Genomic DNA, 57671 nt, shown 5'->3' with positions numbered 1-57671 from the left:
GCCGATTGCACGTTCCCGGGTGACCGGCGCAGGCAGTTGTTTGCGTGTGCACGCCATCGCTGGCGCTGGGCTGCAGCAGGCGCGAATCGATCGCGACGCGACTGCGCGCATTTCTCGCAACGCAGGTGACGTTGCGCATGCAACGTGGCAATCGTGGAGAAGGTCGCACGCTGTCATCGAGACCCGCGCATCGACGCAGCTGCGCCGGCGCACAGGGTTTGAAGTTTGACGACACGGCTTCGCGCCTGCGCAAGGCAGATGCATGGCGACGGCTGACAATCCAGGCATCGCTCCGTCCAAGCGGTCTGCAGTCCTTCCCTACGCCTACATCGCGCACCCCGCGATCACGCCCCACGAGCACAGGTCATGCACCTCAGCGACTTCGCAACCGAACAGTTTCGCCAGGACCCGTATCCGACGTATGCACGCCTGCGCGCCGAGGGGCCGCTGGTGAAGGTCGCAGAACGGCGTTTGATGACCGGCCACTACGCAATGGTCGACAGCCTGCTCAGCGACCGGCGCGTTGGCCGCGATTATCTGCAGAGCATCTGTCTGCGCTATGGCGAGGCCGCCGTGGAGATGCCGCTGTTTCAAGGTATGAGCCGCATGTTCCTGTTGGTCAATCCGCCAGTGCACACGCGTCTGCGCGGGCTGATGACCCAGGCATTCAGTGCGCGGCAGATGGAATCCATGCGCGAGGTGGCCAGCGACACCGCCGCGGCGTTGATTGCGAGCTTCCGTGCGCACGGCCACTGCGATGTGCTGCGTGACTTCGCTTTTCCGCTTCCCATCCGCATCATCTGCCGCATGCTGGACATCGACCCTGCCGATGCCACCACGGTCGGCCATGCGACCAGCGCGCTGGCCAAGGTGTTCGACCCGCTGATGACGCCTGAGGAGCTGGAGGCCACCAACGCGGCGTATCTGCAGCTGGAAAGCTACTTTCATGCGGTGATCGATGCGCGTCGAAGCAGCGACGGCGACGATCTGATCTCACGCTTCATCCGCGCAGAAGACGAGGGGCACCGGCTGAGCAGCGACGAGATCGTCTCCAATGTGATCCTGCTGTTTTTCGCCGGCCACGAAACCACTTCCAACATGATCTGCAATGCCCTGGTCGCCCTGCATCGGCATCCCGAGCAGTTGGCGCTGCTGCAGGGCAACCCGGCATTGCTGCCGAATGCGGTGCTCGAATGCCTGCGCTACGACAGCTCGGTGCAGATCGCCGCACGCACGGTGTTGCAGGATTTCGAGCTCGCCGGGAGCGCGTTGCACGAAGGCGACATGGTGTACCTGATGCTGGGTGCGGCCAATCACGACCCGGCGCAATTCAGCGACCCGCAGGTGCTGGATATCCGCCGACAGCAGGGCCGCGCGCTATCGTTCGGCGGCGGTATCCATCATTGCCTGGGTAACCGGCTGGCGTTGATCGAAATGGAGGCAGCGCTTGCTGCACTGCTGGAGCAACTGCCGGCATTGCGCCTGGAGCAGCGTGACACGCTGACATGGAACGACCGCGCCAATCTCCGCGGCGTGGATGCCTTGCTGGCCTCCTGGTGAGGCAATGGCTGCCGCGTTGAACGCACCGCGCGGCGGCGAACCGCCACACGCATAGTCGCGACCACGGCAACAGGCGCCACCGGGCGACCGGAAATGCCTGCACCACGCCTGCGCTGATCGTGGTCTTCGATCAGCGCAGGCGCTCAACCAGTCAACACACCTGGGCCATCAGAACCGATAGGTGACCCGGCCATACCAGTAGCGGCCGTTGAAGCCGAACGGCGACAACGACGAATACTGCAGGCCGCCGGCACGGTCGTCATAGGCGGTGGTGAGCTGGGCCTTGGTCGGGTACTGGTTGGTGATGTTGTCGGCACCCACGGTGAAGGTGAACTGGTTCCAGGTCTGGCTGGCGGCCAGATTCAACAACCAGCGCGCGTCGTAGGTCTGGTCCTGGCTGCCATCGACCGGGTCGCTGATGCGCTTGATCGATCCGTAGCGGGTGGCGTTGAAGTTCAGCCCAAATCCGCCGATCGACCAGTCCGCTGCAGCCATGTACTTGGTCCGCGGCGTGGCATCGGTGAGCAGGCCCTGGCTGGCGCGGCCGAAGTTGGGGTTGGACAGCTCCAGGATGGTGGTCTTGTTGTAGTTGGCGCTGGCGCTGAGATTGAGCTTGCCGTAGTTGCCCAGATCGGCCAGGTAGCTGTTGATCCAGTCCACACCGCGGGTGCGGCTGGTGGCGCCGTTGACGAAGAACTGCACCGCCGCCACCTGGCCGATCGGCTGCGCCAGCTGCAACTGATCCGAATACAGGATCTGGTCCCAGATGCGGATCTGGTAGATGTCCAGGCTGGAGGTAAAGTTGGCGGTGGGCTGCCACACGCCACCCAGGCCGTAGTTGGTGGATTTTTCCGGGCTCAGCGGGCGTGCGCCGAGTGCGACGGCCACCGGATCGGAGGTGCGATAGGTGCCGACCTGCACCAGCTCGCCGTCCTGGATCAGCGTCACCACCGAAGCGTAGTTCTGTTGCGCCAGCGACGGCGCGCGGAAGCCGTTGGAGATGGTGCCGCGCAACGCGAACGTATCGGTGAAGGCGTAACGCGCCGACAGCTTGCCCGAGCGCGTGGAGCCGGCATCGCTGTAGTTTTCGAAGCGCCCGGCGATGCCGCCGGAGAGCTTGTCGGTGATGTCCGCTTCCAGGTTGGCGTAGACCGCGTTGCTATGACGGCCGAAGCGGCCGGCCACCGACGGTTCCAGGCCGGAGAACACCTGTGCGCCGCCGGGGTAGGGCGCGCCGGTGTCGGGATTGATGGTGTTGGGGTCGAAGAAGTACGAAGCCGGCGAGCCGGCGGTGATCTCATAGCGGTCCTGACGGTGCTCCGCGCCGAAGGCCACATTGACCGGATACGCCAGGCCCCAGTCGAATGACTTGTTGACGTCGACGTTGATCGTGCCCTGCTCGGTCTCGAAGCCGCCGGAGTTGAAGTCGGTCGGCGAGGCGCCGGTGGTGTAGTACAGATTGGTGTTGATGCTGTTGAGGATGTTGAAGGTCATGTCGTTCTTGCCGTAGGTGGCCGACACGTCCCAATTCCACTCGCTTTCGGTGCTGCCCTTCAGACCCAACACGGCCGAGCGGTCGTTGGTGGGGTTGTAGATCTGCGGCAGAAAGCCGTTGGGATAGATCGCCTGCACATTGCGCGCGGTGTTGTCGGCGGCGCGGTAATAGCCGTTGGAAGTGACTTCGCGACGGCTCATGCTCAGATGGCCGTACAGCTCCACATTGGGCGAGAACTCATAACCGAATGCGGCCAGGCCCTGATAGAAGTTGGACGCCGGGTCGCCGTGGCGTTGATAGGGCACACCGCCCGGATTGGGCGTCCCCGGGACGGTGGTGGCGCGGTTGGTGTTTTCGCCGCGATTGGTGCTCATGGTGTTCTGGTAATTCCACGACAGCCGCACCCAACCCGGTGCGGTATCGCCGCCGCTGCCGCCGAAGGCCAGACCCACCGAACCGTCGATGCCGTTCTGCTCGCCATCGCCCTTGTCCATGATGCCGCCGTTGACCGAGATGCTGTTGCTGCCCGCAGCCGCACCGTGTTTGAGCACGATGTTGACCACGCCGGCGATGGCATCGGAGCCGTATTGCGCCGATGCGCCATCGCGCAGCACTTCGATCCGCGCAATCGCCGACATCGGCAGCGAGTTCAGATCGGCCGGCGCCGAGCCGCGACCCACGTACGGGTTGTAGTTGATCAGCGAAGAGGTGTGATAGCGCTTGCCATCGACCAGCACCAGCACCGCATCCGGCGACAGCCCGCGCAGCGTGGCCGGGCGCGAGGCGTCATTGCCATCGGAGATCGCCGGGCGCGGGAAGTTCAGCGACGGCAGCAGCTTGCCCAGCGCCGTGGCGATATCGGTGGCGCCGGTGGCCTGCAGCGATTGCTCGGTGATGATGTCGATCGGCGATTCGGATTCGGCCACCGTGCGGTCGCTGACGCGGGTACCGGTGACGATCAGGGTGTCCAGGGTTTTCTGTGGCTGGGTCGATTGCGACTGCGCACTGGCAGCGAAGGAACAGACGGTGAGTGCGACTGAAATCGCCAGCGAGAGTGCGTTGGAGGTGTGCATGGGAGTCAAGGCTCAAAGGGGATGAAGGACGCAGCGGTGAAGTGCGGGTAACCGGGGAAAGACAACTGCGTGGGGTGATCGGGCATGCACGCCGGGTCTTTGCGGCTGCAAAGCGGCAGGCGTCGCAATGCCGGCAATCTGCAACGCGCCATGCAGCGCGTTGTGCATCCTTGCGGGGCGTCCTTGCGAAAGCGGCGAAACGACGATTCGATCGCCCGCACTCCCCAGTCGCGAGAGTGCAGGCGCAAGATCGCTGCAGTCGGCGACGCGCTGTACTGCGCTGCCGTGCGAGGTAAGCGCTGGTCGTTACCGACCGGCGCCGGCGATTACCACTTGTAGTTCACGTTGGCGTACACCAGTGCACCGTTGAAACCGAACGGCGAGGCGCTGCTGTACGGCAGGTAGGTCCGCGTGCCCAGCCCGGCTTCCTGGCGGTCCGGATACTCGTTGAGCACGTTGTCGCCACCGACGGTGAAGTTCCAGGCGCCCAGCTTGTAGGAGGCGGCCAAGTCCAGCGTCCACTTGGCTGCGTAGGTCTGGTCGCTGCCGGCGTTGGTGCCGAAGGTGCTGAACTCGCCCCAGCGCGTGGCGGTGCCGGTGAACGACCAGTTGCCCGGTGCCCAGGTGCCGCCCAGGAAGAACTTGTCGCGCGGCGTGCCTTCGGTGATGCGGCCCAGTTCTGCGCGGCCGATGCGCACCGCAGTCGGGTCGATCGCCACCAGCGCTGCCGGATTGTCGGCGATCTTCTCCACGTCGGTCTTGTTGTAGTTGTAGCCGGTGGTCAGCTCCACGCTACCGCCATCCAGGTTCCAACGGTAGGTGCCGACCGCGTCCACGCCCTGGGTCTTGGTGTCCACCGCATTGGTGAAGTAGCGCCCGCCGCCGATGCCCGGGAAGCCATTGGCCTGCAGATAGTTGCGTGCCGCGACCGAGGTCAGGTTTTCCGACAGCACGATGCGGTCATCGATATCGATGCGGTACGCATCGACGGTGATGTACAGGTTTTCGACCGGCTGCAACACCACGCCCAAGCCGTAGTTCTTGGATTCCTCGGCCTTGAGCGGTTCGGCGCCGAGCGCGATTGCGGCAGGGTTGTCGGTGCGGAAGGTGCCGATCTCGAACGGAATCGCGGTCACCGAGCCGTTTGGCTGGGCCACGTTGAGGAACTGCGTGGCGATCGACTGGAAATTCTGCTGCTGCAGCGACGGCGCACGGAAGCCGGTGGACGCAGTGGCACGCAGCGCTACCTTGTCGGTGAACGCATAGCGCAGCGACAGCTTGCCGGTGGCGGTGTCGCCGAAGTCGCTGTACTTCTCGTAGCGCCCGGCCAGGCCGGCCGAGAACTTCTCGGTCAGATCCGCTTCCAGATCCACATAGGCCGAATGGCTGTTGCGGTTGTAGTAGCCGGCATCGGAGAGTTTGAAGCCCGGGAACACCTGCGCGCCAGGAATCAACGCGCCGTTTGCGGACGGAATACCGCCGTTGGCCGACGAGGCCGCATCGCCAGGCGACTGGTTGAACTTCTCGCCGCGCCATTCCGCACCGAAGGCCAGCGTGATCGGGTAGGCCAGGCCCCAATCGAGCGTCTTGGTGAAGTCGGCGTTGAGCACGTTCTGCGTCACTTCCAGCGTACCGGCATGGAAGTCGGTCGGGCTGGCCAGCCCCAGGCTGTTGTTCAAGCTGTTGCGCACATCGAAGGTGAGATTGTTCTGGCCGTAGTTGTAGCTCAGATCGATGTTCAAGCCGCCTTCGGTGGACGTCTTCAAGCCACCGACCCAGGACACGTCCTTGCTGACGTTATAGATCTGCGGCAGGAAGCCGTCCGGATAGATTTCCGGGCGATTGCGGTTGTCGCCGGCAAAGCGGAAATAGCCGTTGGACAGCACTTCGCGCCGGCTGACCATGCCGAACGAGTAGAAGGTCAGGTAATCGGTGGGGCTGTATTGGCCGTTGAACGAGATGGCACCCTGGTCGATCTCGGGGTCGCCGTAGCGCTGCTCCACGCGGCCGCCGAACGGCAATGCGCGGTTGGTCTGATCCGAATGCCCGGCCTGCGCAGCCAGATGCACCTTGCCGGTGCCGGCGAAGCTGAAGCCGGCATCGCCGGACAGCTGATACTGCTCGCCGTCGCCGGCGCTGTACTTGCCATAGCGGCCGTTGACGCTACCGCCTTCGCCGCTGCCCTTGAGCACGATGTTGATCACGCCGGCAATCGCATCGGAGCCGTATTGCGCCGACGCACCGTCGCGCAGCACTTCGATGCGCTCCACCGCCGCGATCGGGATGGTGTTGAGATCGGCCGGCGACGAACCACGGCCCTGGGTGTCGTTGAGGTTGATCAGCGCGGTGCTGTGATAGCGCTTGCCGTTGACCAGCACCAGCACCTGATCGGGCGACAGGCCGCGCAACTGCGCCGGGCGCACCGCGTCCGAGCCGTCGGAGATGGCGGGCCGGGGGAAATTGAGCGAGGGGATCGCGCGTGACAGCGCGGTAGCCAACTCGGTGGTGCCGGTCGATTCCAGTGCCTGTGGCGAGATGATGTCGATCGGCGATGCCGATTCGGCCACGGTGCGGTCGGCCACGCGCGTACCGGTCACGATCAGCGTGTCGAGGGTTTTCTGGGTGGGAGCTTGCGACTGCGCAACTGCGGTTGAAGCGGAAAACGACAAGGCAACAACAACAGCGACTGCGAGTGGACTGGACTTGCAATTCATGCGGTAACAACTCCGAGTGGGGAACGGATGCACGCAGTGGGCCCCCTCCCAGGCCGCGTCCGTTGCGGCAGCTGCGGTGCGTTCTCAACCATTAACCACGCGTAACCACATGTCAAATTTTGGTTACGTTGCGCATGCAACTGTCATCGAACGTATGCTTATGTCAACGTTGTCATCGTGCACCAAAGTGAGGCGTCGGTTGCAGTTCCCTACGCTGGGCAACGGATTGCGTTGCCCCATTTTGGACATCGATACCTGTTATGAAACTTGTGCATCAATCTGTGATCTGCACCGCATCTGCACTGCATTGCGCAGGACCGTGGAAGACCGCCTCGATGTTGTTGCCGTCCGGGTCGAGTACAAATGCCGCGTAATACCCCGGGTGATAGGGGCGCAAACCCGGCGCGCCGTTGTCGCGACCACCGTTGGCCAGGGCGGCACGATGGAACGCCTGCACCATCGCAACGTCGCGCGCTTGAAAGGCCAGATGATGGCGGCCGGTCAATACACCTTGCGCCACCGTGTCGCGGTTGGAGACGAACAGTTCGTCGGCCCAGAAGTCGCCATCGCCGTCGCCGCCGATGGGAATGCCAAGCACCGCGAGCACGGCCTGATAAAAGCGTTTGCTGGCGGGCAGGTCGTGCACCACCAGATGCAGGTGATCGATCAAGCGGCCCCGACTCAGCTGCGATGCTTCCATTGGCGTGCTCCGGCAATGACAGGAGCACCGGTCTTAGCACGCACCGGGCGTACGCCTCGTCATCGCGTTGCCTGAGCTGTGTGGACGCATGGCAGCCAGCCAGCGCTCCGCAGCTTGATGGCACGCCTGTGGTGCGCGTGACGCGCACATGTCACGCAACGCAGAGCGGCATTCGGCGAGCGGTTGCGCCTGCCTGCGCGTCTGTCACAAGCGCACAAACGCAAAAACGCACACGCCCCGGGCTGGCCGGGGCGTGTGGTCGAACATCGATGTCGGTACTGCAGCGCCGCACAGCATCAACGTGCAGCCGCGTTCCATCGTCAGCCGTCGCTAGCGGCGTTGGCGGTGTTTACCAGCGGTAGTTGATCCGCCCGTAGACATACGCACCGTTGAAGCCGAACGGCGACAGATTGCTGTACGGAAACTGCCCGCTGGTGGAGTTGGCGAAGTTGTTCTCGTCCGGATACTCGTCCAGCAGGTTGTCTGCGCCCAGCGTGAGCGTCCAGCGATCGACCTTGTAGCTGGCCGAGGCATCCACCACCCACTTGGCGCCGAAGGTCTGGTCGCTGATCGCCGCCGCCGGACGCGTGCTGTACTTGCCGTAGCGCGTGGCGCCCAGCGCCAGCGTCCAGTGCTCGGAATTCCAGCTGCCGTTGACCAGGAACTTGTCGCGCGGGAAGCCTTCTTCGATGCGACCGCGCTCGGTGCGGTCGATGCGCTCCAGGCTCAGTCCGTTGGCCGACAACGCCGCCGGATTGGCCGCCACGCTGCGCACCTCGGTCTCGGAATAGTTGTAACCGGCGGTCATGTCCACGCTGCTGGCGGCCAGCTGCCAGCGGTAGCTGCCGACCACGTCCACACCGCGCGTGCGCGTATCCACCGCGTTGGTGAAGTAGCGCCCACCGTTGATGCCGAAGATGCCCTGCGCTTCCAGCAGGCTGCGCACGCCGGCACCGGTGAGGTTGGACGACAGCACGATGCGGTCGTCCACGTCGATCTGGTAGGCATCGATGGTGAGGTAGAGCGCATCGGTGGGCTGCAACACCAGGCCAAGGCTGTAGGACAGCGAGGTTTCCGCATCCAGCGGTTCGGCACCGAAGGCGCGCGCCACGTTGCTGTCGGCCGGGAAGGTGCGGATCTCGAACGGATTGGGGTTGTCGGCCAGGAACGTGGTGCTGGTGGACTGGAAATACTGCTGCGCCAGCGACGGTGCGCGGAAGCCCGAGGCCACCGTGCCGCGCAACGCGATCTTGTCGGTGAACGCGTAGCGGCCGGACAACTTGCCCGAGGCCTGGCTGCCGAAGTCGTCGTAGTCTTCGTAGCGGCCGGCCAGGCCAGCGGAGAACTTGTCGGTGAAGTCGGCTTCCAGGTCGGCGTACAGCGCATAACTGTTGCGCGAATACTGGCCCGACACGCTAGGGGCGAATCCGCCAAAGCCCTGCGCGCCACCGGCCAAGGTGCCGTTCTGCAGGTACGAACCCACTTCGCCCGGCGACTGGTTCCACTTTTCGTTGCGGTATTCGGCGCCGAAGGCCACCGTCACCGGATACGCCAGGCCCCAGTCGAAACCGCGCTTGACGTCCAGGTTGACGATGTTCTGCGTGGTCTCCAACGCGCCGTCGTAGAACGACGTCGGCGAGGTCGGCCCCAGGCTCACGTTGAGCGTGTTGCGGGTGTGGAAATCGATGCGGTTGTAGCCGTAGTTGTAGCTGGCGTCCCAGTCCCAACCGCTGGCGGTGGAGCCGCGGACGCCGGCCACCAGCGAGCGGTCCTTGGCGTAGCTCTGGATCTCCGGCAAAAAGCCCTGCGGGTAGATCGACAGGATGTTCTGGCTGCTGCCCGGCGCGCGGAAGAACGCGAACGAGGTGATATCGCGGTTGCTGGCGGTGGCGAACGCGTAGCCGGTGATGCTGTCGCTGAACTGGTACTCGGTATTGAGCGAGGCGGCCTGCGCGTTGACGTCGGGGTCGCCGATCTTGAATGCCTTCTGGCCCACGGCCGGCTGCGACACGCTGGGCGCGCCGGCATAGCCGCGGGCGCGATCGGTCGGGTCCTGCTGATTGAGCTGGGCGGCCACATGCAACCAGCCGCGGTCGCCGCCGTAGGCCACGCCGGTGTCGCCGGACAGCTCGTAGTTGTTGCCGTCGCCGGCCGAATACTGGCCGAACCCGGCCTGCAGGCTGCCGCCCTTTTCCGCGCCCTTGAGCACGATGTTGACCACGCCGGCGATGGCATCGGAGCCGTATTGCGCCGACGCGCCGTCGCGCAGCACTTCCACCCGCGCGATCGCCGCCACCGGGATGGTGTTCAGATCCACCGCCGCCGCGCCGCGGCCGATGGTGCCATTGAGATTGAGCAGCGACGAGGTATGGCGGCGTTTGCCGTTGACCAGCACCAGCACCTGGTCGGGCGACAAGCCGCGCAGCTGGGCCGGGCGGATCGCGCTGGTGCCGTCGCTCAGCGCCGGGCGCGGGAAGTTCAGCGACGGCAGCGCGCGCGCCAGCGCGGTGGCCAGTTCCGGGGTGCCGGTGGCCTGCAGCGACTCGGCGCTGATGATGTCGATCGGCGATTGCGACTCGGCCACGGTGCGGTCGGCCACGCGGGTGCCGGTGACGATGACCGTATCCAGGGTATTGGCGGTGGCCGGCGCGGCGTCCTGCGCCAGGGCGGGAGACGCAATCAGTGCAGCGACCACGGCGGTCGCAAGCAAGGACAGGGGGTGATTCATGACAACTCCGAAAACGGCAGCCCGAGCGGGGCCAACTAGACTGGGCGGGTGGCGATCACGGCCGTGCGAAGCGCACGTGTCGTCCAACCTGAAGGCGCTAATTATTCGTTAACGCTAGAATGGCGTCGCAGGAATGCTGCTCATCTGCTCATTCCTTTTCGTTCTATCGGACTGTCCATCAATGATTTCCCTGCGCAACTTCTCCATGCGACGCGGCGAGCGTCTGCTGTTGTCCAACGTCGACCTGACCATGCATGCCGGCTACCGCGTCGGCGTGGTGGGGCGGAACGGTACCGGTAAGTCCAGCCTGTTCGCCGCGGTGAAGGGCGAGCTGGAGGCCGACAAGGGCGACGTGGATCTGCCCGGCAAGGTGCGCACCGCCAGCGTCTCGCAGGAAACCCCGTCGTTGCCGGACCCGGCGCTGTCGTTCGTGCTCGGCGGCGATATCGAGGTATCCGCGGTGCTGCAGGAAGAAGCGGCAGCCACCGCGCGCGAAGACTGGGAAGCGGTCGCCAATGCGCACCAGAAGATGGCCGAACTCGGCGCTTACGATGCCGAAGCGCGTGCCGGCAAGCTGCTGCACGGCCTGGGCTTCCCGGCCGACACGCACCACCGCGCGGTGTCGTCGTTCTCCGGCGGCTGGCGGGTGCGGTTGAACCTGGCGCGCGCGCTGATGATGCCCAGCGACCTGCTGCTGCTGGACGAGCCGACCAATCACTTGGACATGGACGCGGTGCTGTGGCTGGAGCAATGGCTGCTCAAGTACCCGGGCACCTTGCTGTTGATCAGCCATGACCGCGAGTTTCTGGACAACGTGGCCACCCACACCCTGCATCTGCATGGCGGCACGGCCAAGCTGTACGTCGGCGGCTACACCGATTTCGAGCGCCAGCGCATCGAACACCTGCGCCAGCAGCAGATCGCGCACGACAAGGAACAGACCGAGCGCGCGCATTTGCAGAGCTTCATCGACCGCTTCAAGGCGCAGGCCAGCAAGGCGACGCAGGCGCAGAGCCGCATGAAGCGCCTGGCCAAGATGGCCGGTACCGAGGCGGTGCGCGCCGAGCGCGAATTCCGCATCCAGTTCGCGCAGCCCAATCGGCTGCCGTTTTCGCTGATTCGGTTGAACCATATCGAAGCCGGCTATCCCGCTACCCTTCCCCCGCTGGCGGGGGAAGGTGCCCGGAGGGCGGATGGGGGGAGCGCGGCAACCGTCATCCTCCACGACGTCGGATTCGGCCTGGAGGCCGGCGACCGCATCGGGCTGCTCGGTCCCAACGGTGCGGGCAAGACCACGCTGGTCAAGACCCTGGTCGGCGAGCTGGCGCCGCTGGCGGGCGAGCGCAATGCGCATCCGGACCTGCGCATCGGCTACTTCGCCCAGCACACGGTGGAGTCGCTGCACGAAGGCCAATCGCCGATGGATCACTTCCGCGATCTGTCGCCGGATGGCGCCAATCAGGCGTTCCGCGATTTCCTGGGTAAATGGAATTTCGCCGGCGACCGCGCCTTCGAAGTGGTGGACGGCTTCTCCGGTGGCGAGCGTGCGCGCCTGGCGTTGGCGTTGATCGCCTGGCAGCAGCCCAACGTGCTGCTGCTCGACGAACCGACCAACCATTTGGATCTTGAAATGCGCGAGGCCCTGGCCGAGGCGCTGAGCGACTTCGAAGGCGCCATCGTGATGGTCTCGCACGACCGCCATCTGATCGGCCTGGTCTGCGACAGTTTCTGGCGGGTGGCCGATGGCGTGGTCGAGCCGTTCGATGGCGATCTGGACGAATATGCCGCCTGGCTGCGTAGCCGCCCGGCCGCGCAAGGCACCAAGCAGAAGATGGCCGAAGTGGCACCGACCCCGCCACCGCCGACCAAACCGCTGCCGCCGAAAAAAGCCGTCAACCCGCACAAGCTGGCCAGCGCCGAAAAACGCGTGGGCGAGCTGGAAGCGCTGCTGGCAGAGCTCGACCGCGAACTGGCCAACCCGGGCAACTATGCCGACACCGACAAGATGGCGGTGCTGGGCCGCGACCGCGAGGCGACGGCGCAGCAGCTGGCTACAGCGGAAGCGGCGTGGATGGAGTTGATCGAGAGCGCGTAACGCGCAGGCGTTACGATGCGCGTCGGGCCAAGCACAAGGAAGGAGCGAACATGATCAGCGTCACCATCAGTCTGGAAGACCATCTGGCCGCACAGCGCCTGCATGCACGGCAGACGGCCAAGCTGTTGATCGTGTTCCTGGTGGTCCTGCTACTGATCGGAGCGGGTTTGCTGCAACTGATCGGGGCCAGCGAAATCATCGGCCCGGTGCTGATCGGCGCCGGGGGCGGCGGCTTGATCGGCCTGGTGTTGTTGCACGTCTGGGGCTTGCCGCGGAAGATCAAACGCCTGCACGCCCAGCAGGCCTCGCTGCGGTACACCTACACGTTTGCGTGGGACGAGACCGGGCTGGAGATCACCTGGGCGGACGGGCGGCTGCGCCGGCCCTGGTCCGATTACATCCGCTACCGCGAGAACGAGCGCGTGCTGCTGCTGTATCACAACGACCGCTTGTTCGAACTGTTCGCCCCGCACTGGTTTGCCGACCAGGCGCACTACGAGGCGTTTCGCCAGGTGGCGGTGCAGGGGATCGAGGCGTCCGCGCGCCGCTGAGCGCGACGTTGAGTTCGCGCAGCCGGAGCGCTGTTGCTCGGCCACCATCCAGTCGCGCAACCAAGATGGCGGTACCGGGCCGCAACCGCGAGGCGGCGGCGCAGCGGCTGGCCGCAGCGGATGCGACGTGGATGGAGCTGCTGGACGGGGCGGACTGACAGCGCTGGCTGGCCGATTGCCGCGCTACACGCCGCAGCGCGGCCTCGCGCGGATCACGCGCTGCTTGCTGCTTGCTGATGCAGCACGCGCCGCAGCGCGGCGTCCGCCATACATGACGGCCTGATGCCGGAACCGCGCCGCTGAGCACGGCGCCTCGCCTCGCCGCCGCCGTCAATCACACGGCGCGGTCCACGCCTGCACTCACTTTGCCCGCAGACGCGTCAGCAACGAGGTGCTGGCGTAAGCATCCTGCGGCAATCCCTGGCTGCGCTGAAATGCACGGATGCCCTGGCGCGTCTGCGGCCCCAGCGCACCGTCGACTCCGCCGACGTCGAAGCCCTTGTCGGTCAGCCGTTGCTGCATTTCGGTGATGGCATGCACGCTGTTGAGCGGTGGATCGTCCTTCGGCCAGGGCTGCGCGACCCCGGTGCCGCCCGCATAGCCATCGGCCAACAACCCCACCGCCAGCGCGTAGGCGGTGGAATTGTTGTAGCGGAGAATGCTGCGGAAATTGTCGAACACCAGGAAGGCCGGCCCGCGATAGCCGGTGGGCAGCAGCACCGAGGCCTGTTCCTGGGCCAGGGCCGGCGCAATTGGCTTGCCCGCACACAGCACGCCCTGGCGTTGCCAGTCGGCGACGGTCTTCTTGATCGTCATATCGGCCTGCGCGTAGTCGAAGTCGGCCGCCAGGTGAACCTCCTGGCCCCACGGCAGGCGGCTGTTCCAGTTGCTCTTGTTGAGATAATTCGCAGCAGAGCCCAACGCATCTGCACTGGAGCGCCAGACGTCGCGCGTGTGATCCCCATCGGCGTCGACGGCATAGTCGCGGTAAGTGCTGGGAATGAATTGCGTCTGTCCCATGGCACCGGCCCACGAACCCACCAGTTGCGACCTGTCGATCCCTTTCTCCGTTTGCAGGATCTGCAAGGCGGCGAGCAGTTGCGCGTTGCCATAGCGTGTACGCCGGCCCGAGTGCGCCAGCGTTGCCAGTGAGCGGATCACGTAGCGGTCGCCGATCTGCGCGCCGTAGTCGCTTTCCATGCTCCAGATTGCGGTCAGGATGCGTGGATCCACGCCGTACTGCCGCTGCAGCTGCTCGAACAGCGTGCGCTTGCTGACCAGCAGTTGCTGGCCCTGCTGGATGCGCGAGGGCGTGACCCGGCCGTCGAGATACTCCCACAGGTATTGGGTGAACTCGGGCTGCTGCTGATCCAGCGCATGCACGGACGGGTCGGCGGTGACGCCGGCAAACGCGGTGTCCAGTGTGGTGGTCTCGATGCCGGCGGCAAGCGCGCGCTGGCGAAAATCGACGAGCCATTGTTCAAAGCTTTGGGTCGTCGCAGGATCCTGTTCGGCGGCGGCAGGAGTTGCGGAGCTGGGCGCGGTGACTTGTGCGGCGGCGTGGGTCGCGGTCATGCACGCGCCGGCAAGGATCCATATACGAAGATGCTGCGAGAGGGGTTTCATGGGCATGCCTCGGACTGACGATGGCATGCATGCTAGTTGTCGTGTTGCCGAAATAAAGCCATGGCAGCTATTCGTTTTTGCGCTATATTTCAGTGCGGAATCAATTGCGGCGTGCGCCAGGCCACTGTGTTCACGTCGACAGCGTGCGCACCAGCCAGCGGTGAAAGCCGAGCGCAGGGCCGCCGGCCGGCCGCGAACGCAGATGCGTCAGCCAATAACGCCCGGCGTCGATCTGGATCGGGAACGGGCACACCAGGCGCCCGGCATCCAGGTCCTGGCGAAACATCGGCAACGGCAATAACGCCACGCCGGCACCGGCTGCCGCCGCGCTGGCCAGGGTCAACGACGAATCGAACATCGCCCCGCGTGCGGCGACTTCGGCCACACCCGCCGCGCGAAACCATTGCGGCCATTCGTCCAGGCGGTACGAGCGCAATAACGGCAAGTGCGCCAGATCGGCAGGCGTGCGCAGGCCACGCGCCATGCTGGGCGCGCACACCGGCGCAAACGGCGCCTCCATCAGCGCATGGGAGATCTGGCCCTGCCAGTCGCCGTCGCCGAAACGGATCGCCAGATCCAGCCCTTCGCCTGCCAGATCGACCCGGTTGTTGTGGGTGGACAGGCGTAATTCGATATCCGGGTGCGCGGCATGAAACGCCGGCAATCGCGGCAGCAGCCAGCCGGTGGCGAAGGTGCCCACCACGCCCACGCTGAGCACTTCGCGATAGCGCCCATCGGCAAAGCGTTCCAGGGTGGCGGCGATGCGGTCGAAGGCCTCGCCGAGCACCGGTGCCAGCGCCGCCCCTTCGTCGGTGAGCGCCACACCGCGTGGCAGGCGGTGAAACAGGCTGGTGCCCAGCTGCTGTTCCAATGCCTTGATCTGGTGGCTGAGCGCGGCCTGGCTCACGCACAACTCGCCGGCTGCGCGGGTCAGGTTCTGATGACGTGCGGCCGCCTCGAAGGCGCGCAGGGCATTGAGCGGAAGGCGAGGGCGGGGCATGTGTAGAGATTAGTTCAATTCATGCCAGGGATCGAAACATCGCAATTCTCCGGCTGCCGGCCTGCGCCGATACTGCGGGCTCTCCCGAGGAGGCTGGCCCATGTTGAACCGTCGACAATTCTTGTGCGCAACCGGCGCGAGCGTGCTGCTTGCGGTGTCCCGACCCGCATGGGCGCTAACTCCCGCGCTGTCCTCGGGCGACGTGTTGCGAGCGGAATGGGCCGAGATCGAACGCCGCAGTGGCGGCCGCCTGGGCATCGGCCTGCTCGACAGCGCCACCGGCAAACGCATCGGCCAGCGTGAGGACGAGCGCTTCCCGATGTGCAGTACCTTCAAATTTGTATTGGCTGCGGCGGTGCTGCAGCGGGTGGACAAAGGCGAGCTGACGCTGGCGCAGCGGGTCAAGATCCGCGCCTCCGACATGCTTTCGCATGCGCCGGTCACCGAGCGGCATGTCGGCGGGTCGCTGAGCGTGGCCGAGTTGTGCCGCGCCACCATGATCTACAGCGACAACCCGGCCGCCAATCTGCTGTTCCCGCTGGTTGGCGAGCCGGCCGGGCTGACTGCGTTTTTGCGGGGCATCGGCGATACGCACACCCGCAGCGACCGCCACGAGCCGGAAATGAACCGCTATGCCGAAGGCGACCCGCGCGACACCACCACGCCTGCGGCAATGGCCGCCACGCTGCGCACGCTGCTGCTCGGCAACGCGCTGCAGCCTGCTTCGCGCAAACAACTGGCCGACTGGATGATCGATAACCGCACCGGCGATACCTGCCTGCGCGCCGGTCTGCCGCGCGACTGGAAGATCGGCGACAAGACCGGCAGCAACGGCACCGACACCCGCAACGACATCGCGATCCTGTGGCCGCCAAAGGGCAGGGCACCGCTATTGCTGACGACGTACTTGAACGGCGCCAACGTCGACGATGCTGGGCGCGATGCGGCGTTGAAGGTGGTCGCAGCCGCCGTCGCGGACGCTGTCACTGCGGTGGACCTGTTTGCGCGATGACGACGGGCATGGCGGCGCTCGCGATCGGATCGCAACGCCCCCGTGCTTGCCGGCTTCATTTCGCGTGTCAGTCCGCAACGTGCTTCCTGTTCCGCTTCCACTCTTGAGGTTCGACGGTGCAAATAAGGTTGTGTCATTGCTGTATGGCAGTTGCGCTGCTACTTATTCATGGGTCTGTGCCGGCACGTGCCTGGCATCCGGCGCCGGGCCAGGTAGAGATACCGCTCTGGCCGCAGGCGGTGCCTGATGCCTTGCGCAATCCAAAGCCCGAAACGGTGGGCACCGGCGAGGGGCGATTGCCGTGGACCAAGGTGAGCGATGTCAGCCGCCCGACGATGACGGTGTATCTGCCAAAAAATCGCAACACCGGTGCGGCGGTGCTGGTGTTCCCCGGTGGTGGCTATCAAGTCCTGGCCATGGATCTGGAAGGGACGGAGATCTGTGATTGGCTGACCGGGCGCGGGATGACCTGTGTGCTGTTGAAATACCGTGTACCGAACTCGGGGCCGACCTGGAACAACGGTCGCCGCTATTACCCAAAGGTGCAAACAGCCTTGCAGGACGCGCAGCGCGCGCTAGGACTGGTGCGCGCACGAGCCAGCCAGTGGGGCGTGGACCCGCACAAGATCGGTGTGCTTGGCTTTTCTGCCGGCGGTCATCTGGTGGCGGCGGCCAGTACGCACTTTACAAAGCGCACCTATCAGCCGGTGGACGCGTCCGACGCACAGAGTTGCCGGCCGGACTTTGCCATCGCCGTGTATCCGGGCCACCTGTGGGCGCACGAGGATGCGGACAGCGCCACACGCGATCCGACCCATCTGCCGCTGCGGCCAGACATCACCGTCACTGCACGGACGCCGCCGACCTTCTTGCTGCAGGCCGAGGACGATACGGTGGATGGCGTCAGTCAATCGCTGGCCTACTACGTGGCGCTCAAGCAGGCCGGTGTGCCGGTAGAAATGCATTTATATGCCGAAGGCGGACATGCGTTCGGTCTGCGCGCGGGCACACTGCCGATCGCGCAATGGCCGCATCTTGTGGAGACCTGGTTGGGGACGATCGGCATGCTGGATGCGGCCGGCACGCGCTGAGCGCAACGATACCCAAGTGTGCTGGCCCGATAGCCACATGCGCACTCGGCGCATGCCGAGCCGCACGGCTCAGCCCAGTGGGCCAATCACGATAGGCCTGTCCTGCTGCAGCCGCGCCGGCCCCCCCATCGCCGGATCGCTGACGCTGTCTGCACCGGTTTCGATGCGACCGGCCAGACGTTGGCTTGCGCCGTCGTGTTCGATCCACAGGTCGTACCAGCCGCCGCTGGCTGCCGCTTTCCAGCTGCGTTGCCAGGTCTGGCCGCCCGCAAGCTGCAGGTGCTCGCGCGGTTGCGCCTGCGCATACGCGGCCGGTTGCAGTGCGATCTGGATCGGCGTGGTGCCGGTGTTGTGCAACGACAACGACAGCGCCGCCGGGTCGTCCGCTGCCTGGGTGATATCGGCCACCAGCACTGCAGCGCTCAGGTCGCCGCGATAGTGGCGATGGAATCCGTTGGGGCCGATCAGCCACAGATCGTAGCGACCATCGTAGGTGGTCCAGTCGCCGTCCACCGTGGCACCGTTGCCTACCGTGTAGCGGCGCGGGATCGCCGCCAGGTCGTAGCGGTCGTAGACATGCAGTACCGCCGCCGCGCCGCTGTTGCGCAGGCGTAGCTGCACCTCGCCGCTCGCTTGCACATGCGCCAGTTGCACGCTCGGGCGATACGGCACGGCGCGCGAACGGCGCACGCCGAACGGTTGCTCGGGTGGCTGCAACGTGGCCGGCAGCGGCGGCAACGTGTGCTCGCGTAAGGCTGCTGCACGCGCTGCCGCATCGCCCACATCGGGTAGCGATGCGACGAATGGGCGTGCATCGGCGTTGCGGAAATCGAATGCATTGGTCAGGTCGCCACATACCGCGCGCCGCCATGGCGTGATCTCCGACGCCTGCACGCCAAACCGCCGTTCCAGCAGGCGCAGCACCGAGGTGTGGTCGTATACCTGCGAATCCACCCAGCCACCACGGCTCCACGGCGAAATCACATACAGCGGCACGCGCGGACCAAGCCCGTACGGGCGGCCGCGCAGTGCGGGTAGATCCACTTTTTGCTCACCCGGTGCAGGCTGGCGATGATAATCGTCGTCGGTGGCGATGCTGGAGGCGCCGGCAAACCCGCTGGTTGCGCGCGGGTCCGGCGATGGCGGCGCCGGCGGCGGCATGTGGTCGAAGAAGCCGTCGTTCTCATCGAACATCAGCAGCAATGCAGTGCGGCTCCACACCGCCGGATTGGCGGTGAGCGCATCCAGCACGCGTGCGGTGTAGGCCGCGCCTTGCGCCGGGCTGGACGGGTCCGGATGTTCGCTGCCGGCCGCATCGGCAATGACAAAACTCACCGACGGCAGTCGACCGGCCATCACGTCCGCGCGTAACTGCTCCACGCCCCGCGTGCTGATGCCACGCGCACGCAGCTGCGCATCGTGACCGGGCGCGTTGCGGTAGGCCTGCCGAAACGCCTCGAACCCGGCCAGCGGGTTGTCGGTGAAGTTGTCGGCCATGTCCTGATAGATCTGCCAGCTCACGCCCGCGCGCTGCAGCTGTTCCACATAGGTGGTCCATCGATATGGCTCGGCAAACCCACCCAGCTCCGGAAAGTTGTCGTGCGAGTTACCGATCACCGGCCCGCCATGGCGCCCCTGCGGATCGTTGCCGCCCGTCCACAGGAACACGCGATTGGAATTGGTGCCGGTCTGGATCGAGGCGTGGTAAGCATCGCAAATGGTGAACGAATCGGCGAGCGCGTATTGGAAGGAGATATCCGCCCGTCCGTAATAGCCCAGCGCGTGATTGTGCTTGGCTGCTGCCCACTGCCCGAGCCGGCCGTGGTCCCAGGCCTGTTGTGCATCCGGCCAGCTATGCGGCGTGCCCTTGACGCGCATGAAGCCGAATTGCGCTGCGGTATCCAATGCAAACGGCGTGAGCCATTGCATGCCGTCTTCGCTGGGCTGCAGCCACACCGTGCGCGAGGGCGCACCGGGCAGCGGCGGGGCCGGGATCGGAAAGCGATCGCCGAACCCGCGCACGCCGGGCAGCGCACCGAAGTAATGATCGAAGGCGCGGTTTTCCTGCATCAGGATCACCACGTGCTGCAGGTCGTCCAGTTTGCCGCTGCGACGGTCCGGCGCGATGGCGGCGGCACGCGCGATGCTTGGCAACAGTGCGGCCGCACCGCTGGTAAGGCCGGCTTGCAGCAAACGGCGGCGGGGCAGGTCGATCATCGTGTCACCTCTGGGTGGCTGAACCCGTCCGAGTCCCTTCCCCCGCCTGCGGGGGAAGGTGCCCGAAGGGCGGATGGGGGAGCTGTGCTCTCACCCCAGCCCTCTCCCGCAAAGACAGGAGAGGAAGACAGTCCCGGCGTGCACGTCAGCATGGCAGGTGGCCGTTACAGATCCAGCGTCAGCGTCAGCCCCAACGTGCGCGGTGCGGCGATGAAGGCGCTATCGCTGCCGTCCACGCCTTCCAGGTAGCGCTTGTCGGTGAGGTTGCTGACATTGAGCGCCAGTTGCAGGCCCTTGAGTTGCGCCGACAGCTGCGACAGCTCCACGCCCAGATTCGCATTGAAGGTGGTCACCCCATCGAGCGCGGCGCGGTTGGACGCATCCAGATAGCGCTTGCCCAGATAACGACCGGACACGCCGAAGCGCCATGCCTCCCCACGCCAGTCGGCCGAGACCACCAATGTGTTGCGCGGCTGGCCGATCACCTGCGCGCCGGGCGTGATATCCAGGGCGGTATCGCGCGCAGCATCGCCGCTGCCCAGGTAATCGGCCTTGTTGTAGGTGTAGGCGCCATTGAGGCGCCAGCCGTTGTCCCAACCGTAACCCAGCGCCGCTTCCACGCCGCGTGCATGCACGCCGCCGAAGTTTTCGTACACGCCGTCGGTCTCGCCCAGGTAGTCGATGCCGCTGACGAAGTTGGCCGGCACATACACGATGCGATTGTCGAAGCGGATGTCGTATAGCGTCACGCTGCCGGTCAGCGGCCAGCGGCTGATGCGCAGACCCAGCTCGACATTGTCGGCGGTTTCCGGCTGCACGCGGCTGAGTGCGACCGGGTCGGTTTCGCCCAGCACGCCGGACGGAATCGCGGCAAAATTCTGCGAATACCCGGCGAAGGCTTCCAGCCCCTGCACCGGCGTGGTCCAGGTCAGGCCGGCGGACAGCAGCGGGTCGGAGTGCGCATCCGACTCCACATGCTGCGCATCGCCGATGCGGCGGTCGCGGGTCTGGTCGAGGAAGAACTGCTTAACGCCCACGCGCCAGGCGAAGGCGCCGTAACGCATCACATCTTCGACGTAATACATCTGCTCGTCAGTCTGGTAGTTGTCCTTGAACTGCACCCAGTAAGGCTGATGGTCGAAGCTGATGTTGGTACCGACGTTGAGCAGGCGATGCCAGTCGCGGGTGATGCTTCGGTCGTACCGTTCCAGCCACGCGCCGGCACGCGCAGTGTTGTCGATCGGGCCCAGATCTTGGCGCCATTCCACATCGGCCATCGCACCGGCGCGGTGATTGTCGTAGTGGCTATGGCGATACGACTGCACCGGCACCGAACCTGCCGGATAGCACGCCGGATTGGATTCGGCCGGCACCGCCGCACTGCCGGCGCAACCGGTCAGCAGCGTCGCCGCCGCACCGCCTGGGGTCAGGTAATACAGCTTGCCCAGGTCGCTGCCGGCATACACGGTGTTGCCGCCGCGCGCCTCCGATTCCGGAGCGCCCGCGCCATCGTTGGTGACGTCCACCAGATACGGCGGAATCCAGTCGCCGCGGCCTTGCATGCGATGCGCGTAGCCAGTGAGCGTGGTCTTGAACCCGTTGCCGCCATCGAAGGCGCCGCGCAGATAACCGAAGGTGTTCTTGCGCAGTGCGCGCGAGCCGGAGCGGTAGTTCTGATCCAGATAAGGAATGCCGGTGAGCGTGCCGGTCAGCAAGTCGTGTTCGGGGTCGCGCGCGAACTGCTCAGGCGTCACGCTGGTGTATTCGGATTTGTCGGCATCGTCGTAGGACGCGTAGCCGCTGAGCGTCCACTTGTTCAACGCGCTGACGAACTTGCCGGCCAGGTGGTCGCGGCTGGTGTGACCGCTGCCGTCGATCCAGTCGTCGTTGCGCGCCGACGAGCCGCTGATCCACGCGCGCGTATTGCCGCCGAGCAGGCCAGTGTCGTAGCGCGCGTAATACTTGCGCGCCTGGTTGTCGCCGATGCCGCCGATCACCCGCACGCGCTGTTCTTCGAGCGGCTCGCCGGTGAGGTAATTCAGTGTGCCGCCCAGCGCCTCGTTCGAGCGCGACGCGATATCGGCGGTGCCCTGGCTCACTTCCACCGTTTCCAGATCCGGCATGTCGATGAAGCGGTTGGCCTTGGAGCCGCCGCCATATGCCGAGCCACCGTTGGGCACGCCGTCGACGGTGGTGCCGATCTGCTGCGTGTCGCGGTTGCTGACAAAGCCACGCATGCTGATCTGCGTACCCCAATCGGACGAGCCGAATGCATCGGCTTCGGTGACCACCACGCCGGGGAGTTCGTTGAGCGCGTCGTTGACGCTGCCCAGCACGAACTGGCGGTCGAGCATTTCCTTGCTGACGGTGGTCTTGGAGTACGTCATTGCCTGCCCGACCACCTGCACCTGATCGAGCGTGGACACCTGCTCGCCGCTGGCAAGTACTTCTGAACGCGGCGCTGCCGGTGTGGCGCCATCCGGTGCCTGCTGCGCGTAAGCGGGCAGGGCGAATGGAACCAGCAGCAGGGCAAGCGTGGCCGGATGTCGCACGCGCGGGCAGGTGGTCGAATCCATTGCAATCCAACGAGCGGGGGAGGTGGCCGCAGACTGCCGTGCTTGCATTGCGTGATGATGACCGCGCTGCAGATGGGCTGCGATCACTGGGTGGATGTGCGCAGCTTCTCTGCCAGGACGAATACGATCTTGGCGACGCTTCGATATTCCAAGGCTGTCGGTTGAGGGCGCGATGCCCTAAACGCTTGCGATTTATCGCTGTTTGCGGATACGCAAGCTGCTTGGTCGGTTGGTCGAGGGCGCGGTGTCCTCACCGCTTGCGGGACACGCTGTGAATCCATCCATGGACGCTCCGTGGCGGCATCCATGCCGCCACAGGGTCCCGCAAGCGGTGAGAACACCGCGCCAGAACGTGTGCTGCTCGCTTTATTGAAAGCCGCGCACACCGACCCTCTTCACCGGTCCTTGCCCGCCCACCGTCGCGGGACCTTTGGCGGCATGGATGCCGCCAAAGAGCTACATGGACGTACTTGCAGCGTGTCCTGCGATGGTGGGCGGGCAAGGGCCCTGCAGCAAAGCGCAGATCCACGCTCTGCACTCGACGCATGCAAAGCGTCCAGCCGCACCACAACGCGTGCTCCAGGTCTTGAAGCGGCTGACAAAACATCGCGAGCAACCGGTAGGGCGTGTAGGCATCTCACGCAGCCCAGATCTGTGCGAAAGATACATGCCGCTGCGAGCTGTATCCCGCGTGTCGCACCAGCGTCGGTAGCTTACGACCGAGACACCGCGTTCTCAGCGCTTCTTGACGTTTGGCGCTGCTTCGATCTGTTGGGTTTCCGGCATCAATTCCAGTGCCGATGGCGTGGTGCGCAGCATCGGCCGGAACGCGATGGGATGCGTACGACGACGCGCAAACCGCAGCAAGCGCGACAGCGTGAAACCGGCCAGCGCCAATAACATCACTGCGAAATAAACCGGGAGCGCTGCAGGGCCGAACTTCTGCATCGCCCCGCCTGCCAGCGCCGGACCGATGGCAGCGCCCACGCCATGCACCAGCAACAGACTGCTGCAGCCCGATAACAAGTCTTCGCGCGGCAGGTAATCGAGCATGTGCGCCACCGCAAACGGGTACAACGAAAACGCCAGCCCGCCGTACACGAAAAACAGCATAAACAAGACGGTGGTCTGCGATTGCACCATCGGCACTGCGGCAGCGATGGCGATGGCGGCGGCCAGCACGCTCACCGCGACCAGGCCGATGCGTCGGTCGTGCCCGTCGCTGATGCGCCCGATCGGCCATTGCAGCACGGCACCGCCCACGATTGCGGTGAGCATGAACATCGCCACGCCATCGGCATCCAGTCCGATGCGGTTGGCATACACCGGCAATAAGCCCCAGAACGCACCCATCGCCAATCCCGACAATCCGGCGCCGACGGTGGCGACCGGCGCCAGCGCATACAGCGTTTTCAGGCGCAGGCGCGACACCTGCGGCACCTCCGGCGGAATCAAGCGCGTGGTGACGACAGGCATTACCGCCGCGCAGATCAGGATGGCGGTCAGCGTAAACATGGCCGGTGCTCGCGCGTCGCCTGCAGTCAGCAGAATCTGGCCCAGCGCCAGCGCCGACAGATTGATCGCCATGTACACCGAGAAAATACGGCTGCGTCGGCGTGCATCCGGCTCGGCGTTGAGCCAGCTTTCTATCACCGTGTACAAGCCCACCAGAGCAGCGCCGGTGACCAGGCGCAACACACCCCAACCCCAGGGGTCGAGCCAGATCGGATGCAACAACACGGCAATGGCGGCCAGCGATGCGTAGAACGCAAATGCGCGGATATGCCCGATGCGTCGAATCAACGGCGGTGCGAAAAACGTGCCGAGAAAAAAGCCGGCGAAGTAACCGGACATGATCAGGCCCAGCGCACGCGCATCGAAGCCCGCCTGGCCGCCGCGCACGGCGAGCAACGTACCGAGCAGCCCGCTGCCGGTCAGCAACAGGGCAACGCCCAGCAACAGGGCGGTCAGCCGCAACATGGATGCGGCCCTCGCAGGGAAAAAGGCGCGTCGATCACGTCATCGAGTGTAGCAGCCACGCTGCTGAGACTGGATCGATGTGGCTCGCACAACGCGATCAGCTGGCGATGGCTGAGAGCGGATCGCTGCCGATGGAGTGGGGTTGCGCTATCAGCATGTGTTGGCGGATCCATGCCATCGCCAGCCTCAAGCCGCCAGTCTGCGAGAGGCAGCCAAGTGGTAAGAGGCCAGACGCGCAGTGGGTCGGTCACTGCCCAGCACTCTCCGCCAGCCCGGTCATGCGCCAGTGTGCGATTGGGTCATTGCGCCGACATGCCCGCATCCGTCTAGAATCGGCGCCCTTGCATCGTTTTCAGCGGATCTGTCATGCCCATCTACGCGTTCCAGTGCACCACCTGCGGCCACTCGTTCGACCGCCTGCAGAAGATGGCCGACCCCGATCCGCAGACCTGCCCGTCCTGCGCTGCGGCTACCATCAAGCGTCAGGTCACCGCGCCGTCGTTCCGCTTGTCCGGCAGCGGCTGGTACGAGACCGATTTCAAGTCGGCCGGCGAAAAGAAGAAGAACCTGACCGAGAGCAGCAGCCCGGGCGGCGGCGATGCCAAGCCGGCGGCGGCCAGCGACAACAAGCCCGCCGCTGCACCGGCAGCGCCTGCCGCAAAGCCGACATCCGGCGCGGCGTGACGCGCAACCTGCGCGGCCGCGTGATCAGCGCGACGGGCCTGGCGCCGTGGCTGCCGGCCGTCGCTATCAGTTGTTGCGCACCCGCCACGTAACCGCAGCGCACCAACGCAAACAGGCCGGATCATGGCGAACCGGCCTGTTGTGACAAGCGCAAAAGACGCGAAGCGTGCAAAACCTCAGCGCGCGTCGAACCGCGCGCGGCAGCCATCGTTGACCCACACCGCCGAACGACGTGGGTCGAAGCCCCAGGTGCGGCCTTCTTCGCAACGGGTGTCCGACAACTGGCGGGTCAGCACCGGGCGGCCGGCGCGCACGTCCCAGTCGCAGCTGCGCAGGCGACGGTCGTCGCTGCTGCAGGTCACCGAATAGTCGACACGCGGCCGATCGCCGCCGCCGTAACCGTCATCGCGATCCCAGCCACCGCCGCCACGGGCCTGCGCAAAGTCGGCGCGGCAGCCGTCATCCACCCAGATCCGGCCGTTTTCCTGGTGCCAGTTGCGGCCCTCCACGCAGGGCGTGCCGGAGAGCTGGCGCACGATCGTCGCGCGCCGCCAGCCGGTGTTGCAGATCGCTTGACGCTGGTCGCGGCTTTCGCAACGCACGGTGCCGGCGGCCGCATTGCCGGGGCGGTCGTCGCCGCCATTCCAGCCGCCACCGCCCCAGCCGCCGCGGGCCTCGACGAAGCGGCCGCGGCAGCCGTTGTCCACCCAGACGCGGCCACGGTCGCTGCCCCAGTTGCGGCCTTCGATACAGCGGGTGCCGGAGATGTTTTCCACCAGCGCCGCGCGCCCCCGGAACGGGGTGTCGCACTCGCGGCGGCGGTTATCGTTGCTGGAGCAGGTGATGCTGGGGCCATTGAAACCGCGGTCCTGCGCGGCGGCGGGGCGGCTGACCAGGGCGCCGGCGAGGGCGGCAAGACTGAAGCCGGAGATCAGCAGGGCGGTGCGCAGCATCGTGACGTCCTTGGTACGGGAGGGGCGTGGCGCCTATTCAGCCGGGCGCTGACTTAAGCGCCGGTGACCGTCGCCGCATTTGCTCCTGCCGCCCGCCGGCCCCAGAATATCCGGCTTTCCGGCGCTGCCTGCGTCGGGTTTTCAGCGGAGCTTTCGATGCGTACCCACTTCTGCGGCCTGGTCGACGAGACCATGATCGGCCAAACCGTCACTCTCGCCGGCTGGACCGACGTGGCCCGCAACCTGGGCGGCGTGTGCTTCATCGACCTGCGCGACCACGAAGGCATCGTGCAGGTGACGGTGGAACCGGAGAACGCCGAGGTGTTCCCGGTGGCCGCCAGCCTGGGCTACGAAGACGTGCTGCAGGTCGAAGGCGTGGTGCGTGCGCGGCATGCGGTCAACGACAAGCTGCGCAGCGGTAAGGTCGAAGTGATCGCCACCCGCATCAGCATCCTCAACAAGGCGGCGCCGCTGCCGTTCCATGCGCACGAAAATCCGGGCGAAGAAACCCGCCTGAAGTACCGCTATCTGGACCTGCGCCGTCCGGAAATGCAGCGCATGCAGCGCACCCGCATCAAGCTGGTGCAGGCGCTGCGCCGCCATCTGGACGCGCGCGATTTTCTGGACATCGAAACCCCGATCCTGACCAAGGCCACCCCGGAAGGCGCACGCGACTTCCTGGTGCCGGCGCGCATGCATCCGGGCGAGTTCTACGCCTTGCCGCAGAGCCCGCAGCTGTTCAAGCAGATTTTGATGGTGGCCGGCTTCGACCGTTACTACCAGATCGCGCGCTGCTTCCGCGACGAAGCGCTGCGCGCCGATCGCCAGCTGGAATTCACCCAGCTCGATATGGAATTCGCTTTCGTGCGCGAGCGCGATGTTCAGGATTTCGTCGAAGACATGATCCGCGCCATCTTCAAGGAAGTGGTGGACGTCGAGTTGGCCGCGCAGTTCCCGCGCATGACCTGGGCCGAGGCGATGCGTCGCTATGGCTCGGACAAGCCGGACCTGCGTATCGCGTTGGAACTGATCGATGTGGCCGAGTTGGTCAAATCCAGCGAGTTCCCGGTGTTCACTGCCGCCGCCAACGATGCCGACGGCCGCGTGGCCGCGCTGCGCATTCCCGGTGGCGCAGCGCTGTCGCGTAAGCAGATCGACGAGTATGCCGCGCACGCCGCCAAATACGGCGCCAAGGGGCTGGCCTACATCAAGCTGTCGGAAACCGGCGAAGTCAGCTCGCCGATCGCCAAGTTCTTTTCCGAAGAAGCGTTTGCCGCGTTGCTCAAGCACGTGGGTGCAAGCAACGGCGATATCTTGTTCTTCGGTGCCGGCGGCTACAACACCGTGTCCGACTTCATGGGCGCGCTGCGCCTGAAAGCCGGCAAGGACTTCAAGCTGGTCGCCGATACCTGGGCGCCGCTGTGGGTCACCGATTTCCCGATGTTCGAGTGGGACGACGAAGCACAGCGGTACGTCGCCCTGCATCACCCCTTCACCGCACCGGCGGTGGACGATATCGCCGACCTGCGCGCCAACGCCCGCACTGCGGTGTCGCGCGGTTACGACATGGTGCTCAACGGCAATGAAATCGGCGGCGGCTCGATCCGTATCCACCGCCCGGACATGCAGAGCGCGGTGTTCGAGTTGCTCGGCATCGGCGCGGAAGAAGCGCGCGCCAAGTTCGGCTTCCTGCTGGATGCTTTGAACTACGGCGCCCCGCCGCACGGCGGCATCGCCTTCGGTATCGACCGCATCGCCGCGCTGATGGCCGGCACCGAATCCATCCGCGACGTGATCCCGTTCCCCAAGACCACCGGCGCGCAGGATCTGATGACCGACGCCCCGTCGCCGATCCCCGCCGATCAGCTGGCCGAAGTGCACGTGCAGGTGCGCCCCAAGCAGGTCTGACCTGCGCGAGCAGATGGCCATGCGGTGTGCGTGGTCATCTGTACAAGGTGCCCAGCGCAGCTAGCGCTGCGCGCGTTTGTGGAACCGCCAGCGCCTGGGTCTGATGCGGTGCAGGGTCACGGCCATCCAATCCCCGCCGATCGACCGGCGGCGGGGCGCCTGCAGGTCCGTTTCGAACCGGTCGGCGTTGCGCTAGTACATGGCCATGCCTCGCATGTGATGGTTATCTTTCCGACGCGCTGCCGTGTGCAGCAAGCGTCGCGCGCTTTGCCAAAACCATCAGCGCCCACACCGAATCCTGCACATGGGTAATCCAAGCACCGCAGATGCTTGCCCGATTCCCGATTCCCGATTCCCGATTCCCGATTCCCCAACTTGCAGAACCGCCGCCGCATGCGAGAAGCTGCCACGTCCACCCGGCACGAGAGGCCCGCATGACCCGCATCCGCCGCGCCACGCCGGACGATGCCGAAGCGCTGTCGCTTCTGGCTGCGCAGACGTTTACCGAAACCTTCGGGCATCTGTATCCGGAAGAAGACCTGCGCGGTTTTCTGCAAGAGACCTATGCGGTGGAGCGTGCGCGTATCGTGCTGGCGCATCCGGACTACGCGATCTGGTTGCTGGAGCTGGACAACCTGCTGGTTGGCCACGCCGCCGCCGGCCCATGCGGTTTGCCGCACGAGGAGGTGCGCCCCGGCGACCGGGAGCTCAAGCGCCTGTATCTATTGAAGGACTACCAGAGCAGCGGCTGGGGCAGCCGGCTGTTCGAAACCGCCTTGGAATGGCTCGAGCGCGACGGCCCACACACCTTGTGGATCGGCGTGTGGTCGGAAAACTTCGGTGCGCAACGCTTCTACGCCCGCTACGGCTTCGAAAAAATCGGCGAATACGATTTCCCGGTGGGCAAGATCGTCGACCGCGAGTTCATCCTGCGCCGCAAGCCGGTGCTGGCGGCGGACTAAGCGCGACGACCCAAACGACTGCACGCGCATCGGACCAACGCGGCCGGTGCCCTGCAATCGGCATGGATCGCTCGGACACGCCGTCTCCCTTGCGCCGTCCACACTCGCCTGGCAGCTGCTCGCTACGGTGTATTCGCCGCTCCAGGCCAGGCCTGCCTTGCCGTTGCGGCGCGGCAAGGCATTCTGTCCTGTCCTGTCCTGTCCTGGCGCGGCTGCGCTTGCCGCAAGATCGGCGCAGCGAACCTGCGATCGCAATCGCGTAGTCGGTGCTGCAGACCCTACGCGCGTCAGACATTCGCCCGACGCTCACCTCTCATCCCGGTACCCACGCCTTTGTCCAGCCCATCGTCGGCCATCCCTGTCATCCCTCGGCGCAGTCCGCGCAAGCACGCGGCCACCGCCACCGCCACCGCCGATGTGCTGCTGGTGCACGGCATCTGGAATACCGCGCACTGGCTGTTGCCGCTCGCGCGCCGGATGCGCGCCGATGGGCTGGCGCCTGCGTTATTCGGCTATGCCAGCGTGCTCGGCGGGCCGGCCCAGGCGGTGCCGCGCTTGATCGAACGCCTGCGCACCAGCCGCGCGCAATTGCTGGTCTGCCACAGCCTGGGTGGGCTGATGGCCCTGCAGGCCTTGTGCGATGCCCCCGACCTGCCGGTGCGTCGCGTGGTCTGCCTGGGCTCGCCCCTGTGCGGCAGCGCCGCTGCGCGCGGGCTGGCCCGGCGCGGGGGCGTCTGGGCGATGGGCCGCAGCGCCGCCCTGCTGCAGCAAGGGTTTGCGCGCTGGGACGGGCCAGCCGAGATCGGCCAGGTCGCCGGGTGCGTGCCGCGCGGGGTCGGCCGCTGGCTGGCGCCGCTGGCCGCTGGTTCGGACGGTACCGTGACCCTGGCCGAAACCCGTCTGCCCGGGCTACGCGACCACTGCGTGGTGCACGCCAGCCACAGCGGGCTGTTGCGCTCGCCAGAAGCCGCCCGGCAGGCGCTGGCCTTCCTGCGCAGCGGCCGCTTTGCGTCTTGAACATCCGCTGGCGGATGTCGCGGCCCCGGTGAGTGCAAGCAATCAGGTAAAATCCGCGCCCTGTCATCCAAGCCAGTCTGGAATCACCCATGGGTAGAGGCCCCTCGATCGAAGGCCGCAAGAACGCCTCCGACGCCAAACGCGGCAAGATGTTCACCAAGATCATCCGCGAGATCAGCGTTGCCGCGCGCGCCGGCGGTGGCGATCCGTCCAACAACCCGCGCCTGCGCACCGCCATGGACAAGGGGCTGTCGGCGAACATGTCCAAGGACGTGATCGAACGCGCCATCAAGAAGTCCACCGGCGAGCTGGAAGGCGTGGAATACGAAGAAGTGCGCTACGAGGGCTACGCGCCCGGCGGCGTGGCGGTGATCGTGGACTGCCTGACCGACAACCGCGTGCGCACCGTGGCCGACGTGCGCCATGCCTTCAGCAAATGCGGCGGCAACATGGGCACCGATGGCTCGGTGGCTTTCATGTTCAAGCGCCTGGGCGTGCTCAGCTTCGCCGCCGGTAGCGACGAAGACACCCTCACCGACGCGGCCATCGAAGCCGGCGCCGACGATGTGGTGGTGTATCCGGAAGACGGCGCCATCGACGTGCTGACCGCCCCCGATGCCTTCGCCCAGGTCAAGGACGCCCTAGCCGCGGCCGGCCTGGAACCGGCCCATGCCGAAATCACCTTCCGCGCCGAAAACGACATCGCCGTCGACGGCGACACTGCCCTGCAGGTCCGCAAGCTGCTCGACCTGCTCGAAGACCTTGACGACGTGCAGGACGTGTATTCGAACGTCGATCAATCGTCGTTTGGCGCCTAAGGCGCCGGGAATCGGGAATGGAGAATCGGGAATCGAAACGGCTGCATCCTGCAGTGCTCGGCAACGTCGAGCACGCCAGTAGGCCGCTTTACCCATTCCCGATTCCCGACTCCCGATTCCCGGCCCCTCGATGACCCGCATCCTGGGCATCGATCCCGGCTCCCAGCGCACCGGGGTCGGCATCATCGACATCGACGAGGGCGGTCGCAGCCGGCATGTGCATCACGCACCGCTGGTACTGCTGGGCGAGGGCGATTTTGCGCAGCGGCTCAAGCGCCTGCTACACGGTTTGGGCGAGTTGATCGAGACCTACCGGCCGGATGAAGTGGCGATCGAAAAGGTCTTCATGGGCAAAAGTGCCGCTTCGGCGCTCAAGCTTGGCCACGCACGTGGCGCGGCAATCTGCGCGGTCGTCATGCGCGATCTGCCGGTGCACGAGTACGCTGCCACCGAAATCAAGCTCGCGCTGGTCGGCAAGGGCGGCGCGGACAAGGTGCAGGTGCAGCATATGGTCGGCATCATGCTCAACCTGAAAGGCAAGCTACAGGCCGACGCCGCCGATGCACTGGCGGTCGCCATCACCCACGCCCACGTCCGCGCCACCGCGCAGCGTCTGGGCGTCACTACCCAACAGGCCTGGAGCCGCAAGAAATGAGAATCAGGAATCGGGAATCGGGAATCGGAAACGCCGAGAGCGGAGTCCACAACGGCGCGTGCTGTGTCGATTCCCCATTCCCGATTCCCCAATCCCGGCACCGCAGCGGCGGTGCCGCGTGATCGGCCGTCTGCGCGGGATCCTGGCCTACAAGCAGCCGCCGTGGCTGGTGATCGACGTAGGCGGGGTGGGGTACGAGCTGGAGGCGCCAATGAGCACCTTCTACGATCTGCCCGATGTCGGCCGCGACGTCATCCTGTTCACCCATTACGCGCAGAAGGAAGACAGCGTCGCGCTGTACGGCTTCCTGCGCGAGGGCGAGCGGCGGCTGTTCCGCGACGTGCAAAAAGTCACCGGGATCGGCGCCAAGATCGCGCTGGCGGTGCTGTCCGGGGTCAGCGTGGACGAGTTCGCCCGCCTGGTCACCGGCGGCGACATCACCGCGCTCACGCGCATTCCGGGCATCGGCAAGAAGACCGCCGAGCGCATGGTGGTCGAGCTGCGCGACCGCGCCGCCGACTTCAGCAGCGGCGCGCCGATCACCGGCCAACTGGGTCCGGATGCGGTGTCCGAAGCCACGGTCGCCTTGCAGCAACTGGGTTACAAGCCGGCCGAGGCCGCGCGCATGGCACGCGAGGCCGGGGCAGAAGGCGACGAAGTCGCCACGGTCATTCGCAAGGCACTCCAGGCCGCGCTGCGTTAAGCGGGCTCGGCCTTTCTCATTCTTCACGCCCTTCAGCGATAACCTGCCCACTCAATGTCACAGACCTCCACTCCCGCAGCTGGCCACGGCCACGCGCCTGCCAACAGCCATATGGCCTTGGTCATCGGCGCCATCGGCGTCGTCTTCGGCGATATCGGCACCAGTCCGCTCTACACCCTCAAGGAGGCGTTTTCGCCGCACTACGGGTTGACCAGCGATCACGACACCGTGCTGGGCGTGCTGTCGCTGGCGTTCTGGGCGCTGATGATCACCGTCACGCTCAAGTACGTCACCATCATCATGCGTGCCGACAACGAGGGCGAGGGCGGCATCATGGCGCTGATGGCGCTGACCCAGCGCACCCTCAAACAGGGCTCGCGCTCGGCGTACGTGGTCGGCATCCTCGGGATCTTCGGCGCTTCGCTGTTCTTCGGCGACGGCGTGATCACGCCGGCCATCTCGGTGATGGGCGCGGTGGAAGGCCTGGAAATCGCCGCGCCCAGCCTGCACCCCTTCATCGTGCCGATCACCGTCGTGGTACTGCTGATCGTGTTCATGGTGCAGCGCTTCGGCACCGAAACGGTCGGCAAGGTGTTCGGCCCGATCACCTGCCTGTGGTTTCTGTCGCTGGGCGCGATCGGCATCTGGAACATCGTCGATGCGCCGGAGGTGATGAAAGCCTTCAACCCGTGGTGGGCGATCCGCTTCTTCATGCAGCACGGCTGGCACGGGGTGTTCATCCTCGGCGCGGTGGTGCTGGCGGTGACCGGCGGTGAAGCGCTGTATGCGGACATGGGCCACTTCGGCGCACGCCCGATCCGGCATGGCTGGTACTTCTTCGTGCTGCCGATGCTGCTGCTCAACTACCTGGGCCAGGGCGCACTGGTGCTCAATCACCCTGCCGCACTGAAAAACCCGTTCTTCGAAGCGGTGCCCAGCTGGGCGCTGTACCCGATGATCATCCTGGCCACGCTGGCGGCGGTAATCGCCTCGCAGGCGGTGATCACCGGTGCGTATTCGGTAGCCCGCCAGGCCATGCAGCTGGGCTACATCCCGCGCATGCAGATCAAGCACACCTCGCGCACCACCATCGGCCAGATCTACGTACCCGGCATCAACTGGCTGTTGATGGTGATGGTGATCGCGCTGGTGCTGATCTTCCGCAGCTCCACCAATCTGGCCGTGGCGTACGGCATCTCGGTCTCGATGACGATGCTGATCGACACCTTGCTGCTGGCCCTGGTGGCGCGCTCGTTGTGGCCGCGCTGGCGCAACTGGGTGCTGCCGCTGTGCGTGGTGTTCTTCATCATCGAGCTGGCGTTCGTCATCGCCAACGGCGCCAAGCTGCTCCAGGGCGCGTGGTTCCCGCTGGCGCTGGGCATCGTGGTGTTCACCCTGATGCGCACCTGGCGGCGTGGCCGCGCGCTGCTGCGCGAGGAAATCCGCAAGGACGGCATCCGCATCGACAGCTTCCTGCCGGGCCTGATGCTGGCGCCGCCGGCGCGCGTGCCGGGCATGGCGGTGTTCTTGACCGCCGACCCGATGGTCGTGCCGCATGCGCTGATGCACAACCTCAAGCACAACAAGGTGCTGCACGAACGCAACATCTTCCTCAACGTCGACACCTTGCCGATCCCGTATGCGCCGGTAGACAAGCGCCTGCAGATCGAATCGATCGGCGACGAGTTCTACCGCGTCTACGTGCGCTTCGGCTTCATGGAAACGCCCGACGTGCCACTGGCGCTGATGCGCTCCTGCGACCAGGGCGGCATCCATTTCGACCCGATGGACACCACCTTCTTCGCCAGCCGCGAAACCATCGTGGCCAGCGCCAACCGCGGCATGCCGATCTGGCGCGACAAGTTGTTCGCGCTGATGCATCGCAACGCCGCCCCGGCCACCGGCTTCTTCCGTATTCCCGGTAACCGCCTGGTCGAGCTGGGCGCGCAAGTGGAAATCTGAGCGTGGCTGGTCTGCAGTGGATGGTCTACGGCCGCTCGCCGAGCCTGGACACCTTCTGGGACGAAGCGCTGAATCTCGGGCGTGTACCGGCCAGCGAGGCCGCGCAAGCGCGGCTCGAGGTGCATCTGCCGACGTGGCTACGCACGTTGTATGCGCGCTATGACGGCGGCGCGGTGCAGATGGCGCGTGTGCAGTGGCTGGAGCAGCCGGACAACTGGCTCACCGCCGAATGGCTGATTCCGCGCGCGCGCCTGCTTGGCAGCGCGGAGCTGTTTTCCTTCGCGCAGGTGCGTGCCCGCGAGGACTACCGCGATGACGCATTTGCCGGTCTGGCCGCCGGTGGCGACGATCGCCGCCTGATCGTCATCGCCGCCGACCACCGCTCACCCAGCCGGGCCTTGTGTCTGGATTATTCCGTGCCCGGCGCCGAGCCCAGCCTGGTCTATGTCGATGCAGGCGGGAACCGTCGGTTGATCGTGTTCGAGAACGTGGACGCTCTGCTGTCGCAGCTGGTCGATGTCGTGTACTGGTCGCCGGCATTGCAGGCCAAGCACGATGTGAGCGAGCGCGTGCACTGGCAGCCTCAGCCGCCGGCATTGCGCACCTTCTGGAGCGGCCCCGGGCATTGGAACGACACCGCAGCGGCTGCAGATGCCGGTGCGCTGGCCGCTGCCGAAACGCGGCTGGACGTGCGCTTGCCGGCGTTGTTCAAGCGCCTGTACAGCGTCCAGGACGGCGGCGACACGGACTGGTGCTGGGTGCCGCGCACGCGCTTTGCTTGCGCGCATTACGTGGATTGGGAATGCGTGCTGGTGGATCGGGATCTATCGCCGCTTGCACAGATCGGCAGCGTGCTGGACCTGGCCGCGGCCTTCGAAGACCCGGACGACTTTAGTGCGGCGGCGTGCCTGCATGCCGGCCTGGACCAGGTGCTGTCGTGCCACAACGTCGATTGCCTGCTGTGCCTGGACTATCGCGCGCGCGGCCCGCAGTGCGAGCCGGAAGTCGTCTATTTCGAGAAATGGGAGGGGCTGGTCCCGACCTGGCGCGCGCCCAGCTTCGATGCGTTCTTCAGCGTGCTGCGGCAGGCCGATCTTGATTTCTAGAGGCTGCGCCGCCCGCGCGCGGCATGCGAAGATGGCGGGATGACCGAACAGCGCATCATCGCCAGCAGCGCCACCCGCGAAGACGATGCCGCCGATGCGAGCATCCGCCCCAAACGCCTGGCCGATTACCTCGGCCAGCAGCCGGTGCGCGAGCAGATGGAGATCTACATCCAGGCTGCCAAGGCGCGTGGCGAGGCGATGGATCACGTGCTGATCTTCGGCCCGCCCGGCCTGGGCAAGACCACGCTAAGCCACGTCATTGCCAATGAGCTGGGCGTCAACCTGCGCTCCACCTCCGGGCCGGTGATCGAAAAGGCCGGCGATCTGGCCGCGCTGCTGACCAACCTGCAGCCGCACGATGTGTTGTTCATCGACGAAATCCATCGGCTGTCGCCCGTGGTGGAAGAAGTGCTGTACCCGGCGATGGAAGATTTCCAGATCGACATCATGATCGGCGACGGCCCGGCCGCACGCTCGATCAAGATCGATCTGCCGCCGTTCACGCTGATTGGCGCCACCACCCGCGCCGGCCTGCTGACCGCGCCGTTGCGCGACCGCTTCGGCATCGTGCAGCGGCTGGAGTTCTATTCGCCGGCAGAGCTCACCCGCATCGTGATCCGCTCGGCCGCGATTCTTGGCATCGACTGCACGCCCGACGGCGCCGCCGAGATCGCGCGTCGCGCACGTGGCACCCCGCGTATCGCCAACCGGCTGCTGCGCCGCGTGCGCGATTTCGCCCAGGTCAAGGCCGCCGGCCATATCGATCTGCCGGTGGCGCAGGCGGCCATGCAGATGCTCAAGGTCGACCCGGAAGGCTTCGACGAGCTCGATCGCCGCATGTTGCGCACCATCGTCGAACATTTCGACGGCGGCCCGGTGGGCGTGGAATCCTTGGCCGCCTCGTTGTCGGAAGAGCGCGGCACGCTGGAAGACGTGATCGAGCCTTACCTGATCCAGCAGGGTTTTCTGATCCGCACCGCGCGCGGCCGCATGGTCACCACCAAGGCCTATCTGCACCTGGGCCTGAAGCCGCCGCGCGACCGCGCACCAGCCATCGGCGAGCCGGGAGACCTGTTCTGATGACGCTCCGCTTGTCGCTCGCCCGGGCCGTCTCGATCAACAATCCGTCCCCATGACCGCCGATTCCCCATTCCCGTCTCCCGATTCCCCGCCTGTATTCAGTTGGCCGACACGCGTCTACTGGGAAGATACCGACGCCGGCGGGGTGGTCTACCACGCGCGCTACGTTGCTTTCATGGAGCGCGCGCGTACCGAGTGGATGCGCGCGGCCGGTTACGGGCAGGATCTGATGCGCCAGGACCACGGTCTGGTGTTTGCGGTCCGCTCGATGCAACTGGATTTCCTCAAGCCGGCCCGGCTCGACGACGCGCTGTCTGTGTCGGCGGTATTGCTGAAATGCAAACGGGCCAGCCTGCTGTTTGCGCAGTCGGTCCGTCGCGAAGGCGAGGTGCTGTTGACTGCCGAGGTGCGCATCGCCGCACTCGGCACCAGCGACTTCCGCCCGCGCGGCATGGACGATGCGCTGTATGACGTGTTGAAAGCTCTAGAAACCCCAGAATCAGATGACTGAGGAACGAACGGATGTCGATTGCATTGCTCCTGGCCCTGCAGGACACGGTAGTGGAAGCACTACCGCAGGAAGTCACCGCGGCCGCGGCGCAAACCGCCACGGCGGCGCATAACAGCAGCATCAACTATGTTGATCTGATCCTGCGCGCCAGCATCCCGGTGAAGATCATCGTGCTGTTGCTGTTGATCGGCTCGTTCATCAGTTGGGTGATCATTTTCCGCAAGGCGCGTGCGTTCAAGCAGGCCAACCGCGAGGCGGACGAGTTCGAAAACCGCTTCTGGTCCGGTGCCGATCTTGCCAAGCTCTACGCCTCGGCAACCGACCGCAACCGCAGCGTCGGTGGCCTGGAATCGATGTTCGAAAGCGGGTTCCGCGAATTTTCGCGGCTGCGCGATCGCCGCCGCCTGGATGCGCGCGTGCAGCTCGAAGGCGCACAGCGCGCCATGCGGACCGCCTTCACCCGTGAGGTCGATCAGCTGGAGCGCAATCTCGAATTGCTGGCCAACATCGGCTCCACCGCGCCGTACGTCGGCCTGGTCGGTACCGTGTTCGGCATCATGGTGACCATGCACGACATGGTCAGCAGCGGCGAGCAGGCCGGTATCGCCGCCGTGGCACCGGGTATTTCCGAAGCCTTGTTCGCCACCGCCATCGGCCTGTTCGTGGCGATCCCGGCGGTGTGGGCCTACAACCGCTTCACCACCCGCGTGGAACGGCTGTCGGTGCGCTACGAAACCTTCGCCGACGAGTTCAGCTCCATCCTGCAGCGCCAGGCTGGCGCGGACGAGTAATGCGCCTCTCTCGCAAGCTCTCTGGCCTGCGCGCGCGCGTTGCAGACGCCTGCGCAGCGCAGCGGCTGGATACGTCCAGCGCCAATGCGCATGCGCCGGTCTGCGTCGCTTGGACAGGCGAGCCACTGGCGACAGAGCGCACACGTGGGTGCGAGGGATTAATGAGGAACGTTTCGCGATGATTTCCGGTATTTCCCGCCGTAAGAAGCGCAAGCTCAAATCCGACATCAACGTCGTGCCATACATCGACGTGATGCTGGTGCTGCTGATCATCTTCATGGTGACCGCGCCGCTGTTGACCCTGAGCACCGACGTCACCCTGCCGAGCTCGCGCGCCAAAGCGCTGGAAAGCAAGCAGGACCCGATCGTGGTGGTGGTCGCCGCCGATGGCCAACTGGCATTGCAGCTGCCCAAAGGCAAGCCGCAGGCCATGGACGTCGATGCGCTGCAGGCGCAGCTGGCCGCCATCGTGGCGCAGGACAAGGACGCACGCGTCGTGGTGGCCGGAGATCGCGCCGCGCCGTACCAAAAGATCATGGACGCCATCGACGTGCTCAAGCAGGCCAAGGTCGAGAAGGTCGGCCTGATCTCCGACTCCGGCGGCACTGCAGGCAGCGATGCACGCTGACGCACTCCCCACCCAGGGCGCGCGCGAGGATGGCTGGTTGCGACCGGTCATGCTGGCCTTGGTCGTGCATATTCTGGTCGCGCTGGTGTTCATCGCCGGCTGGCTGTGGTCGCCCGAACGCTCGGTCGAACCGGCGGCGGGCGACCCCAGCATGGAAGCCTCGCTGGACGTCTCTGCCGCCGAGGCGCGCGTGGCCCGTCAGGCGCTGAAGGCCACGCCGTTGGAAGCACCGCCGCCGCCGGCGCCATTGCCCGAGCCAGCCCCGGAAGACAGCGTGCCGCCGCCGCAGCCGATTCCCGAGCCGCGGCCACAAGATGCGCCCACGCAGCAGCAGGCACAGGCGCAGGAACGCGTTGCCCAGCCGGACAAGGTCGACCAGGACAAGGTCGATGCGTTAGCCATTTCAGAAGAGAAGGCCAAGCAGGAGCAGGAAGCCAAGCGTCGCCAGGAGCAGATCGACCTGACCGAGCGTAAGCGTCAGGAAGAGGCCGAGCAGAAGCTTCGCCTGGCCAAGCAGCAGGAAGAGGCCGACGCCAAGAAGAAGCAGGCCGCTGCCGAGCAGGCTGCCGACGCCGAGCGCCAGAAGAAGATCGCCGACATCCGCCGCCAGCGTGAGCAGGCCACCAAGGAGGCCGCGCTGGCCGAGCAGAAGCTGCGACAGGTTGCGGCTGCGCGCGCGCAGCAGGCCTCTGCCGCGGCAGCGACCAGTGCGCAGCCGACTGCAGGGCAGGGCGGCACCAGCACCGACCTGTCGGCCAAGTACGCTGCTGCGATCCAGCAAAAAGTGCTGTCCCAGTGGGTGCGCCCGCCATCGGTGCCGCCGGGGCAAAAGTGCACCATCAACATCCGTCAGTTGCCCGGTGGCAGCGTGATGGAGGCCAAGGTCGCGCCGGGTTGCCCGTACGACGAGGCCGGCCAGCGCTCGATCGAGGCTGCGGTGTTGAGCGCACAGCCGCTGCCGTATCGCGGGTTCGAATCGGTGTTCCAGCGCAATCTGACCTTCGTATTCACCGCGCAGGATCAGTGAGCGCGGCGGTGGATCGTGGTGCGGCAGCTTGCGAGCGCTGCGCCGGGGTATGAGGCGTCTGATGACAACCTGGTCTATGCGTTGTCGTCTCATGTCTTGCCGGCGTGGATTGCGGCTCGGTAGCGCCCGACCGGCGTCAGGCTTGCCGGAGTTGCCTCGCCGTTGGACCGCTCGCTCCATTTTCACGTTGTCTCGTTCATGATTGCGAGTATGTTCACTCGCTGATTGGTATCCCTTGCACACTTTTCCTGCCCGATCCGAGCCGTCCATGAAAAAACCGCTGCGTTGGCTAGCTGCCTTGACCGCCCTGTTGTTGCCGCTGAGCGCACTCGCGCAACAGCAAGGGCTCACCATCGACATCGTGGGCGGTAGCGCCTCGGCGACGCCGATCACCGTCGTCCCCATGCCCTACCAGGGCTCCGGCACTGCACCGCAGACCGACGTGTCTGCCGTCGTCGGCGCCGACCTGGATCGTTCCGGCCAGTTCCGCACGTTGCCGGTGGCGCAGATCGTCGAAAAGCCGACCCGCGGCACCGAGGTGCAATTCCAGACCTGGCGCACGCTCAAGCAGAACTACATCGTCGTCGGCCGCGTGATGGATGCGGGCGAGGGCGCGTATCGCGTCGAGTACGAACTGTTCGACGTGGCCAAGGGCGAGCGCATGCTCGGTCTGGCGATGACCGCGCGCGCCAATGCGATGCGCGACGTGTCGCACCAGATGGCCGATGCGATCTACGAAAAAATCACCGGCGTGCGCGGCGCGTTCTGGACCCGTATCGCCTACGTGACCGCCAGCGGTAAGGGTGGCGCCATGCGCTACGCGCTGATGGTGGCCGATTCGGATGGCTACAACCCGCAGACCATCGTGCGCTCGGCCGAGCCGCTGCTGTCGCCGAACTGGAGCCCGGACGGCAAGAAGCTGGCCTACGTGAGCTTCGAGCGTGGCAATTCCTCGATCTACCTCCAGGACATCGCCACCGGCGCACGTGAGCTGGTCTCTAGCTTCCGCGGCATCAACGGTGCACCGTCGTTTTCGCCGGATGGCCGTCGCCTGGCGCTGGCGCTGTCGCGCAGCGGCAACCCGGAGATCTACGTGATGGATCTGGGCAGCAAGCAGCTGACCCAGCTGACCAACCACTTCGGCATCGATACCGAGCCGACCTGGGCGCCGGATGGCGGCAGCATCTATTTCACCTCCGATCGCGGCGGTCGCCCGCAGATCTATCAGGTGGCAGCCAGCGGCGGCAGCGCCAATCGCGTCACCTTCCAGGGCAATTACAACGCGACTGCCAGCGTGTCGTTCGACGGCAAGAAGATCGCCGTGGCACAGGGCAGCGGCAACAGCTACCGCATCGCCATGATGGATCGCAGCCTGGGTTCGCCCAGCTGGAGCACGCTCTCGCCGGGTTCGCTGGACGAATCCCCGAGCTTTGCGCCCAACGCCAGCATGGTGCTGTACGCCGCACGTGAGGGTGGCCGGGGCGTGCTTTACGCCGTGTCCGCCGACGCTCGGGTCCGCCAGCGTCTGGTTCTGGCCGATGGTGATGTGAGAGAACCCGCTTGGGGGCCTTACCGAACCGCGCATTAATGTTAATATTTCGCTGCGTTAAACCACTCATTGGCCCAGAGCCTCCATAGGTATCCCATGAACAAGTCCACCCGCGTCTTGCTTGTCTCCCTGTTGTCCGTTGCCGTGCTGGCTGGTTGCTCGAAGAAGGTGAAGGAAACTCCGCCTCCCGCAACCGATACCACCGCCGGTTCCTCCGTTCCCACCGGCCCGGCCACCTCTGGCCTGTACGGCCCGGGCGACCTGGATACCGATGCTTGCCTGCGCCAGCGCGTTGTCTACTTCGATCTGGATCAGGACTCCCTGAAGCCGGAATTCCAGGCCATCATGGCGTGCCACGCCAAGTACCTGCGCGACCGTCCGTCCTCGCGCATCACCCTGCAGGGCAATGCTGACGAGCGCGGTTCGCGCGAGTACAACATGGGCCTGGGCGAGCGCCGCGGCAACGCTGTGTCGTCGTCGCTGCAGGCTGCCGGTGGTTCGGCCAGCCAGCTGACCGTCGTCAGCTACGGTGAAGAGCGTCCGGTCTGCACCGAAACCAGCGAAAGCTGCTGGTCGCAGAACCGTCGCGTCGAAATCGTGTACACGGCTCAGTAAGAAACGATGCGCTTTCGAGTGACATCTCTGTTCGTCGCGGCGGCCCTTGTGGTCGCCGCGCCGGCATACGCCCAGCGAGCCAGTCTCGCTGATCGTGTGGCGGTGCTCGAGCAGCAGCAGGCCAACAGTCAGGCCAACAACGATCTTCTCAACCAGCTGCAGCAGGCGCGTTCGGACCTGCAGGGCTTGCGTGCGACCGTTGAACAGCTGCAGCACGACAACGAGCAACTCAAGCAACAGTCCAAGGACCAGTATCTGGACCTGGACGGGCGTCTGAACCGGTTGGAAGGTGCAGGTGGCGCAACGCCTCCGCTGCCTTCTGCCACCGGCAGCGTCCCCCCAGCCCCGGCTCCGGCCGCGCGGCCTGCAGCGGCGGCCACTTCCGAGAAGCCGCCGTCCGTCCATGGCGATGCAGGGACCATGGCTGTCAGCAACGATGAGCGCACTGCCTACAACGTCGCGTTCGATGCATTGAAGAACGGCAAATACGACGACGCGTCGCAGCTTTTCTTGAGTTTTCTCGAGCTTTATCCCAATGGTGTCTACACCCCCAATGCGCTGTATTGGCTGGGTGAGAGTTATTACGCCACCCGCAATTTCCAGCTTGCCGAGGCGCAGTTCCGCGATCTCGTCAGCCGCTATCCCACGCATGACAAGGCCGCTGGCGGTCTGCTGAAGCTCGGCCTGTCGCAGTACGGCGAAGGCAAGAACAACGAAGCCCAGCAAACCTTGCAGCAGGTCGTCTCGCAGTACCAGGGCTCGGACGCAGCACGTGTCGCCCAGGAACGCCTGCAGTCCATCCGTCTCGGCCAGCAACTGCGCTGAGCCCGCGCGTCGTCGCCTGTTGGCGCGGCGCATACTTTGCCCATGAACGCCGCCGCCGTCCCCAGCGAGATCGTCCAGTCGCCGTTGCCGCGATTGAAGATCACCGAAATTTTCCTGTCCCTGCAAGGCGAAGCCGAAGCGGCTGGCTGGCCGACCGTGTTCGTGCGCCTGACCGGCTGCCCGTTGCGGTGCAACTACTGCGATACCGCTTACGCCTTCCACGGCGGCCAGTGGCATGACATCGACGCGATCGTGGCCGAGGTCGCCAGCCATGGTGTGCGGCATGTCTGCGTGACCGGCGGTGAGCCGCTGGCGCAAAAGCGCTGCCTGGTATTGCTGCAGAAGCTGTGCGATGCAGGTTTCGACGTGTCGCTGGAAACCTCCGGCGCACTGGATGTTTCCGAGGTCGATGCCCGCGTCTCGCGTGTGGTCGACATCAAGACGCCCGCTTCCGGCGAGGAGCAGCGCAACCGTTGGGACAACCTGGCATTGCTGACCGCACGCGACCAGATCAAGTTCGTGATCTGCAGCCGCGCCGATTACGAATGGTCGCGCGAGATCGTCGCAACGCACGCGCTCGACCGTTGTTGCACGGTATGGTTTTCGCCCAGCAAGAGCGAAGTCACGCCGCGCCAGCTCGCCGACTGGATCGTGGCCGATCGCCTGCCGGTGCGCTTCCAGATGCAGCTGCACAAGATTCTCTGGGACGACGAGCCGGGCCGCTAAGCGCGAGGAATAGAGCGACTGGTCGTCGTGCCGGATGGCTCGATCAAACGCGATTGCGCCGGAACTGTGTGAGGTGTCATTGGCCATCGCCAGCGGCGTGCTATTGATGCACTAGCGTCTGCATTCTGACCTCGGCTACAAAGCAGTCTCCAGCGCCTCCGTTGTGTTGCCTCGGTTGATGAGCGTGCCGAACAGACCGCTCGGCATCGCGGCCCGGCGCCGACCCTGCTAGCCTTTGCGTCTTCCGTTGTCGATGCCGTCCTGAAATGAAAAAAGCTGTCGTTCTGTTGTCCGGAGGCATGGACTCCGCCGCTGTCATTGCGCTCGCGCAGGAGCAGGGCTTTGCCGTGTACGCGCTGAGCGTGCGCTACGGTCAACGCCACACCTCCGAACTGGATGCGGCCGCACGCGTTGCCGCGGCGCAGGGCGTCGTCGCGCACAAGGTGGTCGATGTGGATCTGCGCAGCATCGGCGGCTCGGCGCTCACCGACGACATCGAGGTGCCGGAGGCCGGCGGCGACGGCATCCCGGTCACCTACGTGCCCGCGCGCAACACCATCATGCTGTCGCTGGCGCTCGGCTGGGCCGAAGTGGTCGGCGCCAACGACCTGTTCTGCGGTGTCAATGCGGTGGACTACTCCGGCTATCCGGACTGCCGCCCCGAATTCGTGCGCGCCTTCGAAATACTGGCCAACCTGGCCACCAAGGCCGGCGTGGAAGGCGCAGGCCTGCGCGTCCACGCACCGCTGCAGTTCCTCAGCAAGGCGGACATCGTGCGCGAAGGCGTACGCCTGGGCGTGGACTTCGGCCTCACCGTGTCCTGCTACCGCGCCGACGCCGACGGACGTGCCTGCGGCCACTGCGACGCCTGCCGGCTGCGCGCCGCCGGCTTTGTCGACGCCGGCGTTCAGGACCCCACGCATTACACGATTTCGTCTTGACGCCTGTGTAGGGTAGAATGCGCACCCCGACGCGCAGTCGGGTCAGTGGGCCGTTAGCTCAGTCGGTAGAGCAGAAGACTTTTAATCTTTTGGTCGATGGTTCGAATCCATCACGGCCCACCACTTAATTCAGCAGGTCAGATGGCGCCGACGGCGCCTTTTTTTGTGCGGCAGGGAAATTGCCGCCGCCTTTATCTATGGCGACCCAATGCAGGTGTCCGATGGACGCGGCGTGCTGGACTATTTGCAGTGCCGGCACAACGCACCGCGCTGATCACTGGCCGGCTCTAGGCGAGCGGTGGTCTCACGGCCGCCGCTACGGCAAAGCCTTCGCCGCGGCACAAGTGGGTTCGGGAGCGCGCGCTCACTTGCATGCCGACAAAGCTCGCACTTCAAGTGGATGCACCTGTGATTGTCCAAGTGCGTACGCTTGTTGAGGGACTGAGCGCCGGTTCCGTTGTTCACCGAAAGTCAGATCGTTGCCACGCCAAAGCGGGTGGAGTGCTGCTGCCAGGTTAAAGATCGTGCCGCAATGCCAGAGCAGTCGATGTGGCAAGCCAAGCAATCAACCAAGCAATCAACCAAGCAATCAGCCAGGCAATCAGCCAGGCAATCAGCCAGGCAATCAGCCAGGCAATCAGCCAGGCAATCAGCCAAGCAATCAGCCAAGCAATCAGCCAAGCAATCAGCCAAGCAATCAGCCAAGCAGAGCGCGATGCCTCGGCAATCACGAGATGGCACCACACGGGCGGAGCCTGGGCGAGGGAAGCTCGCCCGCGCCTTGACCGCTGTTGGAGCGACCAGAAGAGCTGTTGAGGCCGCTAGTGACATCGAGTGCAGGGGCGGTCTGTTCTTGGCGCTGTAATGACCCATCGGTTTCTGCACAGGTCAGGTGGTTAATGTAGCGGCATAGGCTTGGTCAGGCGTCATCATCTTCAGTGCCTGATGCGGCCGCTGCCGGTTGTAGAACCCAATCCAGTCGCCAATGACGCGTAGGGCGTGGGCCAGGCTCTCGAACCGGTGCCGATGGACGCACTGTTCCTTGAGTGTTCGGATGACGCGCTCGACCATCCCGTTCTGCTGCGGACAGTGTGGCGTGATGAACTCCTGCTTGAGGCCGTAGCCGGCGACCAGGCGGGTGTAGTCGCGGCTGGTGAAGACCAGGCCATTGTCCGAGCGCAGCAGGAACGGCTCCTTGACCTTGCCCAGCGTGCCGAAGCGGGTGATCAGCGCCTGCTCCAAGGCCGCCACGGCGGTGCTGGCCCTGCCTGTGCGCGAGAGCTGCCAGCCCAGCAATTGCCGGGTATGGCAATCGATCACCAGGGCCAGGCTCAGCCAGCCGTCCTTGCCGCCCCAGACCCGACACAGATCGGTGGCCCAGCGTTGATTCGGCGCGCTGGCCACCGAGGGCAAGGCCTCGATCCGCGGTCGCTTGCCCACGGCCCGCTTGCGCACCTGCCAGCCCTTGATCTGAAAGATCCGCTGCACCGTGTTCTTGTTCATCCCCAACAGTCCGGCCACCGTCCGATACCCGAACGACGGCTCGGCCTCGATCATGGCTTCGATCGGTGCGGCCAGCTCCGGCTTCACCTTCGGCACTGCCTTGCGCGGCGTGTAGTACACGCTGCGCCGGGCCACACCGAACCAGCGGCACAGCTTGACCATCGAGACGTCGAACCCGTCCTCCTTCAGGCCCTGCTGGATCGAGACCATCAGCTCTCGTCCTTGCCCAGCAGGGCTGACAACTTTTTTCGGGCGCGCAGTTCCAGCATGGCCTCGCCGTAGGCTTCCTGCAGGTCCTTGAGCTGGCGTGCGTACTGCTCGCGCACGTCTTCTGGTTTGGCCCGCAGCGCGTTCTCCAGCCCGCGCTTACCTTCCTCGACCCAGCCTTCGATCTCATTGGGCGTCAGGTCGAATTGCCGGCTGGCCAAGGCCACCGTCGTCTTCCCCTGGATGATCTCCAGCACCAGCGCCGACTTGCGCCGGGCCGTCCAGCGCTTGATCTGTTCTTCGTCCATCACTGCACTCATCGATGTCTCCTCTGAAAACTAACACCTGAGCAGAGTTTCAGTGGGTCTTTACAGCGCCCCAGAAGCAAAACCGGGCGCGCGAGCGCTGATCCAACTTGAGAAGTGAGTAAGGCCTCTAAATCTTGGCATCGGAGGTATGATGGCTCGGCCTTCTTCGGTGTTTGACTATGCTTATTGCACCGTATCCCCAAAACGAGCAGGCGCGGCTTCGCCTTCTTCGTCAACTCGATATATTGGATACCCCAGCCGAAAGCGTCCTTGACGAAGTCACTCACGCGTTGGCGCAGGGGTTGGATGTCCCTATTGCGTTGATTTCCCTTGTTGAGGGAGATCGACAGTGGTTCAAATCCAAAATAGGCCTTGATGCTTGCCAGACCTCTCGAGATGTCTCGTTCTGTGCTCACGCCTTAAGTGCTGACGAGCCTCTTATCGTCAATGACGCATTGATGGATGAAAGGTTTGCCGACAATCCCCTTGTGCAAGGCCCGCCGTATATTCGCTTTTACGCAGGTGTTCCGTTACGCGGCGATAACGGTTTGGCTATTGGGACCCTGTGTGCTATTGATGCCAAGCCCAAAGAAATCAACGCCGAGGAAATTAAGTTGCTTAGGCAGCTGGCCTCGAAGGTAAGTGGCCTTATATTCAGTCGTTTAAATGATGGCGCGCTGCTGGCGCGATCGAAGCAAAAAGGGTTTGAAATATCGCCGGTGGCGATGGCCGTCTTTGATGGTGGCGGAAGAGTGACTGCTGTTAATTCGGCCTTTTGCAGGTTGTTGGAAAAGCCTGCGAATACACTGGAATCTTGCAATGCAAGCGCGCTTTGGTCAAATGACTCTGGCGATTTTTTGAGTTTGCAACACTGTGCTGGCAGTGGGGCCGCATTTCCAGTGCGTGTGCTCAGCGGGGAGCATGTCACTGGTCGTCGAGCCTGGCTTCGCGTCGTCGAGGATGAAGATTATTCAGCGAGCTTCGTGGCTCTCTTATTCGTCGAAGAGGATATCAGTCAGTGGGGTGGGCATGAATAATGGCGGCTCGGGAATCTGCTGTGGAATAAAGTCGTGATGGCATCCATCAGGCAGCAACGGCTGATTATTAGGTCTATTCCCTATTTTGCTGTGGCAATGATTGTTTTGCTGCTTGGGACTAACGCGTATCAAGCTTGGATCGGGTATGATTACGCCTTAAAAACAGCACGGGAGACGACAGGGAATCTCTCTCATTCGATTGCGCAGCACGCAGAAGATGCGATTAAGGACGCTGAGATACTGTCTCTTGGAGTGGTGGAGCGCATTGAAGGGGACGGCCTTGAGAATATTGACAAGAACCGGTTGCAGCAGCTCTTTCGTCGTCAGTTGAGTAGTTTGCCAGAGTTGCACGGTATCTTTGTGTATGATGAAAACGGAAAATGGGTCGTTACTGGTAAGGATGTTATTCCGGCATCAGCTAATAATTCAGACAGGGAGTATTTTATTTATCACAAAGAACACGCGGATGAGGCGATACATGTTGGAGATGTGATCACCAGCCGTTCTACCGGAGAACTCATCATTCCGGTATCGAGAAGAATAAATAAGCGGGATGGAAGCTTCGGAGGGGTTTTTCTCGTCACCCTGCGTGTGAAATACTTCAGTGATTTTTACGCCCAATTTCAATTGGAAGAGCAGGGTGTCGTGGTCCTCTCCTCCAGTGCGGGAAAGATCATGGTGCGCCACCCGTTTGACCCCGCCATGATAGGAAAGAGTATTGCGCAAGGGGATATCTTTAGGATGTATTTGCCGCGCTCTCCGAGTGGTGTGGCAATGGTTGTGTCAATTACAGATAAAGTTGAACGGATGTATGGCTATGAACGCCTCGGTCGCTATCCGTTAGTGGTCTTGGCGGGTAAGTCGAAGCAGGCAATCTTGGCAGCGTGGTACGCAAGCCTCAGCAGATCGCTGCTTATGTTGTGCCTGATATTATTTATTCCAGCGCTTTTTGTGGTTCTTATTTCACGCCAAATACGGCAGACATTGCGAATTGAGGATGAACTACGTCTGGCTTACACCGCTGTTGAAGCCATCGCAATGCAAGATAGCTTGACCGGCCTAGCGAATAGGAGGCAACTGGATGCGGTTCTGCCCGCAGAGATTGGCCGTGCGCGACGCACCGCATTGCCACTCGGGGTCATTATGGTGGACATAGACCAGTTCAAGCTTTACAACGATCGCTATGGGCATCCAGCAGGCGATCTTTGCATTAAAGCGGTGGCCAACGTCCTCAAAAATCAGGCGCGCCGCGCTGGAAATCTTGCGGCTCGCTATGGTGGCGAGGAGCTAACGGTGCTCTTGCCGTCCAGCGATTGGGCTGCTCTGAAGATGACAGCTGAGCGAATGGTGCAGCGTGTTGCTGAACTTTCCATCGAACATCTCGATAGTCCGTATGGGCATTTAACAATAAGCGTAGGCGCATGTCTTTTCGATTCCTATAACGAAGAAGTGAGCGCGGACGAATTGTTGAGACAAGCCGACGAAGCGCTTTACGCGGCAAAGCAGGCAGGCCGCAACTGTGTCCGCCTTGCTCAAAGACTCTGACCATGAGAGCCGCATGCATGCGGCGAGGAATGCGAATAGCCAGGCGGCCAAGCAAGTAGGTCCACGCCAGCGCCTAGGCAACGGCATTACACCGGGCACGCCGTTCGCACTGATGGCCTAGGGGTGCTGCACAGATGTCGGTAAAAGTGCGGGTAATGCCTTGCGAAGCGAGGGCACCGGGGCAATCCTCCGGGAAACTTGCGGCCATAAGTCGCTGATCGATATGCGAAAAATCGCTTTCTTCCAAGCTTTTTAGTCGATGGTTCGAGTCCATCGTGACCCACCATCTAGACCAAGGCTTCAAGCCAACCCCATGCTCCGCAATCGGGGGAGGGCTGCTGCGCAATTATCATGCTGCACGCGTCCGCAGCGCCTTGCGGTTACGCATGGGTTGCTCAGTCGCCGCGATGTTCGTTCTCGCCTGGCGATTGCGCCTGAAGCAGGCTGATTCTTGAATCAGCACTGCTCGCCGGCCGCAGTGATCAACCCCTGCAAATCCACTTGCCGGTGACCTTGAAGGTCTTTGCGTTGATCGCGCGGGCATTGACCTGGCCGAGCTGCACCGAGGTGGTTTGCGGAAACGCGTCGCGGCACTGCGCGGCACCGTCGGCCCATTGTTGATTGAACACCTCGGTCCTGCTCGGCCCGGTGTGGGTGAACGATGTCATCTGCTCCGTGCGGGAGACGACATGCAGCGATGTTGCGGCGGCAGTCGTGGCCACGCTGGAGCAGAGGATGATGCCGAGCGACAGCATCGCGGTCGGAAGAAAGGTTTTGTGCGAGAACGAAGGCATTGTCTGACCGATTCGAGGGGTGGAAGGATGGGGTGTTGGTCACTTTCGGCGGTAGGCTACGGTGCGCATAAGACGCCGAGGTGACCGTGGGCTTGCGAATCGAATGGGTTATTCCGGCGTTCATCGCCGGGTGGCGATCGCAGCGAAGCGCGTGTCCAAGCGCTGATCCGTCAGGCCTTTCGCGGACCTGGATCGCGGGTGAAGGTAATGCGGCGGTCTTGCGTCACCATCAGTGCATGCAACACCTGTCGCAGCAGCGCCGGTGCACGCGTTAGGTCCAGGCCGCTTCGCGATGACCGACGTATCTGCCTGATTTGCCAGGTATGAGGCAAGAGGGGGGTATTCCGGTTTGGGTGGCCCGGATCCGGATGTCGGCATGATCGCGCGTTCACGGCAATCACTTTATTGTGCGGTCCAACCTCAGGACCATGACGGGAATGGCCGAGTATCAGGAGGACGCCGCAAGGTCGCGGATTTACGAGGCTTTGTTACAGGCCACGCCGGACCTTTTATACGTGTTCGATACCCAGCATCGCTTCGTCTACGCCAACCAGGCGCTATTGACGATGTGGGGCATACGCTGGGAAGACGCGTCTGGCAAGACGTGCCTGGAGCTGGGCTACGAGCCGTGGCATGCCGCGATGCATGACGAGGAGATCGAGCGCGTCATTGCCACGCGTCAGCCGATTCGGGGCGAGGTGCCGTTTCCGCATACGGTCAAGGGATTGCGGGTCTACGATTACATCTTTACGCCGGTGTTCGGGCCGGATGGCAACGTCGAGGCAATCGTCGGCGCCACGCGCGACATCACCGAGCACAAACAGCACGAGCAGCATCTGCAGTTGTTGATCAACGAGCTCAACCATCGGGTCAAGAATTCGTTGGTGATGGTGCAGTCGTTGGCGCGTCAGTCGTTCAACAATGCCGATAGCCTTGCCGATGTGCAGGAAAAAATCGACGCGCGCCTGCTCGCGCTGTCGCGTGCGCACGACACGTTGAGCCGGGAGAACTGGGTCAGTGCAGATATTCTGGAGCTGACCCGCGATGCGGCGGCGCTGCACGCACCGCGCGACAGTCAGCGCTTTACGCTGCTGGGTGATTCCTGCCGTCTCGATCCGCGACGCGCGTTGGCGCTCTCGATGGCACTGCACGAGCTGTGCACCAATGCCCTCAAATATGGCGCGCTGTCGTCGTCCGAGGGCTCCGTGCAAATTGCATGGGAACGCCAGATGCGAGACGACCAACAGATACTCGAGCTGACATGGCAGGAGTCCGGTGGCCCGGCCGTGGAGCCGCCCACGCGCAAGGGCTTCGGGTCGCGCATGCTGGAGCGTGGGTTGAAGCACGATCTCAAGGGCGACGTGGAGCTTGCGTTCGAGCCTACCGGCGTGCGGTTTCGGGTATCCATTCCGTTGCCGGTCGAGCTTGCCGAGGTGCGGCTGTGACCGTGCGCGTGTTGTTGGTCGAGGACGAATCGCTGGTCGCGATGCTGCTGGAAGATTGTCTGGCCGAGCTGGGCTATGAAGTTGCGGCGACGGTGGGCGATGTCGATGCCGCGCTTGAGGTGGTACGGCAGGGCAAGCTGGATCTGGCGGTATTGGACGTCAATCTGGGTGGAACGCTGTCGTTTCCGATTGCGGAAGAACTGGATGCGCGTGGCGTGCCTTACATCTTCGTGACTGGCTATGCGCAAGGCGGAATTCCGGAGAAGTTCCGGCATCGGCACGGGCTGCAGAAGCCCTTTCAGTTTCGCGACCTGAAGGCTGCGCTGGCGCAGCTGCTGCCGGAGTAAGCAATCAAGACCGACATCCCGCGGCTGCCTGCGGCGTGGTGACATGGCGCAGACGCGCGTATTGGCAACGGTCGGCAGCTACGGTCCAGCAGCTGCTGACGCACTGCCACGACGCAGCTTTCCTCGACTGCCAGATGCACGAAGGCGCTGGCGTATTCCCGCTTGCCGGTGCCCAGATCGAGCGTTGTCAGCTGGGTGCTGCCATTGCGCTTGAACGTGTCGATCGCCCTGGTGACGTTCTTGAACGGCACGCTCGCATCGTTGGATGAGCGGCACAGCGAGATGCGGTTGCGCGGGCGCCAAGCGAGCAGTTCGTTGCGTTGCAGGTCTAGTTGCAATGGGTCGAACGGATTGTTTGCGACGTCCTGAAGAAAGGCCGCGGTGAAGTAGTCCTTGATCTTGCCGACCGGCGGCAACGTGGTGACGAGATCGCTCACGCTGCGCGTTCCGGGGAATAACGCTTCCAACTGTGCGGCCCACGGGGCTTGATACGTTTGCGCGGGCGCCAGGTAGATGTTGTGGTGAGTGCGCTGCATGGAGGTGATCGCGTAGCTCAAAAGACCAAGGCAAAGCTGCTTTCTGCCACGGTGTTACGCCCGGTCAGATCGTCAATGCCGATTCGCTCGGCGCATGCTGCGCCATTCTCGCTCGCGCATCCGCGTTACACGCAAGCGCTTGCCGATGGCGTAATGGGTGAATACCCAAAGCAAGAGAGCGCCGGTTGGCGCTCTCTTGCTGACATGCCGCAGTCTTGTGGTGTAACGGCAACCTTGCAGCCGTAGATGGATCAGGCGTTGGCGACTTTGTGGAGTAGCCGTGCGACCGGAGCGGCTGAGCGCATGTTGGTTTCTTGCACTTGGCGCGCATCGATTCTGAAGATGGCCACCGCGTCGGTGAGCTGCACTGCCTGCTCTTCCATCGAGCGTGCGGCGGCAGTGGCTTCTTCCACCAGCGCGGCATTTTGTTGAGTGGTTTCGTCCATGTGGGTGATGGTCTGGTTGACCTGTTCGATGCCGGCCGATTGCTCCTGCGATGCCGCAGAGATCTCTCCCATGATGTCGGTGACGCGTTGCACGCTGGCAACCACCTCGTCCATGGTCTTGCCGGCGCTACGCACCAACGCCGAGCCATCGGCCACACGCTGCACCGAGTCGTCGATGAGGTCCTTGATCTGCTTGGCCGCACCGGACGAGCGCTGCGCGAGCGTGCGGACTTCGGAGGCGACCACTGCGAAGCCACGGCCCTGTTCGCCGGCACGTGCCGCTTCCACCGCCGCGTTCAGCGCCAGGATGTTGGTCTGGAACGCAATGCCGTCGATGACGCTGATGATGTCGGCGATCTTCTTCGAGGAGGCTTCGATACCGCTCATGGTCTCGACAACCTTGCTCACAACGTCGCCGCCTTGCGAAGCAACACGCGCGGCACCGATCGCCAGTTGATTGGCCTGGCGTGCACCCTCGGCATTCTGTTTGACGGTGGATGTCAGTTCTTCCATCGACGCTGCGGTCTCTTCGAGATTGGCCGCCTGTTGCTCGGTACGTTGCGACAGATCCTGGTTGCCGGCCGCGATCTCGCTGGCAGCCGCGTTGATCGAGACGGCCGATTGCTGGATGTTGCCGACGATCTGCGCCAGCTGGCTGGCGGTGGCATTGGCATCGTCGCGCATCTGCGCAAATACGCCGCGGAAGTCGCCACTCATGCGTGCAGTCAGATCCCCGGCGGCGATGGACTGCAGCAGCGACGACAACGACTGCAGGTTGCCGTCGGCGGTGGACATCAAATGATTGAGGCTTTCGACCATGATGCGGAAGTCGAACTGAAAACGCTCGACATCGCCGCGCGCGCTGAAGTCGCCGTTGGCGGCCGACTGCGCCAGATGCTTGATCTGGTGATTCATCGCCGACAGGTTGAGCTTGACCTGCGACATGGTGTTGCTGAACACCGCTTTTTCACCGGGCAACGGCTGCATGTCTTCGGACAGTTCGCCAACGGCATAGCGGCCCATGATGCGTGCCAGATCGGTCTGCACGGCCACGTGCGAGGCCACCAGCAGATTGGTGTCGTTGGCCATGCGGCCGTAGTCGCCCGGGAATGCCGAAGCATCGATACGGAAGCTGATCGTGCCGGCGTCGTGATGCCTGGCCATGTCGGTCTGTGCAGCGATCAGGTTGCGTAACTGCAGCTGCATCTTGTCCATGGCCTGCAGCAGACGACCGGTTTCATCGTTGGCGGTGGTGTGGACATCGTTATGCAGATTGCCGGCGGCGATGGCTTCGGCGGTGCGCGTGGCCTGGCTCAGTGGCTTGGTCAGGCTGCGCGTGATCAACCACGCCAGCAAGGTGCTGATGACCAGCGCCGCAATGCCGCCACTTGCCAGGATGGCCTTGCCGCGATGCATGGAGGCCACTGCTGCGGCATAGGCCTCCTTGCTGAGGCGCCGCTCCAACGCGGCGTTGTCGCGAATGGCGGCCTGCTGCTCATTCATTGCAGTGGCTGCGGCACCTTGCAACAAGGCCTGCGCCTCCTGATTCTGGTCGTGAATACCGTAGTCGAGAATCTGGTTGTTGAATTTGACCGAGATGTCGCGCTTTTCCTGCACCAGCTTGAGCGCAGCCTTTTCGACGTCGCTGCTGGGCATGGTCGCCAGTGCAGCCTGAGATTCCTTGTAACGCGCGCGGTTGTTTTTGACCATCTCCATTGCGCGGCGGTTTGCTGCATCGCCCGATACCATCACGATGTCGCGCAGGCCGATCGCCACGTTGGTATTGGCGTCGAGCATGTCGTTCGACAGCCGGATGCGCTCCATGTTGTTGTTGACGATGGTATCCAGCTCATAGCGGGCGTTGGACATGGTGATCAGGCCGGTCGCCACAAGCAGACCCGACAAGAGAATCAAAATGCCGAAAGCCGTGCCCAAGCGACGACCGACATTGAAGCGTTGCAAATAATCGTTCATAACCGCATCCAGTTAGCGCAGCTGAAGGGCCCAGTGGATGCGGGGTGCATCCACTCAAGCGTCTTGCCCAGCTAGCGGCTGGAGACGGGCGTGCTAAAGCCTTCCGTTCTGTAACAGTTACAGCGGATTCATTGCGCGGAAGAGATTCCCCGACAGCTGTCCATCGGCGCCTGACATCTTGATCGCGTCAGAGGCATGGAGCGCAGCTAACGTCGCTTTTGTGTGCACGTTAAATAGATGTTGCCGATGCTGAAAACAAGCGCGCAATAAGCATGTTGTCGCTTCGTGTGTGCAGAAATCCGCATCGATGCCTGATGGCGTGCGCCATTTGTCAGTCGCGCTTGTAACACTTGGCTGGATCGATGCGTGTCGCCTGCAGAACGCTCGTTCTGCCGCGCGTGAGGCGCTGGTACGCGCGCCAGATCCCGTCTTGCTCACAACCTGCAATGGACTTGCGCGGATTCGCTGGAGCGACAGCGAGAGATGCGATCACGCGGCGTAGGTCGACGTTGCGCCCGTGCCCCGCAGTGCAGGGCGATGCGGGCCAGCGTGAAGCAGTCTCGGCCGCGCGCATTGCATCTGGTGATGAGGAGAACTTCAGCAGCAGGGTACGCGCGCGGCGCTGCGCACGGGCATCAGCCTTCCAGCGCAGCCAGCATGTCGGCGTGCAGCTGTTGTGCATCGGACTCGCTGTTGAACCGCGCAAAGACTTCTTCGCCGGAGAGCAGGCCGACCCGCACGGAGTGGCAGTACGAGCCGAAGCTTTCGCCGGCGTTGAACGGATCGCTGATAACCGAGATATGGGCGAGGCGGACCCGGGTGGTGCCGAACTTGATGAACATCTGCGAGCTCCTGTGTGAGTGCTGAGTTTCCCACTTTGTGGTGCAGGGCAGAAGCATGCATGGATGAAAGCGCGTCGGTGAGGTGACGCCAGGCAGTGCCGCAGGGTTCTTGCGGTTTTCGTGGCGTGGCCCGCCCGTGGAGCGCGCGACTGGAGAGGCGTGCGCCTCGCGCATTCGGCAAGCCAGCACGTACACTGCCGTGCCCTGATGCTGAGCTTGCCCGATGTCCGATCCCATTCGTCTCGACAAATGCGTTGCCGCGCAGTTCGGCTGCTCGCGTGGCGAGGCGCAGCAGTACATCGAGGGCGGCTGGGTCAGCGTGGACGGGGTGGTTGTCGAAGAGCCGCAGGCCCTGGCAACCGCTGCGCAGGTGATGCTCGCACCGGATGCCGTGCTTGAACCCGCCGAGCCGGCGACCTTGCTGTTGCACAAGCCGGCAGGAATGACCGCCGACGCCGCAGTGGCACTGGCCAACCCGGCAAGCCGGAGCGAGCTGGACAACGCCGAGTTGCGCGTGCTCAAGCGGCATTTTCTGCGTCTCAATGCGCCGTTGCCACTGGAAGACGATGCCAGCGGCCTGCTGGTGTTGAGCCAGGACGGCCGGGTATTACGCAGGCTGACAGCCGATGCCAGCTCGATCGAGCAGGAATTTCTGGTGGAAGTGCGTGGCGAACTGCGCCCGTACGGCATGGCGCGTCTGGCGCACGGTCTGGTGTATCAGCAACGCAGCCTGCCGCCGTGCAAGGTGAGCTGGCAGAACGAAGAGCGGCTGCGCTTTGCGATCAAGCATGTGCAGCCAGGCCAACTGCGCTACATGTGCGGCGAGGTGGGGCTGGACGTGGTGAGCATCCGTCGGCTGCGCGTGGGTCGCGTGTCGCTGGGCAAGCTGGCCATCGGCCAGTGGCGGTATCTGCCGACAGGCGAGCGCTTTTAAGCCGCACCTTGATGCGTGTGCGTGCAGCTTCTGCAAGCAGCGCGCTTGACTGTAGCTGCCATATCGGCCAAATCGTGCGCTTGGAAAAGCGAGAGTTGCTTCAAGCGGCTGGTTGCTCTTTCCGAAGCTCTGCGCCGTCGCAACTCGAAAGCATGAATCCTGTTTCAAGATTCTTGTATCAAGCAAGGTCGACGCAAGTCGACCGACGCCTGAGCGGCTGCATCGCACGCAGTCGCGTGCAACGCGTGCTTTGTTGCGGGCGATCGCCCGGCCGCTTACTTCTTGTTGCGCCTTTTCTTGGCGCGGGTCACCAGCCAGAACACCACGGCGATGATCCCGATGACCAAGATGGCGAAGGCCGGTGTCAGAAACGCGTTGTCGCCCATGGAAATCTCCTGAAAGTCATCTGCAGCCAAGCGCTGCGCTGACGTTAGCCTAGCGAGCGGCTTGCTTGATCGCGTGAAATGCGCTGCGTTGTTGCGCCAACGTGCGTTTGCTTCGCCTGAAGGCCAGCAGCGCTGTCGTGCAGCTCGGGGGGCATTGATGAAGTACACGCCAGATGTTGAGTGTGGATACGACGGATGCGATGCATGCAGTCAGCGCGGTGACGTCATGAGCTTGGGTCCGATGTGTGGCAACTGCTGCGGTGTTACGACCAGCGACGATCAAACAGCGCGACGCATGCGAACAGGACACGTACTGAGCCACAGCGTGGATCGATGAGATCGGCGGGCAGAAGAGATCGATTGGATCGGCAAGCAGATCAGCGATGGTCGCCACATGCACAGATTGCCACAGGGATACGGCTCCCATCGTCAGGCGAACTTCGCTACATCCGGTCGAAGTGCACCTCTCGATCAGCAGGCGCAATTGCTTTCGCGCGGAAAAAACACGTGCAGGCAATCGGATCAAACCCAACCGAGCGCAGTCATCGCGTTGCAGTAGTCTGACGAATCCATCGCCTTGCGCAAACGGCACGGCGCCGTGTAGGTCTGCATCGGCAGTGTTCCGGCAGGGGCGTGCTCAGCGCCCCGCGAGTTGAGCGACCCAACAGGCCTCGCGTCCGGTGGCTGCAGTTTAAATGACGCAGGCACCAGGTAAATCGGGGGCGCGCCGACAGGCTGTGGGGGCGATTCCGACAGTCGCGCCGCCCAGGACTGCGCCCGTCTTCGAGCGCAGTCGAGGCAGATCACTGAAAGCTGGACGTGCAGCGGAAGCCGGCACAGTCGATCTGCACCGTGCTGCCGCTCTGGCAGGTGGCAGTGAAGCGGGTGAGGCCAGTCGCCTGCACCGGGCCGCAATTCAAACCGCTGCTGATGCTTTGGGCGCGTGCCATCGACGATTCGCTCGACATCGCCGGGCCTGCAGGCTTGGTCGGCGCCATCGCGGCGGCGGACGATGTCGCAACGTTGCCAGGCGCGGCGGTGGGAGCATCGGCCGCCAGCGGCGTTGTGACCGCTTCGTTGTGCGTGCGGCCGCTTGCCGCCACGCCACCGCCTTGCGTGGTCTCGCCCTGCAGTGGCTGCCCGCGTTCCTCACGATGGCGGTCGAAGCTCAGCGTCTGCCCGAACACCAGCTGGATCCAGCTCGGGTAGGTGTACCCGGTGCCCTTGTTGTGGTCGACGATGGCGCCGATGGCGCCGCCGATCAGGATGTTGCCCCAGATGCCCATGTTGGCTCGCGAGATGGAGCGGCCCGCCGCATCGCGCTGACCGGGCAGCACACAGCTGACCTGCAGATCGTGCGCGGACCGGCGCACCTGTGCGGTCTGGCCGGACTTCAGGGTGACGCGCCCCTTGTCGTTGCTGATGGCGCAATCTGCGCCGGTGATGGTTTGGCCGTCGGCGGTCTTGGTATCGACGCGAATCGGCTGG

General features: G+C 64.2%; 47 protein-coding genes, 1 tRNA gene and 1 other RNA gene (1 of these 49 cut by a window edge). 31 read left to right on the top strand and 18 right to left on the bottom strand.

The features are described 5' to 3' along the window. Nucleotides 1-366 precede the first annotated feature (366 nt). On the top strand, nt 367-1560 hold the full coding sequence (locus ACCQ06_RS16790) for a cytochrome P450 (protein WP_316687776.1): 1194 nt from the start codon (nt 367-369) through the stop codon (nt 1558-1560). Between the two features lie 168 nt (nt 1561-1728). Here the strand turns inward: ACCQ06_RS16790 and ACCQ06_RS16785 are convergent, their stop codons facing one another. From ACCQ06_RS16785 to ACCQ06_RS16770, 4 genes are all read right to left on the bottom strand, one after another. Then, nucleotides 1729-4128 carry a TonB-dependent receptor plug domain-containing protein gene (locus tag ACCQ06_RS16785; RefSeq protein WP_104616827.1) on the bottom strand — a complete coding sequence of 800 codons (2400 nt, stop codon included), beginning with the start codon at nt 4126-4128 and terminating at the stop codon, nt 1729-1731. A gap of 326 nt (nt 4129-4454) precedes the next feature. Then, entirely contained in the window at nt 4455-6842 is a 2388-nt protein-coding gene (locus tag ACCQ06_RS16780) for a TonB-dependent receptor plug domain-containing protein (protein ID WP_228323918.1), read from the bottom strand. Between the two features lie 274 nt (nt 6843-7116). Beyond that, a complete protein-coding gene (locus ACCQ06_RS16775; protein ID WP_316687771.1) occupies nt 7117-7542 on the bottom strand; it encodes a VOC family protein in 426 nt (141 codons plus the stop codon). Nucleotides 7543-7891: 349 nt separating this feature from the next. Next, entirely contained in the window at nt 7892-10270 is a 2379-nt protein-coding gene (locus tag ACCQ06_RS16770) for a TonB-dependent receptor plug domain-containing protein (RefSeq protein ID WP_316687770.1), read from the bottom strand. Nucleotides 10271-10451: 181 nt separating this feature from the next. Between ACCQ06_RS16770 and ACCQ06_RS16765 the strand changes: the two genes are divergently transcribed. Together ACCQ06_RS16765 and ACCQ06_RS16760 are read left to right on the top strand one after the other, a co-directional pair. After that, on the top strand, nt 10452-12365 hold the full coding sequence (locus ACCQ06_RS16765; protein WP_316687769.1) for an ABC-F family ATP-binding cassette domain-containing protein: 1914 nt from the start codon (nt 10452-10454) through the stop codon (nt 12363-12365). Nucleotides 12366-12415: 50 nt separating this feature from the next. Further along, the gene (locus ACCQ06_RS16760; RefSeq protein WP_228323922.1) at nt 12416-12916 is read left to right on the top strand and encodes a YcxB family protein; all 501 of its coding nucleotides are present in this window, start codon (nt 12416-12418) and stop codon (nt 12914-12916) included. A 360-nt stretch (nt 12917-13276) separates the two neighbouring features. Here ACCQ06_RS16760 and ACCQ06_RS16755 read toward each other — a convergent pair whose 3' ends face one another. Then, the gene (locus ACCQ06_RS16755; RefSeq protein ID WP_372365848.1) at nt 13277-14491 is read right to left on the bottom strand and encodes a lytic murein transglycosylase; all 1215 of its coding nucleotides are present in this window, start codon (nt 14489-14491) and stop codon (nt 13277-13279) included. Nucleotides 14492-14672: 181 nt separating this feature from the next. Next, nucleotides 14673-15542 carry a LysR family transcriptional regulator AmpR gene (gene ampR / locus ACCQ06_RS16750; RefSeq protein ID WP_228323924.1) on the bottom strand — a complete coding sequence of 290 codons (870 nt, stop codon included), beginning with the start codon at nt 15540-15542 and terminating at the stop codon, nt 14673-14675. Between the two features lie 100 nt (nt 15543-15642). On the opposite strand from ampR, the gene bla reads away from it, so the two are divergent. Together bla and ACCQ06_RS16740 are read left to right on the top strand one after the other, a co-directional pair. Beyond that, complete coding sequence (gene bla, locus ACCQ06_RS16745) at nt 15643-16554, top strand: class A beta-lactamase (protein WP_316687766.1); 912 nt, start codon at nt 15643-15645, stop codon at nt 16552-16554. 143 nt (nt 16555-16697) lie between these two features. Beyond that, the gene (locus tag ACCQ06_RS16740) at nt 16698-17645 is read left to right on the top strand and encodes an alpha/beta hydrolase (protein ID WP_316687764.1); all 948 of its coding nucleotides are present in this window, start codon (nt 16698-16700) and stop codon (nt 17643-17645) included. 69 nt (nt 17646-17714) lie between these two features. Here the strand turns inward: ACCQ06_RS16740 and ACCQ06_RS16735 are convergent, their stop codons facing one another. From ACCQ06_RS16735 to ACCQ06_RS16725, 3 genes are all read right to left on the bottom strand, one after another. Further along, nucleotides 17715-19862 carry a phosphocholine-specific phospholipase C gene (locus ACCQ06_RS16735; RefSeq protein ID WP_316687763.1) on the bottom strand — a complete coding sequence of 716 codons (2148 nt, stop codon included), beginning with the start codon at nt 19860-19862 and terminating at the stop codon, nt 17715-17717. Nucleotides 19863-20026: 164 nt separating this feature from the next. Next, nucleotides 20027-22438: a TonB-dependent receptor gene (locus tag ACCQ06_RS16730; RefSeq protein ID WP_316687762.1), complete on the bottom strand. Its 2412-nt coding sequence runs from the start codon at nt 22436-22438 to the stop codon at nt 20027-20029. Nucleotides 22439-23173: 735 nt separating this feature from the next. Continuing rightward, complete coding sequence (locus ACCQ06_RS16725; RefSeq protein ID WP_316687760.1) at nt 23174-24418, bottom strand: MFS transporter; 1245 nt, start codon at nt 24416-24418, stop codon at nt 23174-23176. Nucleotides 24419-24784: 366 nt separating this feature from the next. Between ACCQ06_RS16725 and ACCQ06_RS16720 the strand changes: the two genes are divergently transcribed. Next, on the top strand, nt 24785-25102 hold the full coding sequence (locus ACCQ06_RS16720; RefSeq protein ID WP_228323930.1) for an FmdB family zinc ribbon protein: 318 nt from the start codon (nt 24785-24787) through the stop codon (nt 25100-25102). A gap of 176 nt (nt 25103-25278) precedes the next feature. On the opposite strand, the gene ACCQ06_RS16715 is transcribed toward ACCQ06_RS16720, so the two are convergent. Then, nucleotides 25279-26055, bottom strand: a complete 777-nt coding sequence (locus tag ACCQ06_RS16715) for a DUF3011 domain-containing protein (protein ID WP_228323931.1) — start codon at nt 26053-26055, stop codon at nt 25279-25281. A gap of 156 nt (nt 26056-26211) precedes the next feature. Here ACCQ06_RS16715 and aspS point away from each other — a divergent pair, with 156 nt between their 5' ends. From aspS to ACCQ06_RS16615, 20 genes are all read left to right on the top strand, one after another. After that, the gene (gene aspS, locus ACCQ06_RS16710; RefSeq protein WP_316687757.1) at nt 26212-27963 is read left to right on the top strand and encodes an aspartate--tRNA ligase; all 1752 of its coding nucleotides are present in this window, start codon (nt 26212-26214) and stop codon (nt 27961-27963) included. A gap of 434 nt (nt 27964-28397) precedes the next feature. Continuing rightward, nucleotides 28398-28925 (top strand): GNAT family N-acetyltransferase, encoded by a 528-nt coding sequence (locus tag ACCQ06_RS16705; protein ID WP_104616843.1) that lies wholly within the window; start codon nt 28398-28400, stop codon nt 28923-28925. Between the two features lie 62 nt (nt 28926-28987). Further along, nucleotides 28988-29063, top strand: a non-coding RNA gene (locus ACCQ06_RS16700) — sX9 sRNA. 279 nt (nt 29064-29342) lie between these two features. Then, the gene (locus ACCQ06_RS16695) at nt 29343-29942 is read left to right on the top strand and encodes an alpha/beta hydrolase (protein ID WP_228323981.1); all 600 of its coding nucleotides are present in this window, start codon (nt 29343-29345) and stop codon (nt 29940-29942) included. 89 nt (nt 29943-30031) lie between these two features. After that, entirely contained in the window at nt 30032-30760 is a 729-nt protein-coding gene (locus tag ACCQ06_RS16690; RefSeq protein WP_228323933.1) for a YebC/PmpR family DNA-binding transcriptional regulator, read from the top strand. 130 nt (nt 30761-30890) lie between these two features. Continuing rightward, nucleotides 30891-31415 (top strand): crossover junction endodeoxyribonuclease RuvC, encoded by a 525-nt coding sequence (ruvC, locus tag ACCQ06_RS16685; RefSeq protein ID WP_055849080.1) that lies wholly within the window; start codon nt 30891-30893, stop codon nt 31413-31415. 118 nt (nt 31416-31533) lie between these two features. Then, nucleotides 31534-32118, top strand: coding sequence for a Holliday junction branch migration protein RuvA (gene ruvA / locus ACCQ06_RS16680; RefSeq protein ID WP_055849084.1), 585 nt, complete (start codon nt 31534-31536; stop codon nt 32116-32118). A gap of 54 nt (nt 32119-32172) precedes the next feature. After that, entirely contained in the window at nt 32173-34080 is a 1908-nt protein-coding gene (locus ACCQ06_RS16675) for a potassium transporter Kup (RefSeq protein WP_228323935.1), read from the top strand. 2 nt (nt 34081-34082) lie between these two features. Then, on the top strand, nt 34083-35186 hold the full coding sequence (locus tag ACCQ06_RS16670; RefSeq protein ID WP_316687748.1) for an SMI1/KNR4 family protein: 1104 nt from the start codon (nt 34083-34085) through the stop codon (nt 35184-35186). A 39-nt stretch (nt 35187-35225) separates the two neighbouring features. Continuing rightward, the gene (ruvB, locus tag ACCQ06_RS16665) at nt 35226-36266 is read left to right on the top strand and encodes a Holliday junction branch migration DNA helicase RuvB (protein ID WP_055849093.1); all 1041 of its coding nucleotides are present in this window, start codon (nt 35226-35228) and stop codon (nt 36264-36266) included. Between the two features lie 52 nt (nt 36267-36318). Further along, nucleotides 36319-36777 (top strand): tol-pal system-associated acyl-CoA thioesterase, encoded by a 459-nt coding sequence (gene ybgC / locus ACCQ06_RS16660; RefSeq protein WP_104616848.1) that lies wholly within the window; start codon nt 36319-36321, stop codon nt 36775-36777. Between the two features lie 11 nt (nt 36778-36788). Beyond that, the gene (gene tolQ / locus ACCQ06_RS16655; RefSeq protein WP_104616849.1) at nt 36789-37568 is read left to right on the top strand and encodes a protein TolQ; all 780 of its coding nucleotides are present in this window, start codon (nt 36789-36791) and stop codon (nt 37566-37568) included. A gap of 178 nt (nt 37569-37746) precedes the next feature. After that, nucleotides 37747-38196 (top strand): protein TolR, encoded by a 450-nt coding sequence (gene tolR / locus ACCQ06_RS16650; RefSeq protein WP_104616850.1) that lies wholly within the window; start codon nt 37747-37749, stop codon nt 38194-38196. Beyond that, the gene (gene tolA, locus ACCQ06_RS16645; RefSeq protein ID WP_316687742.1) at nt 38186-39223 is read left to right on the top strand and encodes a cell envelope integrity protein TolA; all 1038 of its coding nucleotides are present in this window, start codon (nt 38186-38188) and stop codon (nt 39221-39223) included. The genes tolR and tolA overlap by 11 nt, the downstream gene beginning before the upstream one ends. 268 nt (nt 39224-39491) lie before the next feature. Beyond that, nucleotides 39492-40811: a Tol-Pal system beta propeller repeat protein TolB gene (gene tolB / locus ACCQ06_RS16640; RefSeq protein ID WP_039423448.1), complete on the top strand. Its 1320-nt coding sequence runs from the start codon at nt 39492-39494 to the stop codon at nt 40809-40811. A gap of 57 nt (nt 40812-40868) precedes the next feature. Continuing rightward, entirely contained in the window at nt 40869-41387 is a 519-nt protein-coding gene (gene pal, locus ACCQ06_RS16635) for a peptidoglycan-associated lipoprotein Pal (RefSeq protein ID WP_039423449.1), read from the top strand. 6 nt (nt 41388-41393) lie between these two features. Further along, entirely contained in the window at nt 41394-42212 is an 819-nt protein-coding gene (gene ybgF / locus ACCQ06_RS16630) for a tol-pal system protein YbgF (RefSeq protein WP_316687732.1), read from the top strand. Between the two features lie 42 nt (nt 42213-42254). Then, nucleotides 42255-42938 carry a 7-carboxy-7-deazaguanine synthase QueE gene (gene queE, locus ACCQ06_RS16625; protein WP_104616853.1) on the top strand — a complete coding sequence of 228 codons (684 nt, stop codon included), beginning with the start codon at nt 42255-42257 and terminating at the stop codon, nt 42936-42938. A 266-nt stretch (nt 42939-43204) separates the two neighbouring features. Further along, nucleotides 43205-43879, top strand: a complete 675-nt coding sequence (queC, locus tag ACCQ06_RS16620; protein ID WP_316687730.1) for a 7-cyano-7-deazaguanine synthase QueC — start codon at nt 43205-43207, stop codon at nt 43877-43879. A gap of 47 nt (nt 43880-43926) precedes the next feature. Further along, a tRNA-Lys gene (locus ACCQ06_RS16615) sits at nt 43927-44002 on the top strand. Nucleotides 44003-44394: 392 nt separating this feature from the next. Here the strand turns inward: ACCQ06_RS16615 and ACCQ06_RS16610 are convergent. From ACCQ06_RS16610 to ACCQ06_RS16600, 3 genes are all read right to left on the bottom strand, one after another. After that, nucleotides 44395-44610: a hypothetical protein gene (locus tag ACCQ06_RS16610; RefSeq protein WP_316687728.1), complete on the bottom strand. Its 216-nt coding sequence runs from the start codon at nt 44608-44610 to the stop codon at nt 44395-44397. 157 nt (nt 44611-44767) lie between these two features. Next, nucleotides 44768-45592, bottom strand: coding sequence for an IS3 family transposase (locus tag ACCQ06_RS16605; protein WP_316685822.1), 825 nt, complete (start codon nt 45590-45592; stop codon nt 44768-44770). Then, nucleotides 45592-45909, bottom strand: coding sequence for a DUF1153 domain-containing protein (locus tag ACCQ06_RS16600; RefSeq protein ID WP_316685821.1), 318 nt, complete (start codon nt 45907-45909; stop codon nt 45592-45594). Before ACCQ06_RS16600 ends, ACCQ06_RS16605 begins: the two co-directional genes overlap by 1 nt. Before the next feature lie 167 nt (nt 45910-46076). On the opposite strand from ACCQ06_RS16600, the gene ACCQ06_RS16595 reads away from it, so the two are divergent. Further along, a complete protein-coding gene (locus ACCQ06_RS16595; protein WP_316687726.1) occupies nt 46077-46934 on the top strand; it encodes a GAF domain-containing protein in 858 nt (285 codons plus the stop codon). 36 nt (nt 46935-46970) lie between these two features. Further along, on the top strand, nt 46971-48479 hold the full coding sequence (locus ACCQ06_RS16590) for a sensor domain-containing diguanylate cyclase (RefSeq protein ID WP_316692641.1): 1509 nt from the start codon (nt 46971-46973) through the stop codon (nt 48477-48479). 482 nt (nt 48480-48961) lie between these two features. On the opposite strand, the gene ACCQ06_RS16585 is transcribed toward ACCQ06_RS16590, so the two are convergent. Then, the gene (locus ACCQ06_RS16585) at nt 48962-49273 is read right to left on the bottom strand and encodes a hypothetical protein (protein ID WP_228323939.1); all 312 of its coding nucleotides are present in this window, start codon (nt 49271-49273) and stop codon (nt 48962-48964) included. Nucleotides 49274-49710: 437 nt separating this feature from the next. Between ACCQ06_RS16585 and ACCQ06_RS16580 the strand changes: the two genes are divergently transcribed. Together ACCQ06_RS16580 and ACCQ06_RS16575 are read left to right on the top strand one after the other, a co-directional pair. Further along, entirely contained in the window at nt 49711-50718 is a 1008-nt protein-coding gene (locus ACCQ06_RS16580; RefSeq protein WP_228323940.1) for a sensor histidine kinase, read from the top strand. Continuing rightward, nucleotides 50715-51065 (top strand): response regulator, encoded by a 351-nt coding sequence (locus ACCQ06_RS16575; protein ID WP_104616098.1) that lies wholly within the window; start codon nt 50715-50717, stop codon nt 51063-51065. Before ACCQ06_RS16580 ends, ACCQ06_RS16575 begins: the two co-directional genes overlap by 4 nt. On the opposite strand, the gene ACCQ06_RS16570 is transcribed toward ACCQ06_RS16575, so the two are convergent. From ACCQ06_RS16570 to ACCQ06_RS16560, 3 genes are all read right to left on the bottom strand, one after another. Continuing rightward, nucleotides 51017-51502, bottom strand: a complete 486-nt coding sequence (locus ACCQ06_RS16570; protein ID WP_228323941.1) for a hypothetical protein — start codon at nt 51500-51502, stop codon at nt 51017-51019. The genes ACCQ06_RS16575 and ACCQ06_RS16570 overlap by 49 nt on opposite strands. Nucleotides 51503-51852: 350 nt before the next feature. After that, the gene (locus ACCQ06_RS16565) at nt 51853-54021 is read right to left on the bottom strand and encodes a methyl-accepting chemotaxis protein (protein WP_228323942.1); all 2169 of its coding nucleotides are present in this window, start codon (nt 54019-54021) and stop codon (nt 51853-51855) included. Between the two features lie 635 nt (nt 54022-54656). Beyond that, entirely contained in the window at nt 54657-54863 is a 207-nt protein-coding gene (locus ACCQ06_RS16560; RefSeq protein ID WP_170068645.1) for a hypothetical protein, read from the bottom strand. A gap of 223 nt (nt 54864-55086) precedes the next feature. Here ACCQ06_RS16560 and ACCQ06_RS16555 point away from each other — a divergent pair, with 223 nt between their 5' ends. Beyond that, nucleotides 55087-55797: an rRNA pseudouridine synthase gene (locus ACCQ06_RS16555; RefSeq protein ID WP_316687721.1), complete on the top strand. Its 711-nt coding sequence runs from the start codon at nt 55087-55089 to the stop codon at nt 55795-55797. Between the two features lie 1189 nt (nt 55798-56986). Here ACCQ06_RS16555 and ACCQ06_RS16550 read toward each other — a convergent pair. Further along, a protein-coding gene (locus tag ACCQ06_RS16550; protein WP_316687718.1) for a hypothetical protein crosses the window boundary here: on the bottom strand, nt 56987-57671 show its 3' portion. It continues 74 nt past the right edge of the window; only the last 685 of its 759 coding nucleotides appear in the window; the start codon falls outside the window, past its right edge; its stop codon occupies nt 56987-56989.

This window comes from Xanthomonas sp. NCPPB 4467, from assembly GCF_041475665.2.
GTDB classification, from domain to species: Bacteria; Pseudomonadota; Gammaproteobacteria; order Xanthomonadales; family Xanthomonadaceae; genus Xanthomonas; species Xanthomonas dyei.
The sequence above is the reverse complement of the archived record's forward strand: the minus strand, read 5'-3'. Positions and strand labels throughout refer to the sequence as shown.

Coding starts and splice junctions, on each gene's coding strand:
- ACCQ06_RS16790 (WP_316687776.1), top strand. CDS start 367: ATGCACCTCAGCGACTTCGCAACCGAACAGTTTCGCCAGGACCCGTAT.
- ACCQ06_RS16785 (WP_104616827.1), bottom strand. CDS start 4,128: ATGCACACCTCCAACGCACTCTCGCTGGCGATTTCAGTCGCACTCACC.
- ACCQ06_RS16780 (WP_228323918.1), bottom strand. CDS start 6,842: ATGAATTGCAAGTCCAGTCCACTCGCAGTCGCTGTTGTTGTTGCCTTG.
- ACCQ06_RS16775 (WP_316687771.1), bottom strand. CDS start 7,542: ATGGAAGCATCGCAGCTGAGTCGGGGCCGCTTGATCGATCACCTGCAT.
- ACCQ06_RS16770 (WP_316687770.1), bottom strand. CDS start 10,270: ATGAATCACCCCCTGTCCTTGCTTGCGACCGCCGTGGTCGCTGCACTG.
- ACCQ06_RS16765 (WP_316687769.1), top strand. CDS start 10,452: ATGATTTCCCTGCGCAACTTCTCCATGCGACGCGGCGAGCGTCTGCTG.
- ACCQ06_RS16760 (WP_228323922.1), top strand. CDS start 12,416: ATGATCAGCGTCACCATCAGTCTGGAAGACCATCTGGCCGCACAGCGC.
- ACCQ06_RS16755 (WP_372365848.1), bottom strand. CDS start 14,491: ATGACCGCGACCCACGCCGCCGCACAAGTCACCGCGCCCAGCTCCGCA.
- ampR (WP_228323924.1), bottom strand. CDS start 15,542: ATGCCCCGCCCTCGCCTTCCGCTCAATGCCCTGCGCGCCTTCGAGGCG.
- bla (WP_316687766.1), top strand. CDS start 15,643: ATGTTGAACCGTCGACAATTCTTGTGCGCAACCGGCGCGAGCGTGCTG.
- ACCQ06_RS16740 (WP_316687764.1), top strand. CDS start 16,698: ATGGCAGTTGCGCTGCTACTTATTCATGGGTCTGTGCCGGCACGTGCC.
- ACCQ06_RS16735 (WP_316687763.1), bottom strand. CDS start 19,862: ATGATCGACCTGCCCCGCCGCCGTTTGCTGCAAGCCGGCCTTACCAGC.
- ACCQ06_RS16730 (WP_316687762.1), bottom strand. CDS start 22,438: ATGGATTCGACCACCTGCCCGCGCGTGCGACATCCGGCCACGCTTGCC.
- ACCQ06_RS16725 (WP_316687760.1), bottom strand. CDS start 24,418: ATGTTGCGGCTGACCGCCCTGTTGCTGGGCGTTGCCCTGTTGCTGACC.
- ACCQ06_RS16720 (WP_228323930.1), top strand. CDS start 24,785: ATGCCCATCTACGCGTTCCAGTGCACCACCTGCGGCCACTCGTTCGAC.
- ACCQ06_RS16715 (WP_228323931.1), bottom strand. CDS start 26,055: ATGCTGCGCACCGCCCTGCTGATCTCCGGCTTCAGTCTTGCCGCCCTC.
- aspS (WP_316687757.1), top strand. CDS start 26,212: ATGCGTACCCACTTCTGCGGCCTGGTCGACGAGACCATGATCGGCCAA.
- ACCQ06_RS16705 (WP_104616843.1), top strand. CDS start 28,398: ATGACCCGCATCCGCCGCGCCACGCCGGACGATGCCGAAGCGCTGTCG.
- ACCQ06_RS16690 (WP_228323933.1), top strand. CDS start 30,032: ATGGGTAGAGGCCCCTCGATCGAAGGCCGCAAGAACGCCTCCGACGCC.
- ruvC (WP_055849080.1), top strand. CDS start 30,891: ATGACCCGCATCCTGGGCATCGATCCCGGCTCCCAGCGCACCGGGGTC.
- ACCQ06_RS16675 (WP_228323935.1), top strand. CDS start 32,173: ATGTCACAGACCTCCACTCCCGCAGCTGGCCACGGCCACGCGCCTGCC.
- ruvB (WP_055849093.1), top strand. CDS start 35,226: ATGACCGAACAGCGCATCATCGCCAGCAGCGCCACCCGCGAAGACGAT.
- ybgC (WP_104616848.1), top strand. CDS start 36,319: ATGACCGCCGATTCCCCATTCCCGTCTCCCGATTCCCCGCCTGTATTC.
- tolQ (WP_104616849.1), top strand. CDS start 36,789: ATGTCGATTGCATTGCTCCTGGCCCTGCAGGACACGGTAGTGGAAGCA.
- tolR (WP_104616850.1), top strand. CDS start 37,747: ATGATTTCCGGTATTTCCCGCCGTAAGAAGCGCAAGCTCAAATCCGAC.
- tolA (WP_316687742.1), top strand. CDS start 38,186: ATGCACGCTGACGCACTCCCCACCCAGGGCGCGCGCGAGGATGGCTGG.
- tolB (WP_039423448.1), top strand. CDS start 39,492: ATGAAAAAACCGCTGCGTTGGCTAGCTGCCTTGACCGCCCTGTTGTTG.
- pal (WP_039423449.1), top strand. CDS start 40,869: ATGAACAAGTCCACCCGCGTCTTGCTTGTCTCCCTGTTGTCCGTTGCC.
- ybgF (WP_316687732.1), top strand. CDS start 41,394: ATGCGCTTTCGAGTGACATCTCTGTTCGTCGCGGCGGCCCTTGTGGTC.
- queE (WP_104616853.1), top strand. CDS start 42,255: ATGAACGCCGCCGCCGTCCCCAGCGAGATCGTCCAGTCGCCGTTGCCG.
- queC (WP_316687730.1), top strand. CDS start 43,205: ATGAAAAAAGCTGTCGTTCTGTTGTCCGGAGGCATGGACTCCGCCGCT.
- ACCQ06_RS16605 (WP_316685822.1), bottom strand. CDS start 45,592: ATGGTCTCGATCCAGCAGGGCCTGAAGGAGGACGGGTTCGACGTCTCG.
- ACCQ06_RS16600 (WP_316685821.1), bottom strand. CDS start 45,909: ATGAGTGCAGTGATGGACGAAGAACAGATCAAGCGCTGGACGGCCCGG.
- ACCQ06_RS16595 (WP_316687726.1), top strand. CDS start 46,077: ATGCTTATTGCACCGTATCCCCAAAACGAGCAGGCGCGGCTTCGCCTT.
- ACCQ06_RS16590 (WP_316692641.1), top strand. CDS start 46,971: ATGGCATCCATCAGGCAGCAACGGCTGATTATTAGGTCTATTCCCTAT.
- ACCQ06_RS16585 (WP_228323939.1), bottom strand. CDS start 49,273: ATGCCTTCGTTCTCGCACAAAACCTTTCTTCCGACCGCGATGCTGTCG.
- ACCQ06_RS16580 (WP_228323940.1), top strand. CDS start 49,711: ATGGCCGAGTATCAGGAGGACGCCGCAAGGTCGCGGATTTACGAGGCT.
- ACCQ06_RS16565 (WP_228323942.1), bottom strand. CDS start 54,021: ATGAACGATTATTTGCAACGCTTCAATGTCGGTCGTCGCTTGGGCACG.
- ACCQ06_RS16560 (WP_170068645.1), bottom strand. CDS start 54,863: ATGTTCATCAAGTTCGGCACCACCCGGGTCCGCCTCGCCCATATCTCG.
- ACCQ06_RS16555 (WP_316687721.1), top strand. CDS start 55,087: ATGTCCGATCCCATTCGTCTCGACAAATGCGTTGCCGCGCAGTTCGGC.